Annotated in this window: 53 protein-coding genes and 1 pseudogene (1 of these 54 running past the window's edge); 27 read left to right on the plus strand and 27 right to left on the minus strand. The window is 40.9% G+C overall.

The window, feature by feature from the left end:
• Positions 1 to 156: pseudogene (locus V7K79_RS21010) on the plus strand (photosystem II q(b) protein); the annotation flags it as partial.
• A 244-nt stretch (positions 157 to 400) separates the two neighbouring features.
• The gene (locus V7K79_RS21015) at positions 401 to 1,027 is read left to right on the plus strand and encodes a chloramphenicol phosphotransferase CPT family protein (protein ID WP_335050042.1); all 627 of its coding nucleotides are present in this window, start codon (positions 401 to 403) and stop codon (positions 1,025 to 1,027) included.
• 108 nt (positions 1,028 to 1,135) lie between these two features.
• Here V7K79_RS21015 and V7K79_RS21020 read toward each other — a convergent pair whose 3' ends face one another.
• The 5 genes from V7K79_RS21020 to V7K79_RS21040 all read right to left on the minus strand — a co-directional run bounded on the left by V7K79_RS21020 (position 1,136) and on the right by V7K79_RS21040 (position 5,726).
• A complete protein-coding gene (locus tag V7K79_RS21020; protein WP_335050044.1) occupies positions 1,136 to 2,632 on the minus strand; it encodes a family 10 glycosylhydrolase in 1,497 nt (498 codons plus the stop codon).
• Between the two features lie 536 nt (positions 2,633 to 3,168).
• A complete protein-coding gene (gene psb27, locus V7K79_RS21025; RefSeq protein ID WP_335050425.1) occupies positions 3,169 to 3,573 on the minus strand; it encodes a photosystem II protein Psb27 in 405 nt (134 codons plus the stop codon).
• A 282-nt stretch (positions 3,574 to 3,855) separates the two neighbouring features.
• A complete protein-coding gene (locus V7K79_RS21030; RefSeq protein WP_335050046.1) occupies positions 3,856 to 4,536 on the minus strand; it encodes a phosphatase PAP2 family protein in 681 nt (226 codons plus the stop codon).
• 154 nt (positions 4,537 to 4,690) lie between these two features.
• A complete protein-coding gene (locus V7K79_RS21035; RefSeq protein WP_335050048.1) occupies positions 4,691 to 5,434 on the minus strand; it encodes a COG4705 family protein in 744 nt (247 codons plus the stop codon).
• Positions 5,435 to 5,519: 85 nt separating this feature from the next.
• Positions 5,520 to 5,726, minus strand: a complete 207-nt coding sequence (locus tag V7K79_RS21040) for a hypothetical protein (protein WP_335050050.1) — start codon at positions 5,724 to 5,726, stop codon at positions 5,520 to 5,522.
• A 296-nt stretch (positions 5,727 to 6,022) separates the two neighbouring features.
• On the opposite strand from V7K79_RS21040, the gene V7K79_RS21045 reads away from it, so the two are divergent.
• Complete coding sequence (locus tag V7K79_RS21045; RefSeq protein WP_335050052.1) at positions 6,023 to 6,508, plus strand: PepSY domain-containing protein; 486 nt, start codon at positions 6,023 to 6,025, stop codon at positions 6,506 to 6,508.
• 23 nt (positions 6,509 to 6,531) lie between these two features.
• On the opposite strand, the gene V7K79_RS21050 is transcribed toward V7K79_RS21045, so the two are convergent.
• The 4 genes from V7K79_RS21050 to V7K79_RS21065 form a co-directional block, all read right to left on the minus strand.
• Positions 6,532 to 7,764: a sensor histidine kinase gene (locus V7K79_RS21050; RefSeq protein ID WP_335050054.1), complete on the minus strand. Its 1,233-nt coding sequence runs from the start codon at positions 7,762 to 7,764 to the stop codon at positions 6,532 to 6,534.
• Positions 7,765 to 7,835: 71 nt separating this feature from the next.
• The gene (locus V7K79_RS21055) at positions 7,836 to 8,510 is read right to left on the minus strand and encodes a response regulator transcription factor (RefSeq protein WP_335050056.1); all 675 of its coding nucleotides are present in this window, start codon (positions 8,508 to 8,510) and stop codon (positions 7,836 to 7,838) included.
• A gap of 495 nt (positions 8,511 to 9,005) precedes the next feature.
• Entirely contained in the window at positions 9,006 to 10,148 is a 1,143-nt protein-coding gene (cofH, locus tag V7K79_RS21060) for a 7,8-didemethyl-8-hydroxy-5-deazariboflavin synthase subunit CofH (RefSeq protein ID WP_335050058.1), read from the minus strand.
• 273 nt (positions 10,149 to 10,421) lie between these two features.
• Positions 10,422 to 10,559, minus strand: coding sequence for a hypothetical protein (locus V7K79_RS21065; RefSeq protein ID WP_335050060.1), 138 nt, complete (start codon positions 10,557 to 10,559; stop codon positions 10,422 to 10,424).
• A 555-nt stretch (positions 10,560 to 11,114) separates the two neighbouring features.
• Here V7K79_RS21065 and V7K79_RS21070 point away from each other — a divergent pair.
• The 8 genes from V7K79_RS21070 (at position 11,115) to V7K79_RS21105 (ending at position 17,904) form a co-directional block, all read left to right on the plus strand.
• Positions 11,115 to 11,306 (plus strand): CbtB-domain containing protein, encoded by a 192-nt coding sequence (locus tag V7K79_RS21070; RefSeq protein WP_335050061.1) that lies wholly within the window; start codon positions 11,115 to 11,117, stop codon positions 11,304 to 11,306.
• Positions 11,307 to 11,343: 37 nt separating this feature from the next.
• Positions 11,344 to 12,561: a hypothetical protein gene (locus V7K79_RS21075; protein WP_335050063.1), complete on the plus strand. Its 1,218-nt coding sequence runs from the start codon at positions 11,344 to 11,346 to the stop codon at positions 12,559 to 12,561.
• A 155-nt stretch (positions 12,562 to 12,716) separates the two neighbouring features.
• Positions 12,717 to 13,115 (plus strand): DUF1636 domain-containing protein, encoded by a 399-nt coding sequence (locus V7K79_RS21080; protein ID WP_335050065.1) that lies wholly within the window; start codon positions 12,717 to 12,719, stop codon positions 13,113 to 13,115.
• A 248-nt stretch (positions 13,116 to 13,363) separates the two neighbouring features.
• Entirely contained in the window at positions 13,364 to 14,386 is a 1,023-nt protein-coding gene (locus V7K79_RS21085; protein ID WP_335050067.1) for a multicopper oxidase domain-containing protein, read from the plus strand.
• Between the two features lie 198 nt (positions 14,387 to 14,584).
• Positions 14,585 to 15,622, plus strand: coding sequence for a helix-hairpin-helix domain-containing protein (locus V7K79_RS21090; RefSeq protein ID WP_335050069.1), 1,038 nt, complete (start codon positions 14,585 to 14,587; stop codon positions 15,620 to 15,622).
• Positions 15,623 to 15,753: 131 nt separating this feature from the next.
• Positions 15,754 to 16,188, plus strand: a complete 435-nt coding sequence (locus tag V7K79_RS21095) for a ferritin-like domain-containing protein (protein WP_335050071.1) — start codon at positions 15,754 to 15,756, stop codon at positions 16,186 to 16,188.
• Positions 16,189 to 16,272: 84 nt separating this feature from the next.
• A complete protein-coding gene (locus V7K79_RS21100) occupies positions 16,273 to 17,220 on the plus strand; it encodes an FTR1 family iron permease (protein WP_335050073.1) in 948 nt (315 codons plus the stop codon).
• Positions 17,221 to 17,466: 246 nt separating this feature from the next.
• Positions 17,467 to 17,904 carry a hypothetical protein gene (locus V7K79_RS21105; protein WP_335050075.1) on the plus strand — a complete coding sequence of 146 codons (438 nt, stop codon included), beginning with the start codon at positions 17,467 to 17,469 and terminating at the stop codon, positions 17,902 to 17,904.
• 61 nt (positions 17,905 to 17,965) lie between these two features.
• Here the strand turns inward: V7K79_RS21105 and V7K79_RS21110 are convergent, their stop codons facing one another.
• Positions 17,966 to 18,898 carry an ABC transporter substrate-binding protein gene (locus tag V7K79_RS21110; protein WP_335050427.1) on the minus strand — a complete coding sequence of 311 codons (933 nt, stop codon included), beginning with the start codon at positions 18,896 to 18,898 and terminating at the stop codon, positions 17,966 to 17,968.
• Positions 18,899 to 19,026: 128 nt separating this feature from the next.
• On the minus strand, positions 19,027 to 21,966 hold the full coding sequence (gene polA / locus V7K79_RS21115) for a DNA polymerase I (RefSeq protein WP_335050077.1): 2,940 nt from the start codon (positions 21,964 to 21,966) through the stop codon (positions 19,027 to 19,029).
• Between the two features lie 204 nt (positions 21,967 to 22,170).
• Here polA and V7K79_RS21120 point away from each other — a divergent pair, with 204 nt between their 5' ends.
• Positions 22,171 to 23,022: a Cof-type HAD-IIB family hydrolase gene (locus V7K79_RS21120; protein WP_335050079.1), complete on the plus strand. Its 852-nt coding sequence runs from the start codon at positions 22,171 to 22,173 to the stop codon at positions 23,020 to 23,022.
• 179 nt (positions 23,023 to 23,201) lie between these two features.
• Here the strand turns inward: V7K79_RS21120 and V7K79_RS21125 are convergent, their stop codons facing one another.
• Positions 23,202 to 23,921 carry a DALR anticodon-binding domain-containing protein gene (locus tag V7K79_RS21125; RefSeq protein ID WP_335050081.1) on the minus strand — a complete coding sequence of 240 codons (720 nt, stop codon included), beginning with the start codon at positions 23,919 to 23,921 and terminating at the stop codon, positions 23,202 to 23,204.
• A gap of 526 nt (positions 23,922 to 24,447) precedes the next feature.
• Here V7K79_RS21125 and V7K79_RS21130 point away from each other — a divergent pair.
• Positions 24,448 to 25,167, plus strand: coding sequence for a Crp/Fnr family transcriptional regulator (locus V7K79_RS21130; RefSeq protein ID WP_012412419.1), 720 nt, complete (start codon positions 24,448 to 24,450; stop codon positions 25,165 to 25,167).
• A gap of 54 nt (positions 25,168 to 25,221) precedes the next feature.
• On the opposite strand, the gene V7K79_RS21135 is transcribed toward V7K79_RS21130, so the two are convergent.
• The 4 genes from V7K79_RS21135 to V7K79_RS21150 form a co-directional block, all read right to left on the minus strand.
• Positions 25,222 to 26,268 carry a PstS family phosphate ABC transporter substrate-binding protein gene (locus V7K79_RS21135; protein ID WP_335050083.1) on the minus strand — a complete coding sequence of 349 codons (1,047 nt, stop codon included), beginning with the start codon at positions 26,266 to 26,268 and terminating at the stop codon, positions 25,222 to 25,224.
• Between the two features lie 284 nt (positions 26,269 to 26,552).
• Positions 26,553 to 27,968: an ABC transporter substrate-binding protein gene (locus V7K79_RS21140; RefSeq protein WP_335050085.1), complete on the minus strand. Its 1,416-nt coding sequence runs from the start codon at positions 27,966 to 27,968 to the stop codon at positions 26,553 to 26,555.
• Positions 27,969 to 28,269: 301 nt separating this feature from the next.
• Positions 28,270 to 29,673, minus strand: a complete 1,404-nt coding sequence (locus V7K79_RS21145) for a serine/threonine-protein kinase (protein WP_335050429.1) — start codon at positions 29,671 to 29,673, stop codon at positions 28,270 to 28,272.
• Between the two features lie 305 nt (positions 29,674 to 29,978).
• Positions 29,979 to 30,992 (minus strand): LysR family transcriptional regulator, encoded by a 1,014-nt coding sequence (locus V7K79_RS21150; protein ID WP_104906921.1) that lies wholly within the window; start codon positions 30,990 to 30,992, stop codon positions 29,979 to 29,981.
• Positions 30,993 to 31,205: 213 nt separating this feature from the next.
• Between V7K79_RS21150 and V7K79_RS21155 the strand changes: the two genes are divergently transcribed.
• From V7K79_RS21155 to V7K79_RS21165, 3 genes are all read left to right on the plus strand, one after another.
• Positions 31,206 to 31,922 (plus strand): NnrU family protein, encoded by a 717-nt coding sequence (locus V7K79_RS21155; RefSeq protein ID WP_335050087.1) that lies wholly within the window; start codon positions 31,206 to 31,208, stop codon positions 31,920 to 31,922.
• 580 nt (positions 31,923 to 32,502) lie between these two features.
• Complete coding sequence (locus tag V7K79_RS21160) at positions 32,503 to 32,889, plus strand: thioredoxin family protein (protein WP_322732019.1); 387 nt, start codon at positions 32,503 to 32,505, stop codon at positions 32,887 to 32,889.
• Between the two features lie 186 nt (positions 32,890 to 33,075).
• Positions 33,076 to 35,178 carry an NAD(P)H-quinone oxidoreductase subunit 5 gene (locus tag V7K79_RS21165; protein WP_335050090.1) on the plus strand — a complete coding sequence of 701 codons (2,103 nt, stop codon included), beginning with the start codon at positions 33,076 to 33,078 and terminating at the stop codon, positions 35,176 to 35,178.
• A gap of 205 nt (positions 35,179 to 35,383) precedes the next feature.
• Here the strand turns inward: V7K79_RS21165 and V7K79_RS21170 are convergent, their stop codons facing one another.
• The 8 genes from V7K79_RS21170 to V7K79_RS21205 all read right to left on the minus strand — a co-directional run bounded on the left by V7K79_RS21170 (position 35,384) and on the right by V7K79_RS21205 (position 40,920).
• Positions 35,384 to 35,587, minus strand: a complete 204-nt coding sequence (locus V7K79_RS21170) for a hypothetical protein (protein WP_335050092.1) — start codon at positions 35,585 to 35,587, stop codon at positions 35,384 to 35,386.
• Positions 35,588 to 35,731: 144 nt separating this feature from the next.
• Positions 35,732 to 36,121 carry a hypothetical protein gene (locus tag V7K79_RS21175; protein WP_335050094.1) on the minus strand — a complete coding sequence of 130 codons (390 nt, stop codon included), beginning with the start codon at positions 36,119 to 36,121 and terminating at the stop codon, positions 35,732 to 35,734.
• 81 nt (positions 36,122 to 36,202) lie between these two features.
• A complete protein-coding gene (locus tag V7K79_RS21180) occupies positions 36,203 to 36,688 on the minus strand; it encodes a helix-turn-helix domain-containing protein (protein WP_335050096.1) in 486 nt (161 codons plus the stop codon).
• Positions 36,685 to 37,383, minus strand: coding sequence for a restriction endonuclease subunit S (locus V7K79_RS21185; protein WP_335050098.1), 699 nt, complete (start codon positions 37,381 to 37,383; stop codon positions 36,685 to 36,687). Before V7K79_RS21185 ends, V7K79_RS21180 begins: the two co-directional genes overlap by 4 nt.
• Positions 37,384 to 37,392: 9 nt before the next feature.
• Positions 37,393 to 38,199 carry a hypothetical protein gene (locus V7K79_RS21190; RefSeq protein WP_335050100.1) on the minus strand — a complete coding sequence of 269 codons (807 nt, stop codon included), beginning with the start codon at positions 38,197 to 38,199 and terminating at the stop codon, positions 37,393 to 37,395.
• Between the two features lie 2 nt (positions 38,200 to 38,201).
• Positions 38,202 to 40,250, minus strand: a complete 2,049-nt coding sequence (locus V7K79_RS21195; RefSeq protein WP_335050102.1) for a restriction endonuclease subunit M — start codon at positions 40,248 to 40,250, stop codon at positions 38,202 to 38,204.
• A gap of 264 nt (positions 40,251 to 40,514) precedes the next feature.
• Positions 40,515 to 40,658, minus strand: a complete 144-nt coding sequence (locus V7K79_RS21200; protein ID WP_335050104.1) for a hypothetical protein — start codon at positions 40,656 to 40,658, stop codon at positions 40,515 to 40,517.
• A gap of 64 nt (positions 40,659 to 40,722) precedes the next feature.
• Positions 40,723 to 40,920, minus strand: coding sequence for a hypothetical protein (locus V7K79_RS21205; RefSeq protein ID WP_335050106.1), 198 nt, complete (start codon positions 40,918 to 40,920; stop codon positions 40,723 to 40,725).
• A gap of 363 nt (positions 40,921 to 41,283) precedes the next feature.
• On the opposite strand from V7K79_RS21205, the gene V7K79_RS21210 reads away from it, so the two are divergent.
• Entirely contained in the window at positions 41,284 to 42,861 is a 1,578-nt protein-coding gene (locus tag V7K79_RS21210; protein WP_335050108.1) for an NAD(P)H-quinone oxidoreductase subunit 4, read from the plus strand.
• A 334-nt stretch (positions 42,862 to 43,195) separates the two neighbouring features.
• Here the strand turns inward: V7K79_RS21210 and V7K79_RS21215 are convergent, their stop codons facing one another.
• Both V7K79_RS21215 and V7K79_RS21220 read right to left on the minus strand, forming a co-directional pair.
• Positions 43,196 to 44,014: an alpha/beta fold hydrolase gene (locus V7K79_RS21215; protein WP_335050109.1), complete on the minus strand. Its 819-nt coding sequence runs from the start codon at positions 44,012 to 44,014 to the stop codon at positions 43,196 to 43,198.
• A gap of 150 nt (positions 44,015 to 44,164) precedes the next feature.
• Entirely contained in the window at positions 44,165 to 44,890 is a 726-nt protein-coding gene (locus tag V7K79_RS21220; RefSeq protein ID WP_335050111.1) for a lysophospholipid acyltransferase family protein, read from the minus strand.
• Positions 44,891 to 45,268: 378 nt separating this feature from the next.
• On the opposite strand from V7K79_RS21220, the gene metG reads away from it, so the two are divergent.
• The 5 genes from metG (at position 45,269) to menH (ending at position 50,407) form a co-directional block, all read left to right on the plus strand.
• Entirely contained in the window at positions 45,269 to 46,873 is a 1,605-nt protein-coding gene (metG, locus tag V7K79_RS21225) for a methionine--tRNA ligase (RefSeq protein ID WP_335050113.1), read from the plus strand.
• 167 nt (positions 46,874 to 47,040) lie between these two features.
• On the plus strand, positions 47,041 to 47,670 hold the full coding sequence (locus V7K79_RS21230; RefSeq protein ID WP_094348455.1) for a LabA-like NYN domain-containing protein: 630 nt from the start codon (positions 47,041 to 47,043) through the stop codon (positions 47,668 to 47,670).
• Complete coding sequence (lptC, locus tag V7K79_RS21235) at positions 47,670 to 48,872, plus strand: LPS export ABC transporter periplasmic protein LptC (RefSeq protein WP_335050115.1); 1,203 nt, start codon at positions 47,670 to 47,672, stop codon at positions 48,870 to 48,872. Before V7K79_RS21230 ends, lptC begins: the two co-directional genes overlap by 1 nt.
• Positions 48,873 to 48,964: 92 nt before the next feature.
• Positions 48,965 to 49,366 carry a metal-sensitive transcriptional regulator gene (locus tag V7K79_RS21240; RefSeq protein ID WP_335050117.1) on the plus strand — a complete coding sequence of 134 codons (402 nt, stop codon included), beginning with the start codon at positions 48,965 to 48,967 and terminating at the stop codon, positions 49,364 to 49,366.
• 222 nt (positions 49,367 to 49,588) lie between these two features.
• Positions 49,589 to 50,407: a 2-succinyl-6-hydroxy-2,4-cyclohexadiene-1-carboxylate synthase gene (gene menH / locus V7K79_RS21245; RefSeq protein ID WP_335050119.1), complete on the plus strand. Its 819-nt coding sequence runs from the start codon at positions 49,589 to 49,591 to the stop codon at positions 50,405 to 50,407.
• Positions 50,408 to 50,424: 17 nt separating this feature from the next.
• Here menH and V7K79_RS21250 read toward each other — a convergent pair whose 3' ends face one another.
• Complete coding sequence (locus V7K79_RS21250) at positions 50,425 to 51,072, minus strand: glycoside hydrolase family 24 protein (protein WP_335050121.1); 648 nt, start codon at positions 51,070 to 51,072, stop codon at positions 50,425 to 50,427.
• Positions 51,073 to 51,985: 913 nt separating this feature from the next.
• Here V7K79_RS21250 and hpsJ-B point away from each other — a divergent pair.
• The 5 genes from hpsJ-B to ftsY all read left to right on the plus strand — a co-directional run.
• The gene (gene hpsJ-B / locus V7K79_RS21255; RefSeq protein WP_335050123.1) at positions 51,986 to 52,828 is read left to right on the plus strand and encodes a hormogonium polysaccharide biosynthesis protein HpsJ; all 843 of its coding nucleotides are present in this window, start codon (positions 51,986 to 51,988) and stop codon (positions 52,826 to 52,828) included.
• Positions 52,829 to 52,954: 126 nt separating this feature from the next.
• Entirely contained in the window at positions 52,955 to 53,863 is a 909-nt protein-coding gene (locus V7K79_RS21260; protein ID WP_335050125.1) for a glycosyltransferase family 2 protein, read from the plus strand.
• A gap of 660 nt (positions 53,864 to 54,523) precedes the next feature.
• Complete coding sequence (locus V7K79_RS21265) at positions 54,524 to 55,285, plus strand: DUF502 domain-containing protein (protein ID WP_335050127.1); 762 nt, start codon at positions 54,524 to 54,526, stop codon at positions 55,283 to 55,285.
• Between the two features lie 199 nt (positions 55,286 to 55,484).
• Complete coding sequence (gene nusB, locus V7K79_RS21270) at positions 55,485 to 56,126, plus strand: transcription antitermination factor NusB (RefSeq protein ID WP_335050129.1); 642 nt, start codon at positions 55,485 to 55,487, stop codon at positions 56,124 to 56,126.
• A 254-nt stretch (positions 56,127 to 56,380) separates the two neighbouring features.
• Positions 56,381 to 57,671, plus strand: the 5' portion of a protein-coding gene (gene ftsY, locus V7K79_RS21275) for a signal recognition particle-docking protein FtsY (protein ID WP_335050131.1). 374 nt of this gene lie beyond the right edge of the window; the window shows 1,291 of its 1,665 coding nt (coding positions 1-1,291); its start codon is at positions 56,381 to 56,383; its stop codon lies off the right edge, out of view.

Here is a 57,671-nt window from a genome sequence, read left to right on the forward strand (position 1 = left end):
GAAGGTCGCGTCATCAGCACTTGGGCAGACGTAATCAACCGCGCTAACCTGGGTATGGAAGTAATGCACGAGCGTAACGCTCACAACTTCCCTCTGGATTTGGCTGCTGGCGATCTTGCTCCTGTAGCTCTAAGTGCTCCTGCTATCAACGGTTAATTCTGAAGATTAACTAAATAAGAAAGCGCCCTCCGTTAACGGAGGGCGCTTTTTGTTTAAATGGGTAGAATTCGCTATCCTATTGTTAAAACGCATATTTCCACGTTCACCTAAATCAGCGCAAAAATCTGCTTTATTTCTCATTTTTTACATTTTTTGCAATTGGTTCTTCTCAATTCAGCTTCTCTGAGTGATTTTGTGCTTCTTAGTCTAAAGTACAGATATAAGGATGCGAGGAGGAATCATGGTGCAGATACAAAAGCTAGGACAGATTATCATCCTGAATGGTGTTCCGCGATCGGGGAAGTCGAGCATTGTTGCAGTGATTCAGGAGACATTTGATGGTCTGTGGATGAATTTGGGTGTCGATAGGTTTATGCAAATGACTCCCGCACGACACCTGCCTGGGATTGGTCTGCGACCGGGGGGAGAACGCCAGGACATCGAACCCTTTGTTCCCATTTTGTACAGCGCCATGTATGAGTCTATCGCTGCCCATAGCCGCTTGGGTCTTAATGTCGTGGTTGATGTCGGACACCATGACGCTTACGCAATAGAGCGAGGCATTATAGTTGATAGTGCCCGACGTTTGAAAGGATTGCCAGTTTTGTTCGTAGGCGTTCACTGCCCCATTGAGATCGTTATGGAACGGCGACAAAATACGGGGTGGAATATAGGAAGTACAGCCGACTCTCCAATCCCACATCCGGTTCAGTTATGGCAACGTGAAGTCCACATTCCTGGCATCTATGACCTTGAAGTGGATACCTCGTTGTTAAGCCCAGGTGCGTGTGCGGAGGTGATACGCCAGCGCCTCGCAGATAGTCCAGTCCCGTCGGCATTCCAACGACTCGCTACACAATATATTTAAGCTGTAGTTATGACTGCGATCGCTATATTTGGTATGAATTTGTAAAGTGTGTGATTCTATTAAGTTGAAAGGGAAATTCAATCCCTTTTCACTAATTCTGTAAGAAGTCTACTTAACTCGACAGAATTTGCGATCGCTATCACTCTGAGGATATTGCCAAGAATAGGCAAAGTGGCTAACTCCCTTCAGTTGAGGGGCAAATTGTCGAAGTGCCTGCATTTGCACTTCCAAGGATGGACGATTACTGACAGATTTTCCCCACTGACCAGCTAAAGCCGGGATTATACGCGTACCCGGTTTTGCCATACTCAAAACCCGTTGCACTTGCGACACGATACAACTAACATTACCGCAATTCCCATAAGCCATAGGATGCCACTCTAATGTACTGGGAAACCGATCCCAAGGTTGCAAACGGGAATCATACCCTTGTCCGACAGTTTGGTTGCCATTAGGAAAAAACACGACTCCCGTAGAAATACCTTGCTGCTTTGCCGGGTAACTAGCAATAGTGACGAAATCTATAATTCCTTGCATGGCGTGGGCAACGGCAAGCTGCCACAACTCCCATTGTAAAACTGGTTGTCTATCGGTTGCAGATAGGATTGACTTTTGCGCTAGTGGGATGCGTCCTTGCCAGAGGGGTTCCCCTTCTTGGGGATAAAGTTTATCAACTTCCGCTACATCTCCGACGCTGACGAATCCCCGACTCAAAAAGCGGCGAATTAACTCCAGCCCTTTATAATTCTGTGCCCGTTTAAATAAAGCTTCTTGGGTTGCGGGAGTAAATAGCCATAAATCTGAAACTTTGGTAGCGATAGAATCACTTCCTGCTTGCCGAGGATAACGCACGTAATCCAATAGCAAGCCATCTGGGCGACGGCGCAAAACTTGTTGTACTAATTGGTAATAATCGCGTTTTGCTTGCAGGTTGTAGGGATCGATAAATAGTTGAGAGCCATTATCTACCACATATAGGCTGGTTTGACCTTTGCCATTACGAGCGATCGCACTTTCTCTATCTGGGCGCTGGGCGTAAGTATAGCCGAAATTTGTGGTAAACATCCAGGCATAGACTTTCAAACCACGTTGCCGACCTTTTTTAATTGCCATAGCGAGTATATCGGTATTTTCTGCCCCTGGAGTGCGAATTACAGCAGGCCAAACCGTCGGGTTAGCTTTTGCTGGTAAAAGTACCTGCCCATCGTAAAATACTTCTATATAAACTTGGTTATAGCCATGATTAACAATTCGATCCATAATCTGATCGATTATTCCTGGCTGAATGTCGCAAGGATACAAGCGTAACCAAATGGCTTGGGTTTGCGGCCAAGTCCGAGAGCGACATTCCTTTAATTTCTGTGCTTGTTCTTGTATTATGCTTTGGTAGCGCGTTTGAGCATCTTGTTTGCCTTTGAGGGCTGACAAACGCAAGTTTTCTTTTTGTTGCGCCGCAGCTGATGGTAACTGACAATACTCAGTTACTTGCGCCCTTGCTGGTTCGCTTCCCAAATTTGGGAGCAACAAACTACTAGTAAAAACAACAGCGCATAAGCGCCGCCAAAATAATATTGATCTTGCAACGTTCAAGGGACAGTTAGACATACCTACCAGTAGATGAACAAATTCAAAATTCAAAAAAGTTTCAGACAGGAATTTAAACTCCGACTGTAACTTGCTTACCACAGGGTAACTGAGCAAAGGCGAAGTGGCTCTAACTCTAAGCTACGTGTTGACGTTCGGTCTTAAAGCTTTTAATTTGCGATAATCATCTATCCCAACTCAAATAATTGTGGGCAGCGTGTATCAAATTATATAGTCAAATACCAAGGGTTTTAAAACCTATTTTTTCAAGAATCTCAAAAATCTATTTCTGTTGCCGTATTCTTTTATAGCGGTTTCCAGTGCATGAAGTAGATATCAAAACTTCACCCGCATTGTTAAGGCATCGGCTCACATTGTTAATATATCAGCTTGGATTGTTAATGCAATTTTCAAGTAGATGAGCTACAAAATGCAGAACTTAGGCATCATACATAAAAAGTTTCTACTTCCTGCCTCCTGCCTTGACAAACAAAATAGCCAGGAGTCAAAACTTGTGACACCTGACTATTGATGATGGAGTAAGCAATAGTTAATAGCTAACCGCCACGTTTCAACGCCGTCTCTACCTGCTGCAACTCTTTCTCTAGACGATTTTTGAGTTTTTCAGGTACGGGACGATTTGGATAAGAGCTGTAGTGTCCAGCTAGGGAATTGAGGGCTGTTCGTATGGTTGTAAACGAGCCAAGACCAGAAACAGAGTTAACTCGCTGGTAACGAGCCGAAAAGTCATTAATTTTTTGACGCGCTTGTGCTTGAATTGCTGCTTTGTCTGGTGAATCTTGTGAAAGATCCAGAGCTTGTCTCATAATATTGACCACAGCTAAGGTGTCTTGACGATAATCCCCAGTCAAACTATCTGGACTGCCAGAACAACCCATTAAGCCGATAGCTACAACTAAAACCAGCGCAAGCAAACGCGACCAATAGCGCTTCATATGCATTAAGTAAAAGAATACTAAATCAACGTCCATCCTATCTTGGATTGGTAACTTGGGGATCAATTGAATAAGGAGTGGGAAGTGGGGAGTAAGGAGAGACGTGATTAACCACGTCTGTACTAGGGAGTTAGCAGTGCTGTTTCACTTCTTCAAAAGCAGTCATCTACAAGCCTCTTGGGCAAAAATCAGGTGATTAAAAAATCTGATTGGACAATTATCGCCGCTATATTTTCTTTGCGAAGTTATGGAATTAGAGGTTGATGGGATTTAATCAACTAATTTTCCCTACCTCAATTTTTGCAATTTCAGCATCGTAATACATATCATCAGCCACAAAAAACCGACTCCATAACCTGCAATTATGTCTGTGGGCCAATGAACTCCTAAATATAAGCGGCTGATACCAATAGCAGCAATTAAAATAACCGTCCAACTATAAATAACTTTGGAGAAAGTAGGATAGTGAATTGCTAATTCGTAAGCAATAAAACCATAAAGTACCATAGAACCTAGCGCATGACCGCTAGGAAAACTAAAAGATTTTTCAGAAATCAAGCGATGCCATAATTCCGGGCGAGGTTTAGAAAAAAACAACTTTAGCCCTGTATTTAAAATTAACCCTCCTAAGCAAGCAAATACAAAAGCTTTCGCTTCTTCTTGATAACGTCGCCACCAAAGTAACAAGATACTAATGCCTGCAACTACAACCACTGTACTAGGATTACCAAGATTTGTAATAAACACCATTAAATTATCTAAATTTGGATTGGCAAACTGATGTAGCCATAATAGAAAAGTAGTATCAAATTTAAAAGCATCTCGCTCCAAAACCTCTTCAGCCAGTTGGGCTAAAACAAAAATTACTAGTAGACAACTAGCAAGTCCAACAAGACCAATTGTTGCAATTAAGGAAGCTAAATGAGGATGTATATGATGCAACCAGAAATTAGAAATTTGTCGGAGCATACTTTAATGTCATTCGTCGTTATAAGGCGTAACCACGATTAGTCTTTTCTGCTTTAGAGCGGTGAATAGGATATAGAATTTGAGTATCGATACAAGAACCATAGATGAACCGATAGTACCAAAATAGAGGGCATCTTTATTTGCTAAAATGCAATCACTCAAATGGGTGACGCACTTTTTTCTCCTTTTGCACGGAAAAGAATAGGACAACTGCCAGTAGGATAAAGGCGATCGCTGAAGCATAGCCTCTTGGCAGTGAGAGACCGCCATCTTTGACTGGTTTGGTAAGAAAATCTCCGAAGGTGGCTCCGAAGGGTCGTGTGAAGATGAACGCGAGCCAGAATAGGAGAATATCGCTCAACTTTGTTACGTAGTGAAGGGTGATGACAACACCAATAACGCTGGCCGTCATTAATGCGCCCTGGATATAGCTCAATCCCAAGTTGCTTGTCAGAAAGTCACCAAAGGCCGTTCCCAAACTGTTGGAGAACACGACAGCCAGCCAATAGGTGGTCTCTGCATCTTTCCTCATGATCGGATAAACGCTCAGATCCCGATCCCGGTAGTACCAGATGGCAAGAACGCTCAATAGACTGGCTACCAGGATAAGCGATCCCACTGCGTAGCCCAGCCCAAGAGATCGATCCATCAGGTCTGAAACTTCGGTTCCAGCTGTGGTTGTTGCGATGATGGCCAACCAATAAAGGACTGGACGATAGCTGTCGGATTGAATTTGAAAAAATAGTAAAATAGTTAGAATAGCGAACGTTACAGCAAAAGCTACGTAATACCCCAGCTCAAGAGACATTGAGATGTAGTCACCTGCCGTCTCGCCAAGGGTTGTGGCAATGATCTTCATGATCCAGAAGAAAATTGTGACTTTTGCAACTTTGTTCATTTATTTTTCACAATAAAAAATAGTAAGTCAGCGATCGCTAATCAGTCTTGTCGGTCAATCTAGCAGTAGAGCTAATCTCTTCTGCTTAAGACTTAAGTAAATAACCAGGCTTCCGATTATAGAAAGAAAAAGTGTACTGGTTTCTACAGTACCAAAACATAATGTAGGATATAACGCCTAAACCAAGATTCAGGGTTACTGACAGAAAATCTATTGCGGTTTCACCTACTGTGGTTGCTAAAATCTTAGTAATCCAGAAGTAGATTGTAATCTCTGCAACCCTGTTTAACATCTTCTTCTTAATTTTTACGTATAAGTGAGATTACATCACATCTTAAAGTTAGCTTTATTGCCATAAATTACTGAGTGATTGTACTTTACACAGCAAAAGTCAAGAAATAGTCAAGATTTAATTGAAAGCGGAATTTTATCTGAATATAAGTATTAAAAATAGCCGAAATGTCTAGTTAAAAATTAATTTCACTATTTGATATTAAATTTAATGAGTTCAAACCAATATTGACTATTTCTGGACTTTTATTATTTATTGTAAAAAGACAAACCCAGACTTAAAGTAATTTCACAAGTATGAAAACTTCAACAAAAATGATTTTGGTAACAGCTTTTATTAGTACTTTGGGACTTGCTGGATTGTCTAGAGTTGTGTCTGCAAAACAACCACAATCTTTCGTAGCAATTGCGCGTCAGCGTCATAGCGCTACTCAAGTTGCTGAAGCCAGTGATGGTGACGGTGAAAGCAACGACGATGCACAAGAAGCGGCAAAACTGCAACCGCTAGCTAAAATTACAGCACAACAAGCACAGCAAGCAGTTGAAGCATCAGTGGGAGGTAAGGCAAAAAGTGTCAAACTCAAAAATGAAGATGGCAACTTAGTTTATGCTGTAAAAATTGGTCAACAAGATGTTAAGGTCGATGCTGGTAATGGCAAAGTTCTCTACGCTGAAAATGCCAATCAACAAAATGAGAAGAATGAAGCCACTCGTCCTAAGAGTAGTATTCAAGTTAAAGAAAGTGGTGATGGCGATCGCGAAACCAATAATGATAACAAGTAGCTAGGGAATTTAAAATCAAATTGTCAAGAAGTTGGTAAACGCACAGTAAAACAACTACCAACTCCTAATTGACTCGTAAGACTAATTAATCCACCGTGATTTCGGGCGATCGCTTGAGCGATCGCCAGTCCTAAACCAGAACCACCAGACCAATAAGAACGAGATTGATCTGTTCGCCAAAAACGCTCAAAAACCTTGTCCATATACTCTGGTGCAATTCCCATACCTGTATCTTGCACGTTGATATAAAGCTGGAAACCAACACGACTGATTTTAATTTCTACTACGCCTCCTGATGGTGTATAGTAGATTGCGTTTTCAATTAAGTTGGTAAACAGTCGCGTTAATTGAACTGAATCACCTATTAGCTGAAAATTAGCAATTAATTGAAATTTCAAGTTAACTTTTTTTGCTTCAGCTTGAGGTTTATACAGTTGTATTATATTCTCTAATATTGATGTTAAATTGAGAGTATCCCTATTTTGATTGGAAACTTTATCAGTGCGTGCTAACATCAGTAAGTCTTCTGTAAGGCGAGTCATCTGATTAGTAGCATTGGCGATCGCCTGAAACTTTTCTGCATCTTTTGGGCCTATTTCTTCTGGATATTCTAACGGTAACTCAGCATTAATTTTGATAGCCATTAACGGGCTGCGTAGTTCGTGGGAAGCATCAGCAGTAAACTGTTTAAGTCTTGCAAAACTCTCCTCAATAGGTTGCATTGCTTGACGAGTTAGTAAAATTCCGCCAATACTACTCAGAACTAAAGTTATAATAATCCCACCACTTAATCCCAAGTCTAGTTTTTGGAGGGTTTCATCAAATTCTTCTAAAGATTGACTTACCCTTACATACCCAACTAGCTGATCTTTATCGTTAGCAATGATTGGTACAGTTACTGCTTGGATAGGAATTTTACCAGCCTGAACTTGTACAATTTTGTTTGGTAAAAAAGGTAAAGTTAAAACAGTTTTTCCTTGTTGGGTAATCAAATTTCCTTGAGTATCAAACCACTGTAAAGCTTGATGATAAGCAATTAAGTCTTGTGGACGAAAGTCACTTTCAAACGTTAGGCGGCCTTTTTCAAATTCTACATTTGCAGCTGCACCTTTCCCTATAGCTAAGAGTTTATCTGTGATTTGTTCAGTTAAGCTGCGAGTGAAAGCAAATCGGACTGCGATCGCAAATATTCCTAGCAGTGATGCGAACACAAATAAATAAGATAACAATAAACGATATCTAATTTTTTTAAACATATTATTTATTGTTGTGAATTTTTAATTGTTTTTTGAAAAAATGAATAATATTATATTTTTTTGAAGTTACTTTACTTATGTCCTAGACGATAACCAATGCCATAAATATTTTCAATTAAGTTTTCTGAACTTCCAGATGCTCTCAGTTTATTCCGTAGATTTGTAATATGAGTTTTAATACTTCCTTCTCCCGAAGATTTATCAAAATCCCACAGTTTGTCAAGAATTGACGAACGAGTGATAACTTGATTTGGGTTTATCAAAAAATATTCCAAAATCATATATTCTTTAGGAGTTAATGATATGATATTTCCTATATAAGTAACCTGTTGAGTTGCTGGGTCTAGTTGTAAATCACCGTGGATTAAAATTTGGGGGCGAATCTCTGGAGTTCTTCGAGCTAAAGCCCTAATACGTGCTGCTAACTCTTTTAATTCAAATGGCTTAACCAAGTAATCATCAGCACCAGCATCGAGTCCTATAATTTTGTCACCTGTTGTATCTCGTGCCGTCAGCATTAAAATTAGAACATTAGATGAAGTAGCGCGTAAACGCTGACATAGAGTAATTCCATCTAATTGAGGAAGCATTAAATCTAATAAAATTAGCTCATATAATGCTGATTGTGACCATTCCCAAGCTGCCAAACCATCATTTGTTATATCGACAATATGGTGTTGTCGTCTTAAAAATTCAGCTAATGGTTTGGCAATGCGATCGTCATCTTCAACTATCAAAATTTTCATAATGCTCCACCTCTAAATTATTAGGGCTTGCTAACACTGAGCAAGGATTACCTTACCTACAAAGTTAATCTTAATTTTTTTACCATAGATTCTTAACTATCTGAATGTTAATACAATTTTTGAGGTAGCCCACAATGCCTGGTTACACACCGCATTTATTGATAAACATCCTTCCGATGACCTTGCTAATGGCCCTTCAAGCAAGGGGATTGATGACTTTTTTGCTCCAGAAATCAATACTAAAGTAGCTTTGTAAAATACAGTATTAGAGCAAAATACAAGTCTTGGCTTGTTATTTTTTATGGGCTTGATGTTACCTGTGTATGGAGACAACGCAAGCAAATCAGTTAGGCGTTGAAGATTAGCTTTTTTAAGCGAACTCGTAAAATCTGTTTTTCTCTCTGATCTCTTTGTGCCTCTGCGGTTGAAAAGCAATTTATTTAACCGCAGAGGCGCAGAGAACACAGATTAAAGAGATTGAAAAGGAATTTTTTTCTAACTTTTAATTTTCTGATAAAGAGTATCTCGTTGTTGGTAAGGTCTTCCTAAAGAAGCGATCGCAGTTTGTAAGGTTTCCACTTCCATACACGTACCGCCCAAAGCACCTGCCATTGTGGTAATATGCTCCTCCATCAAAGTGCCGCCGATATCGTTACAACCCCAAGTTAAAGCTTCTGTCGCACCTGCAAGCCCCAGTTTTACCCAACTCTGCTGATGGTTGGGAATCCAATTACCTAAGTAAATCCGCGCTACAGCCCCTAATAGCAGTGCATCACTCAAAACTGGTTGATCGCGTCCAACACGGCGACGTAAGGATTTGGGTGCTTCTTGGCCAACGAATGGTAATAAAATAAACTCTGTAATTCTTGCTGGATATCCCTGATTGATGGCGGTTTTTTGGAGCGATCGCAATTTTTCTAAATGTCCGATTTGCTGTTGGTGGGTTTCAATATGCCCAGATAACATGGTGGTAGTAGTATGCAAGCCTAATTTATGAGCGGTGCTGACAATTTCTAGCCAAGTCGCTGTGTCAATTTTCTCTGGACACAATATCCGCCTTACTCCATCGTCTAATACTTCAGCTGCTGTTCCCGGCATTGAGCCAACACCAGCATCGCGCAAAGCAGTAATTACCTCAGCATATTCCAGTCCGTCAAGTCTGGCGATAAATTGCACTTCTTGGGGAGAAAAAGCGTGTAAATGTATCTGAGGAAATTCTTGCTTGATGGTTTCTATAACTTTAAGGTAGTAGGGCAAAGATTTACCATTTATCAGTGCTTGTGGATTTAATCCCCCCTGCATACAGATTTCTGTCGCACCCCGTTGTACTGCATCTGTGGCTTTTTCCAAAATTTGCGCCGAATCTAACCAGTATGCATCGGCATCACCATCATCTCGACGGAAAGCACAAAAACTACAGTGCTGCTCACAAATATTCGTAAAGTTAATATTACGGTTAATTATGTAGGTGACAGTATCGCCTGCTTGTGTGTGGCGGAGTGTATCGGATGTAGCACGTATTGCTGCGATCGCCTCTGGCTCTGTTTGTTGTAACAATACCACTCCCTCTTCGGGGGATAAGTCGTATCCCATCAAAGCACGTTCCAGAATTGTTTCAAACGCAATTTTTGTCAGCATTACTTTCTTAATTTCTCGGTAAATTTTAATTTTATGAGCTTGGAAATAATAAAATTCTACTTAATAAATATATCAATTTCTAGAAAATACTAAGCTCGAATATAAGTTTTAACTTTAAAGCTATTGCAATCTCTTACCTTGTCCTATCACACTACCTTTTTATAGTTTATACAATCCATTAACAAAAAAATAGTGTGGTTTAACCACAACTATTTTGAGTGATTAATCTACATCTTTGTATTAACAGGAATCTTTAGTACAACTTTAAGATTACTAATTTGCCCTTGCTTGTGGTTTTCGTCGATGTTGTATTGGCAATCCAATCGCCATGCCAATACCGACAAAGGCTGTAAAGTAAAATAAACCAATCAATCGGATGTAAATTGGTGGTGCGATCGCTTTTATTTGCAACGCTACATCTGCGATCGCTTATTCTATGACGGTATCTTTCACCTGTAGTAATAATTGCAACTTTCTACAATCGTAAAATTATGAGACAAAGTACTTATTTTTGACCTTGCATAACTAATTTCAATAGACCAAAAAGTTCTGCGATAACTTTGTGATGGATAGCCACAGACACAATTATTGTACAAAAACCATATTATAAGATACATTTTTGATAAATTTGTTGAGAAATTTAAGATAAGTAAAACTAATAAATTAACCAAAAAGTAAGGGTAGCTCTCGTACCATCTGTAAGTTAGGAAGCAGCACGAATAGTCACACTTAGGACATAAGATTGCAATGCCTCTGTCATTTAGATAGGTTTTACTAAACCTTACGTCGGTGTTAATATAGGTAATCTTCATGAATGAAAAAGAAATAGCTGGCTAAGTATACTAGTACAGCTTATACAGAGTCTTATTCATCTGTTTTCAGTGATTTATTGTTCACTGCTAACTGTAGAAGTCAAAATGCCTACCGAATCAATCATTAAATATCGTTTTATCTACGAGGTACAAAATGACAGTTCAATCTTCTAGTTCGGTTCAGCAAAAAGTCAGCCGTCAAGTACTATCAGTACCTGTACAATCAGCGCTCTATGTTGCACTGTGTTCTTTGACTTTATGGACAATTTATTTCAGTACATACCCTGCTATTCATGACACAACTCATACTCTGCGTCACCACACACTGATGGTAAGTTGCCATTAGTTGATTGAGTCAATGATTAGCAGGAGTTCACAAATAAATGGCTTTATTTAAGTGGTCTAAGCTGATCGGTGTAATTTGCACGCTCGGAATTGTTCTGTATGCTTTGATCGGACTTGCACAATCCCCTCAACCATCGGTGCGGCTAACAACCAATCCACCGATTAATCAGGTTCAACCCCTTGAGGCTGAAGCCACTACAGTGTTAGGTTCGGGGCACTACAATTCGCCAGTGCAGCTGATGCTGCAAGCTGTGGATGCTCAAGGGCAATCTTTAAAGGATGCCAAAATCCGTTTGCAATTGTTCACCCGTCCTAAAAACCCCTGGTTCACAACAGATTTTCCGATCGTTGAAGGGACAAAGTTGCTGGATATTGAGGGCAATGCACCAACAGGTCAGTTGCAGGTTCAACAAACCCTGCCGATCCGGGGAACGTATCAACTCCAGGTAGCAGTTACTCCACTTGTTGCCAATGCGTTTCAGCCGATTCAGCAAACGCTGACACTGACGCTACCGGAAAATTCCTTAAAGTTCCGCTACTTTGGCATCCTGGTTGTGATTTTGCTAGCAGTTGGGCTAATAGGAGGTTGGGTGATTGGAGGTAGACAACCAATTCAACCAGGAGAAATTGCCCCGCAACAGGTGCGATTGTTGTTGAGTGGATTGATTGTGGTAGCGATCGCTGCACTCCTCTGGGTCAATATCAGTGCTGAATTTGCCGAATCACACCATACGATGTCAATGCCTGGTATGGGAGAAGAAGTTCCGCGCTCTAGTAAGCCCGCTAAATTACAGTCTCAAGGACTTAATATGCAACTATCGGGTGACGAAGGTGCAACGGTGGGTCAACCTGCCAAATTGCAAGTCAGCGTCAGCGATGCCAAAACTAGCCAACCCGTCACAGATGTCGTGTTGAAGGTAACAACCACCCAACTAGAAAATAATTGGGTGGCGTTTGCTTATGAGGGTACTCCAGACAGCAACGGGAAATTAACGTGGGAGCAAGAGTTCTTTGATGGCGCCCCCCATAGCATTGTTGTAGAGGTTGCGCCGCAAGCAAATGCAACCCGGCAATTTCAGCCATTCCAAGTTGCAGAGAATATTCCCGTCGAAGGTGTTGCTCCGCCGATGTCTGTGCGGTTGATTTCGCTGACTTACTTCACTGGAATTGTGGTAATTGGTTTGCTGCTGGGACTGTGGTTGCGACATCGGCAGACTCCGCGTACCGGGTTGACTTTGAATCGTAGTGTTTCGTAAGTCAGCGTCAAAAAGTTGTAAATACATTTGCCCTTAGTTTGTTCGCCCAATGACCAAACAGGCTGATTGCCTAAAATCCATGTCGGATACTATCGAGTATTCGACATGGATTTTTATAAACACAGGATCAAAAATTGAACGGAAGCAATTTATCTATGAATCATCAACACGTTATATTCGTCTGCACGAATTGTGAAAGTAGCGATCGCCCAAAACAGCATACTGCTAAAAGCGGTGGCGAACAGCTGCTAAAGGAATTACAAAGCCAATATCATGATTGGATGTTGCAAGACGAGTTTTCAATTCAACCTGTTAAATGTATGGGTGTTTGCGATCGCCCTTGTGCAATTGCTTTCGTCTGTTCTGACAAGCATACCTACTTATTCGGCGATCTGCCTGTTGACACTGAATGTGTAGAAAAAACAGCAGCAGCCGTACTTGACTGTGCTAGTCAGTATCATGCCAAGCCTGATGGTATGCTTTCATACGCCAAGCGCCCAGAACTGCTCAGAGCCGGAGCGATCGCCCGGATTCCACCTCTGCCCCCGTGTTAATAGACATTTTCCTAAGTTCCTTAAATACTTATGTCAGTACTTGTTGCTTTGATTACTATTTAGAAAAATATCAGAAGTTAAATTCTTTGGAGTTGGATTTAAATAAAGCACTTCAAAACCGATTGTCAGATGGCATCAGACAAAGACAACACAAAATTGTTATAGACTATAATTACTAATTCATCTAAAATATTAAGAGTAATTGCAAAATATTAGCAATTATTTAGCGCTAACCGTAACCAAATATCATGCCCAACAACTTCGCTCTAGGTGACGGAAAACCTTGGAGCCGCCGTCAATTATTGAAGCTAGGACTAGCAGGTGCTGGCGTGACTGGTGCAGCTGGACTTTGGCAGATGCTAAATCTACAAAGTCAGTCAATCGTCAAAGTGCCACCACTCAATATGGAAGCACCAGACGATGCTACTAACCCGATGAAGATGTTAAGGGATTTTGATTATGGGACGGTGAAGCAAGAAAATGGGCGGACGATCCGAGAATTTCAGTTAACTGCGGGTACTTCCATAATCAATATCAATAGTGCTGTCTCTTACAACATCTGGGATTTAAATGGTCGCATACCAGGGCCAACGCTACGGGCAAAACAGGGCGATCGCATCCGGGTACTATTTCTTAACAAGGCGGGACATTCTCACTCTTTGCATTTTCATGGCGTTCATCCGGCAGAAATGGATGGTGTTCGCCCAGTCAGGAATGGTAGTGCCACAATTTACGAATTTGATGCTGAACCTTATGGCGTTCACTTATACCACTGCCATATTGAACCAGTTACGCGTCACATTGCCAAGGGACTATATGGGATGTTCATCATCGATCCACCTACGCCCCGTCCTCCGGCTGATGAGATGGTGCTAGTGATGGGTGGATATGATGTGAATGATGATAGCCATAACGATTATTACGCCTTCAACGGTTCGCCCCACTATTACATGGATCATCCGATTCCAATTTACAAAGATCAGTTGATTCGGCTATATATTCTCAACATCATTGAATACGATCCGGCAGTAACGTTTCATCTCCATGCCAACTTTTTTGATGTCTATCGCTATGGCATGAGTATGAAGAAGAGCGAGAAAACAGATGTGATTACGATGGGTATCGCAGAAAGGCACATTTTAGAATTTGCTTTTCATTATCCAGGTAAGTATATGTTCCATCCGCATCAGGATGCGATCGCAGAAAACGGTTGCATGGGTCAATTTGAAGTACTTGCCCAGAGCAATCAAAAGACTGTTAACAATTCATAACAAAATAAATAGTAATTTCTATTCAGTCTAAGTACAAAGTACTTAATTGGTAATTAATAAAATTTTAAATCAAATAGTTGATAAAAAATATCATTATATGCGAAAGTAAAATATATGACAGTTTGTCAAACAAACTATCTTTGAGTAATAGTTTGAAGCATTTGAACCAATACCTTTTAAATTGTGCGAGGAACAGAAATGAAAAAATTTCGCTATATCTGTTTAACAGTGGCAGCTGCGGCAATAGTTACCTTAAGTTCCTGTAGCAGTACACCAACCGCAGAAAATCCCTCAGCACCAGTTACTAGCCCTCAAGCTACAGAGGCAGTAAGTGAAAACAGTCATAGTGGTCACGGTGACAAAGAAAAAATTAATATCAACACTGCGATATTATCAGAATTGGATAAATTTGAAGCCAAACTAGGGGTTCCGGCATTATCCAACAAAATTCAGGCAGGTCGTCCCTACGGTAGTCCACAAGATTTAGTTACTAAAAAAGTAATTACTCAAGAACAGTTCGACCAAATTAAAGACCAGGTTGGTGTTCAAGAAGTGGTACTCACAGGTGAGGCAAAAGATGTTGACTATATGTCTAAATTAGGCTTAATGAAAGGGCATCTTTTGGTAGCACAAGAATTGCTGGATCAAAATCAGCCTAAACAAGCAGAACCTCATATTGGACATCCAGTTGAGGAAATTTACGTTGATGTAGAAGATCAATTGAATGAACGAAAAGTCAAAGAATTTAAGACAACTTTAGTAAGTTTGCAAGATTTAGTGAAATCTAGTCCGAAGAATAGCAAAGTTAAAACTAATTTTACTTCTTCAATGCAAGCGGTTGATGGAGCGATCGCAGCTTTGCCAGCAGATCAACGCTCAAAACCAGGATTTGTGCTACAGGTAATAAACGAACTACTAGATTCAGCTAACTCCGAATATGGCGCGGCGATCGCAAATGGAAAAGTAACCGCGCCAATTGAGTATCAAGACTCCCGTGGTTTTGTCTTTTACGCCAATGATTTATACAAAGGAATTTCTAGTCAAGTAGCTCAAACAGATGCCGAAGCACACAAAGCGATCGACACTAGTTTTGCCGAACTAATAAAAGTTTGGCCCGCCGCCATCCCACCAGCACAAGCAGTCAAAACACCGAATGATGTTACCAAGCTAGTGAAAACCATTGAGGAAAACTCTCAAAAAGTGGTTGACAAATCTAATACCCAAGCACTGCGATAACACTTTAATTTAATGGGAAGTATAGGTTAAGGAGTTTAAAATGAGGAAATCATTAGAAGTTACGAATTACGAATTACGAACTTCTAACTCCTAACTAATTACACCCCATTCGTTACTTGAACTAACAACTGATGCAAGAACTTGACCACAAAAAGACTATTGACCTGCTGAACGCCATCATGGAATTTGAACTAGCAGGGGTAGTGCGCTACACACATTATTCTTTGATGGTAACTGGGCCTAACCGTATTCCAATTGTGGCTTTTTTCAAAGCACAGGCAAGTGAATCTTTACTTCATGCCGAACAAGTGGGAGAAATTCTCACCGGTTTAGATGGGCATCCCTCCCTGAAAATCGCCCCAATGGAAGAAACCTACCAGCATAAAGTCAAGGATATCTTGGCAGAAAGCTTATCCCATGAAAAAAAAGCATTGGATCTGTATAAAGATTTGCTTGAAACTGTCACCAATGCCAGCATTTACCTGGAAGAATTCGCTCGCGGTATGATTGGCCAAGAAGAGATGCATAATCTCGAATTGAAAAAGATGCTACGCGATTTTGGTTAATAGTCATTAGTCATTAGTCATTAGTCAAAAACAAATTCAAAGGACAACTGACTAATGACAAAAGACAAAAACAAAGGATAAAAGATGGATTTTAGTACTGCTCTACCTACTTTTGTAATAACACTCCGAGAAGGAGTAGAAGCTGCCCTTGTTGTTGGCATTGTGCTAGCTTTGCTCAAAAAAGCTAAACAATCCCGGCTCAATTCATGGGTATATGCTGGTGTCGGCGTTGGCATTGTCGTTAGTGCCTTAATCGGTGTGTTATTCAGTTGGATAATTCAAGTACTGGGAGCGCTTAATCCTCAATACACCTCCGTAGTTGAGCCAGGGCTAGAAGGTGTGTTTAGTGTGTTAGCGATCGCAATGCTCAGTTGGATGCTAATCTGGATGACTAAACAAGCCAGATTCATGAAAGCTACAGTTGAGGGAGCAGTAACAGAAGCGCTGATACAAAACTCAAATGCTGGCTGGGGTGTTTTTACTTTAATTTTAATTGCCGTTGTCCGCGAAGGCTTTGAAACTGTTCTCTTCGTTGCAGCTAATTTTCAACAGGGATTAATGCCAGCATTGGGAGCTGTTGCTGGTTTGATAGGGGCATCTGCTGTTGGAGTGCTGCTATTTAAATGGGGTGTCAAAATTAACATCCGCCAGTTTTTCCAGGTAATGGGCGTTTTATTAGTGTTGATTGTCGCTGGGTTGGTAGTTTCAGCCTTAAAACATTTTGACGATGCTGTAGCTAACCTTGCCCTTAGCAGTCGTGCTACAGAAAGCCTTTGTTTTTATTACGAACGTTTTACTAAAGTCCACTCCTGTATTTTGGGGCCAATAGTTTCCAATACTTCCACAATCTTGCCTGACGAACAGTTTCCTGGGATTATCCTCAAATCTTTATTTGGTTACAGAGACAATCTCTATCTTGTGCAAGCAGTGGGATATGTGACGTTTTTACTCACCATTGGAGGACTGTATTTCCGCAGCCTTGGAGGTGCTGCTCCTGAAGGTAGAAAGAATACCTCCTTTGCTCAAAAATAAATTAATTCTGCAAAAGATTAAAAGCACAGTCAGTTACCTCGTTTGCAGTCTCCCTTATTCCCAGTCTATGACTGGGAATTGTCTTTGCGATCGCTTACTATCTAGGTTGTAGGACTGCGGATTGCTTATAGTCTAAACTTGGGCTATGCTGATGTCGAGTAGAAATAGCTACCTTATGTTAAAGCCACAGTTGATATTTTTGCCATTGGAATTGAATACAAATGTTTTCAAGTAATCAAAAAGGCAATGAGCAAAATTTTTATATTAAATTCCTTACTGTTACTTTCTCAAATACCCAATCCAGAAGCAAAGTTTTTAGATTTAAAAAATAAACTAGAAAAGAAAGGGTTTCAGGTAATCATTGCACTACCACCAAAGCGAGGAGCTTATGGGTTACTAAGAGAAGCTGACAAAAAAATCTGGATTAATCCCGTAGTGTTTGAGTTACATATTGGGACTCAAACACTAATCCATGAAACTGTTCATGCAGCACAGGTATGTGCCGGAAAAGGAAAAATAAAAACTTTAGGTTTAAATATTCAACCAAGTAATTATGCTCGACCATTTTTTATGCACTATACTGATGTCAAACGACAAGATTTGGAAAAAGAAGCCTATGCAGTACAAACTCAACCTAATAGTTTTGAATTAGCCGTATCTCTTCTTCAACAACACTGTAAATAGTTAGTTTTTTAGATGGGATTGAGCCACCATTATTTAACTGCGACGTTCTCCCATTACTCAGCTAACTCTGTGGTGCAAACAACGCTTGCTTAAGCTGCTGACAAGCCTTTTCAATTGCATCTATACTACCTGGATTTATCAGACCAAAATAATCAAACACATAGACTCGGTTATTTTTAGTTGCTTGCAGTTGTTGCCAAAAAGTTTCCTTTTTCAATGAATCTAAAAGTGCCGCTTCCGAATTTCCTTGTGGAGGATTAACTAAAATTATTACCTCTGGATTGGCTTCTAAAACTTTCTCAGCCGAAAGCGTCACATAGCCAGCAATTGGGCTTTTTCCTTGTAAATCTGCTGCGATATTTTTCGCCTGGAATTTCGCCAGCAAATCTCCTGCCCAACTATTTTTATTCGGTGCTAAAATTGGTTGACGACTAACCAGCGCTAAAGTAGACGGACTCTGAGTTGGCTTATCTGGCAAGAAAGTTTTATAACGATTTAACAAAAGCTGAGGATCGGCATTAATTGACTGAGCCAGTGTCTTTGTAAGTTCTTCTAGAGATTCCCAGCTATTCACTTTAGTAAGCAAAGTCGAAATTCCTAGCTGCTGAAGTTTTTGAATTGGAATGTTAGAAAAACCTTCAGCACCAATAACTAAATCTGGTTTGAGTGCTACCACTTTTTCTAAATTTGGCGGATTTTGACCTTCGCTAACGCGGGGAATATCTTTGAATCTGGAGTCATTCTTAAATAATCTACTACCAGTAATTCCAACAATTTTTGTTTGATCGAGTTGAGAGATAATATCAGCCGATAGAGAAGAAAGAGCAACGACTCTTTTTGCCGATCCTTTTGGTAATTGCTGAGAGTTCGTGTTAGTCGCCTCAGTGGTATTTTCCACTTTTGTTTGTAGTTGCTGAGTGTTGGCGGTGGTGCAAGCAACTAAAACTATACTCAACAAAATTGCTAAAGCAGATAAAAGCCAACGACGATGCATATTAAAATTCATTATAGTAAGTAAAAATGGTAAAATATTAGTATTTATAATTGTAATTACTAATGATACTATCGGTTTAATTACGAATTACGAATTAATAATCTAATTGTTCCAATACCCAGTTAAACTTATTTGGTCTGCATCCAATTTTCACCAACACGCGCCTCTACTAATAAAGGCACACTCAATTGTACTGCATTTTCCATCACCGACTTAATTTGCAGTTGTAATTCTTCCCACTCATCAGGGGGAATTTCAAACACTAATTCATCGTGAACTTGCAACAATAAACGCGCCTGATAATTATTCAAAATTTCATGCAATCTTACCATTGCAATTTTGATAATATCAGCATTGGAACCTTGAATTGGTGCATTAGCCGCAGAGCGTAATAAACCTGCATCCAAAGCACCCAAATTCTTCAATTTACTCAGTTCGATATCTTCTGGGTTACTGCCTTTTAATTTACGTAAACTGTTATTAGTAAAGTTAAAATAACGACGACGACCGAAAATAGTTTCTACATAACCAAGAGCGATCGCTTCTTTTTTTACTCGCTCCAAATATGCAAATACTTTCGGATATCGTTCATTAAACCGCTTAATGAACTCGTTGGCAACGGTCTTATCTATCCCAGTTGAGCGCGAAAATCTTAGAGAACCCATTCCATAAATCACACCAAAATTGATAGTTTTTGCCATCCCTCGTTCTTCTGAGGTTATATTTTCTTTTTCAAACACTAACCGCGCCGTCACAGTGTGAACATCTTCATTTTGCTGATATGCTTGCACTAATATCGGCTCTTGACTCAAATGAGCCAAAATCCGCAATTCAATTTGTGAGTAATCAGCAGCCACCATTAACCAGCCAGGTTCGGGCAAAAATGCCTTGCGAATTTGACGACTAAAAGCTGTACGAATAGGGATATTTTGCAAATTCGGATTAGAAGAAGATAACCTACCAGTTGATGTTGCTGCTTGATTAAAATCAGTATGCACTCGCTGGGTATCTGGACGCACTAATGCAGGTAATGCATCAACATAAGTAGACTTTAATTTAGATAGGGTGCGATACTCAACGATCGCTTTAACAAATCCAGTGTTATCATCTTCTTGAAGTCTTTCTAGTGTTGCTGCGTCTGTAGAGTAGCCCGTTTGAATTTTACGAGAATGTCTGGTGCTTAACCCCAATTTTTCAAATATAATTTGACTCAATTGCTTAGGAGAACCCAAGTTAAAATTTTCTCCAGCTATTTCAATTGCTTCCTCTTTTAATCTGGCTAACTCAGTTTCTAAATGCTGCGAAAGTTCTTGTAAATAAGCTGAATTAATGCGAACGCCTGTATATTCCATTTGAGCTAAAACTGCTTCTAGCGGCTGTTCAACTTCCACGAATAGCTTAGATAAAGCTGGAATTTTATCCAATTCTTCACGCAATTTCGCCACTAAACCAAAGGTAGAATAAGCATCCATACCGCAGTAATCTGCGACGGCGGGAATATCTATATCAGCGATGGTTTTGCCTTTAGGAACTAAATCTAAGTAACTTTTTGCTATCAATCCCAAATATCGCTGCGATAAATCCATCAAATTATGGCTAGAATCTGGATTTAGAATGTAACTTGCCAACATGGGATCAAACACCACTCCCGCCAAATTAATTCCTTGACATCTAAAAACTAAGCGGTCAAATTTGGCATTCTGTAAAGCTTTGGGATAATCGGTACTTTCGAGAATTGGACGTAGTGTTTCTAGCACCAAATCTTTATGCAAGTTTTCCCCAGTTTTGTGCCCGACAGGAATATAGGCTACGTCATCTAGTTTCGTTCCCCAGCAGCAACCAATTCCGACTAACTCAGCATCTCTTGGTTCTAAATCGGTGGTTTCAGTGTCCCAAGCAACGGGATTTTCTGGATTAGTGAATTTTTGTAAAATTTTCACTAACTCAGTTAATTTTGCTTCGGTGTTAATGATGCGTGGTGTAATTGGGGAAGTAGATTGTTGTGTAACTGCTGCTGTATCGCTAGCACTGAAAAACCACAAATCATTATCTTCATCAGCGCTTAACTCTAAGTTAGTATTGGGATTAATTGCGTCTATTTGGGCTTCTCGTTTTTCTTCAAGTTTGCCACCAAAACGTTGCTGGAGGTCGTTTATTTTACCTAAAAAAGACTTAAATTCTAACTTTTCTAAAATTGGTAATAAAACGCTTGTATCAAACCCTTTTAATTTGCAATCTTCTAAATCAAATTTTATAGGAACATCTAAAACTATAGTTGCCAAATAGCGAGACTTCTCGGCATCTTCTTTCCCATCTGCCAGTTTTTTCTGAGTTGCGCCTTTAATTTCATCTAACGCAGCATAAACATTCTCAAGTGAACCATAGGTATTTAGCAGTTGCACCGCCGTTTTTTCCCCAATTCCCTTGACACCAGGAATATTATCTGATTTATCACCACAAAGAGCTTTGAAATCAACAATTTGTGAAGGTAAAACGCCCATCTTCTCTTTGACTTGTTCTGCTTCAAATTCAGTGATGCTATTTGTAGAGCGCTTTAGGGCATCTGGACTAAAATTCAGAACAGTGATTTCTTTGTCAGAGTCGATCAGTTGAAATAGATCGCGATCGCCAGTCAAAATCTTCACTTTATATCCAGCAGCAGTTACTCGTTGTGCTAAGGTTCCCAAAACATCATCTGCCTCGAAACCAGGGGCAGTGAAAAAGGGTAGATTGAAGCCATTCAGTAACTCATGCAGGTTTGCTAAGTCGGGAATGAAATCTTCTGGCGTTTCCGGGCGATCGGCTTTATAAGTCTCATCAGCTTCATGGCGAAAAGTTGCCTCAGCCAAATCAAAAGCGATCGCCATTGCTTGGGGCTGTTGTGTTGCCATTACCTCCAGCAGGCACTTGACAAAACCAAAACATATACTCGTGGGAATGCCTGCTTTAGTACGCAGTCCTCCATCTCGCCCTTTGGCGAAAGCAAAGTACGAACGATAAGCCAGCGAGTGCCCATCTACGAGGATGAAGGTGGGGCGTGTTGCAGTTGCAGAAGTGATTTCAGACATAGCCCTATTTTAGCCAGAAGCTTTGTCAGATAGTTAGCAATTTCAGATACTCGTTTCGCTTGGTTTTGGTGACTAATAGCCCAGTTTTTGCATATTCTATTGATTTTGCATAGAATTTTCTAGATATGCCAATTTTTCCTACAACTCCCCACTGGTCGTTAGAGCCTGTTAACCTCGTTACTGGAACTTAAAATCTAAGAAATTATGCAGAAAGCATCTACTGACAATCAGGCTGCTGCAAAAGACATTAAACTACTAGTTTTGGATATAGATGGCACGATCGCTGGACACTCTAACACTATCAGCGAACCTGTAAAGCAAGCAATCTTTGCAGCCCAAGCACAAGGAATTCAAGTGGTGATCGCTACAGGTAGAATGTATTGTTCAGCCTTGCGCTTTCACCAAGATATAGGCTCTACCCTACCATTAATGGCGTATCAGGGAGCCTGGATTCAAGACCCAATCACCCAAAAAATTCATCGCCATTGGGTTGTTTCCAGGGAAATCGCCCACCAGCTAATCGACTATTTTGAACAGCCTGAATTGCGATCGCTTCTATCTGTTCACTTTTACATCAATGATGAGCTATACGTCCGTGAATTAACCAGAGAAACCAAAATTTATGCAGAACGTTCTGGTATTACCCCGATTCCCGTAGGTGATTTGCGTCAAACCTTAACGAATGAACCAACAAAAATTCTTGCATTGTCTGATGACATTGATGTAATAGACAAGCTATTGGGAAATTTGCGCCGCCAATACACGCCTGCTGAACTTTATCTCACAACATCTGTTGCTACATTTTTTGAAGCAACTAACGCCTCTGTAAATAAGGGAACTGCTGTACGTTACCTAGCTGAAGAATTGCTGGGATTACAATTAGCCAACGTTATGGCGATTGGCGATAACTTCAATGATGTGGAAATGCTGGAGTATGCGGGACTTAGTGTAGCTATGGGCAACGCACCAGCAGGAGTGCAAGCGATCGCTAAGTGGGTAGCTCCTAGCGTAGAGGAAGATGGGGTAGCAGTAGCAATTGAAAAGTTTTTGCTGTAGTCAGGCACTTTTTCAAACCTAACCTATATAAATCAGAAAGGACACCGACGACTGGCCGTGTTTCGTCTCGGTGCCCCTGCTGGTTCGCTCCTCACACACCTGCTAATGTATCCGAGGTGGTGCATTGAGTCAATAGCTATATAAAAAGTTTTTATTTTTGCCTAAGCGACATTAACGATTTATAACTCCAAAGGCGCAAAAACCCCCAGATTCTCCTCTAAAACAAATTTTAATACTGACTGAGTAGCCATGAGCAATCCGAGTCTGGCTTGGGTCAGTTCTGGTGACGTAATTTTTACCTCACCCCAAATCCGGCAATTAGACCAAAACTTTTCAAAAGCTTGGCTCAAATTCAGCGCTACTTTTTCCCATTTCACAGAACCGCTAACATCAGGGCACTCTATGTTGTCTACCACTTGTATTAATTCGCTAATTAGACGACGCTCATCTGGGTGATTGAGTCGTAGTGTTCCGTCGCAATTAAGCCAAGGTAGGGGGTTAGGAGAGATAATGTCCCAAAAAGCTGGACTAGTATTTGGAACTGGTTCTCTAAGTTTAATCAATCCCTCTCGATGAGCCAGAAGTACTAGCGAACAGCAGCGTGCATGAGCATATTCAATAGCAAACAATGAATTGGGCATTGGGCATGGAGCATGGGGTATTGGGCATTGGTTATTTGCCTCATCTTTCTCATCTTCTCCTGCTCCCCCTGGTTCCTGCTCTGTGCCCCCTATCTCCCCTGCTCCCTCCCAACTCCCGACTACGAGACTTTGTAGCCAAGTTGCTAAGGTTGAGTGAGTTAATTCAAAATGTATCCAACCAGGGGGAACTACTTGGATGCTAAAAATATCTTCACAAATCCTTGATAAATCAGAAGCGATCGCACTAGCAAGCTCCATCGCTTTTCGATTCTGAGATTTTGATAATCGCAGAGACACACTTGAGGTATAGAACACTCTCTTATTATCTCTACCTTTATATAGAAGAATTTTTTCGTCTTTTATGCATCCACTTTGTGCTTTATAGGTATCACTACTTATTAATTTTATCAAGCAACTATATAGTAACTGTTTAATTGACGTATATTTGCTAACTGGTAATTTATAATGCACGTAATATTATTTAAATAGTCATGTAAGATATATTTGCTACATTTTCGTCATCTATCTTGCGGTATAAATTTAATTTAGATAAAGAAAAATGAGAAGAGGATAAAATTTGATGAATAATCGATGAATAGTAAGTAACCTTTACTACCATCATTGTACAGTAGGAAGTATAACAAAAGAGTAGAGAGTAATTTGCTTTCTGTTCTTTGGATTGGCTGGCGCTGTTAGGCGTTAAGCCTGCCTCGCCAACACAAAGACACTCCTTGCACCCTTTTAATTTACGTCTTTGTTTTCAGCCGAACGTTCTTTGTTACCTATGCAATCTCCATCCTCCTTTTCTGAGGCATCACGGCCTTTTTTGACTTGGCAACGCATTCTTGACTGGGCTCAAGAACACTATCGCTGCCGTACCTTTAGCAAAGATGAGCGCATTCCAGCCCGGCCTGGATTGCTATATCTAGTGCAAAGGGGTGCAATCCGTATGGTAGGAACCGCCCAAGTTAGTGCGACTGCCAGTCAGCTAACGTCTCGACGAATCAACAGAACCCCAGAAGAAGCGTTCTTGGGTTTTGTGGGAGCGGGACAGCCATTTGAAATTGTTGCCCAATCACCATTCACACTCCAGGCTTACGCCCATGTCGATCAAACTGCGGTGCTGTGGATGTACTGGCATGATTTAGACAATTGGCCTCACTTCCGTCGCGAAGTTATGGATGCCTTTAGGTATCAGCACCAGCGTAAGCTGCTGTGGCTGAGTGCCTTGGGACAACGCCGCACAATTGACCGACTCTTAGGATTTCTCACATTGTTAATTGAGGAATATGGAGAGCCAGCAATGAGCGACACCGATCCAGATGTGATTCGCGGTTATTGTCTGCCCTTTCCCCTCACTCATGCCCAAATTGGTAGCGCGATTGGTTCGACTCGTGTCACCGTCACCCGTTTGATGGGTAAGCTGCGTCAACGTGGTTTAATCCTGACTCAAGGGGATAATCTAATATGCTTGCCAGCAGAGTCGATTAATAGAGCTGGTTAAGGTACAGTTCAGAGCGGCGATTTCCGCCACTCTGTCTGAGTATGATCGCTCTTGTCAGCGAATTTTCACAAACCCCGCTTGGGCAATCAGTTCCTGTCCCTGCTCAGTCAGTAGTAAGTTGGCGTAAGCGACACCTGCTTGCTGCTCAGTCTGACCATTCTGTTTGACCACTACAAACAGATTGCGGGTAATGGGGTATTTTCCTGATTGGAAAGCCTCAATGTTCAACTTGTTCCGTTTACCAGGACATTCAGACGGGAGGACAGAAGGTTCTTGGTATGGTGCAATGTATTGCCCTTGCGTGCGCCCCAACGGCAAGGACTTAATTGAGCATTGAGGAATCACTTCTGGGGCAGAAGCGTAGTAGATGCTACCAGGATTACCAGCCAATTTTTGTAAGGCTTGGGTGGTTGTAGAGATAAATTCTACATTGGAGCTGAAAGCTTGACCACCCAGGATGTCTTGGACAAAAAGTTCGGCAGTACCGCCATCAGTAATACGGCGAGAATAGGGCTTGATCGCAATATTGGGGCCGCCCACCTGGCTCCAATTATTAATTTTGCCCGTATAAATTGACTTTAACTGTTCTATCGTTAGTCCTGGTATATTGAGGTTGGGGTTAACTGCAACCGCTAAACCATCAATTGCCACAGGAATTTGTTTCAAACTGAACCCACGCTGTTGGGCACGGCTTAATTCTTGATCTAGAACTGGTCGGGAGGACTGGGCAAAGGCTAGTTGACCATCTATCAAGGACTGAATGCCAGTACCAGAACCAGGAGATGCATTACTGGGTTCTACATAGCGCAGCCGTAACTCTGGCCGCACGGCTTGAATTGCTGGATCAACTACTAATCGAATTGGTGCCCAAGATGTACTGCCTCCGTAATTAAATAATCCTGTAGGAACATCCTTTACTGAAGTGAAAGTATTGCCACTAGGTTGTTCCAATCCGGTTTGGGGCGTTTTGGTGCTACCAGAATTAATTGTATTTAGATTGACGCCAGACTTTCTAGTAAACCACCAAAAACCGCCAGCTATTAGCCCGGCGGTGATTAGGATGGATAATACAAGAATAGTTGTTTCATTTTTTTGGGACATAGTATAATTACCCGCGCCTCCATTCAATATAAGTGCTTGACTTGATAAGTGCTTGCTACTTGAGATTGTATTTGGAGGACGGGTGTTTTATTAAAAATGCAGATAAATCCTCACTTCTGACTACTTTAGAAACCAAGATATAATAAATTTCCCTTGGATTATTCGTCTCTTTTCTCAAGGCTTGGTGTTGGTGAGGGTAAGTTATTAATTGATACTAAGATTTTTCCCCATAAAGCTTAATTTCTCATCTTCAGGGTTTTTCCAGGTTAAGTATTGGTTAACTTTTAATTTTTTATTACTGGTTGAAGCACTGGTTCAAAGTCATAACCAGTGCGAGAACGAGAACCAGGAACAATTTTTACAAGTTGGACTGGCGCATTGCGATCGCCTGATGCTAAAAACCGAATTGTACCAGAAGCGCCAGTCGCAGAAAAGTCAGAGGACAAGAGTGCAAGTTGTACTCCATCTCGCGTGGGATTGCGTTCTAATGCCGCAATTAGAGCGACAGTGGCATCATAACTGAGGGCACTTCGCCAACTCACATCAGCGCCCCATAACTGCCGCGATTTTTGGGGAAAATCTGACTTCGGATCGCTATCAATATGCCAGGGAACTGCTAATACCATTCCCACAGCTTGTTCTCTGCCAATTTCCAAAGTTTTAGCAGTGTAAACATCATCTCCCCCCAGCAGAGTTAACCGTTTCTGGTTAATTTGAACTACTTGCAGCGCTTTATCCAAAGTTTCAGTATTAGCAGCTAACATCAACACTTCTGCACCTTGCTTTGTTGCTTGTTCTATGCTTTTAGCCGCACTAAAATCCGCCCTGGATAAGTCAAATTCGCTGGCTACCTGTCCACCCTCTAAGGAAACGGATGAGACAAACTCTGACTTTAAAGACTGGCTATAGTTACTCTGAGAATTAAAGAAAACCACTGCATTTTTTTTCTGCAAGGTTCTCACCATGTAGTTGGCTAAAGTTCTCGCAGCCATAAAATCACTAGGAACCGTGCGAAAAACATAATGGCTAAAGTTAGAAATTTTGACAGATGTACTAGTCGGAGATATAGCTACAAGTTGTCCAGAAGTATAGATAGTACCTGCGGCTAAGGTGGAATCGCTAGTATTCGGCCCAACTACACCCAATACTTCGGAATTGCTGACTAGTCCAGAAGCGATTTGCTTGGCTATTTCTGGATTGTCGTCATCGCTAGCTATTCCTACCCTCAACGGTACTCCCTTAACTCCTCCAGAGCTATTAACTTGATTTTGGGCTTGGGCTATCCCACGTAAAATTTCTAAAGAAGTATTGGGGTCAGTGCCAAATGGTACAGAAGCCACGATGGTATAGCTTTTGGAAGAACCGATGCGGGCATTGTTAAGAAAAATTAACGTTTCTGGATCGTTTCGGTTGAGTTTTAGAGCAGCTGTAAAATTGGCGATCGCTTTATCATAAGTTTTAGCAGCGATCGCCTGTATTCCTTCTTTTTTAACTGGAGAAATGTCACCGGGAGTAAAAGATTTTTCTCCAAAACTAATGCGGTCTTGTAAAGATGAATTGTTGCCTAGTTCTTGATTTGGAATGATGTTATTACCAATTTTGACTCCATTGTTACTAAACCACCAAAAACCACCGCCAACTATGCCAACTGTCAGCAGCAGAGCCAAAGCTAAAATTGTGGTTTCATTCTTTTGTGACATAAATAAATTTCAATAAAGTAAAAAGATTTATTATGAAGAATTCAGAACTTACGAGTCAGTATGAATTCTGTACAACTGGGTGGCAAATATTGGTTTAAAATCGTACTTCGTCTAGCTATACGCTTTCGCCCTTGGTAGATGAAACTATTATTAAATATACATTCCGTTTAATTGCGCCCACCGTTCCCAAAGAAACCATAGACAACCAAAGATTAAACCAATAGTGATGACAACAGCTAAAAAAAGACTAAATATTTCGTTTTTATGAAACATTTATGTAGCTATTAGCACCAGAACTTTTTTAAAGTAAGAGAGATAATAATTTATAAATAAGTCGAAATACAGCAGTTAGTGAAATAGCTACTAAGCCTGCTCCAACTGCTAAAATCACCACTAATAGAATGTCTTCACCTCCCCGTAAAAAAGGGACAAAAAAAATAATTGCAAAAGTAATTGTGGGAATAATTAATAAATCGAACTTTTCAATCCACCGCCTGGTTTGGGCAAAAATTAGTATACCTAAAATTACAGATGCAACACTGAAAGTAACTATTGGTGATTTTACTAGACTTAACAGGGCGATCGCAATCAATGCACCTTCAAATCCACTAAATGCCGCCCCACCCAATAATTCCAATGTAGAAAACGCTGGCTGAGTTGGTGTACGGCGGGGGACGACAGGCGTGGAACCTTTGGGTGATTGTGGCGGGAGGGTTGCAGAGGGCGAATTAAATTGTGTAGGGGCTTGAACTGCCTGTGAGTTAAGTGCGCGTAGAACCTCTTGGGCTGACTGGAAGCGTTGATTGGCAGCAGGTAGCAGCATCTTGTCTAAAATGTCAGCAAGGCGAGGATTGATACTTACTTGGGTTCGCCATTTCCACTGGTTATTATAGACATCAAATAGTTGAATTGCTTCCTGATTTGTTAACAAGGTAATAAGAGTTACAGCTAAAGCGTATAAATCTGTGGATGGAAATACTTGCCCTCCAGCCATCTGTTCAGGCGGTGCAAATCCCATAGAATAAATCCCTGTGGAAGAAGCCGCAGAACCCGGTGCAGCATTTGTTACTTGCTTGACTGCGCCAAAATCTAGTAAGAAAAGTTTACCATCACGACGACGCATGATGTTTGAAGGTTTGATGTCTCTGTGGATAATGCCTCTGTCATGGACAAACTCTAGTATCCTTAGAATTTCTTGTAATACCTCTAATACTTGCTGTTCAGAAAATTTGCCTTGTTGAGCTAATTCTTCTTCTAGGTTTTGCCCGTCAATGTATTCTTGCACCAAGTAAAAAAATTGGTCTTGCTCACCTGGTTGCAGGCTATTAACTATCACTGGAAAGAAGGCAAATAAGTCAGGAATTTGTTCGTGATCGTTACCAAGCTGTGCTAGAACTTCTGCTTCTCTTTCAAACATTAACTGCGCTTGTTGCAGTTGAGTTAAGGTTAAATTTCCCGATGGTTGAAACTGCTTAACCACGCATTGACGCATTCCTGGTATTCGGCGATCGCGTGCCAAAAATGCGGCTCCAAATCCGCCCCTTCCCAGCAGTTTCATTGGCACGTATCGACCATCCAGCATCAATGGCATACCACAGGTAGTGCAATATTTTTGCTGGGTCGTTTTCAGTTTCGTAACATCATCTAAATCGGCAAAATAGTTTTGTGGGCGTGGACAACGTGGACGAGTGCAGTAAACTTCCATTTTCATGATTATTCAAAATAATTCGCAATTGATAATACTCGCCTTCTCTACGAGATGCTACGCAAATAGCAAAAAGCAAGCTACGTAATTCGTAATCAGTTCCGGTTACAGAGTAATTAAATTTGTTAATGAGGAACAGGAAACTTTTTTCCTGATGTCAAACTCTTGGCTTGCCCATAACACCCTGCACGAACACAAAGAGTTAATAATTACGAATTAAGTTAGCGACAGAGGAGCGTCATTACGAATTATTTGGTCATTTACAAAAAACAAAGTCCAAATGACAAGGGACTAATAACCTGATTTTAGTCTTCGCCAGATGAAGTGGGTGTTGCTACCTCCAATGTAGTTAACACTAAACTTTTTTGCGTTAATTTTAACACATCTTGATTCCATCCTGGGTTAGCAAATTGGGGCAAAATTTCTTGACTAAAGGCTTCTGCGGCCTTGGATCTATAGCGATTGGGATTACAAATCAGCCACAGCGTCCGTTTGACGACAACGCCTTCAATAGGAGTACGGTGTAGAACGCCCATTTGTAACTCTTTAGCGATCGCACTAGTTGAAACAAAGGCAGCCCCTAAACCAGATTGCACAGCATTTTTAATTGCTTCAATGGAATTCAATTCCATTTCCACTTTAAAACGTCTGGTATCGATTTCACAGCGTGCTAGCACTTGATCAATTACTTTGCGGATAGTCGATTGAGAATCTAAAGCAATGAATTGTAATTTATATAGGTCTTCTTTCTGGATTTTTTCAAGTTTGGTAAAAGGATGAAAGACAGGTATGATCAGCGCTAGCTCGTCCTCAGCGTAAGGAATCACGTCTAAAGATTCTGACAGTTCACCAGGAATTTCACCACCGATAATCGCTAAATCGACTTGTCCATTAGCGACACTCCAAGCAGTCCGCCGGGTAGAGTGGACGTGTAATTGCACTGCCACATCTGGATATTTTTGTCGGAACATACCGATCATTCTGGGTAAAAGATAAGTGCCAGTGGTTTGAGAAGCACCGACAATTAAAGTACCACCTTGGAGATTTTGTAAATCCTCGATCGCGCGGCAAGTTTCCTGACAGAGACTGAGGATTTTTTCACCGTAGTTTAAGAGTAGATGCCCAGCTTCGGTTAATTGGGCGCGTCGTCCTCCACGATCGAATAAGGGGACATCAAGTTGCCGTTCGAGATTTTGGACTTGCAAACTGACGGCAGGCTGGGAAACGTAAAGACTATCAGCGGCACGCTTGAAGCTTCCTTCTTGGGCGATCGCTTTCAGGATACGTAACTGATCTAAAGTGAAAGGAAGGTCAGACATAAGGCTCAACCCACAAACTTTTAAAGGAGCAGATGCACGTAATAAATCCGGTTTGGCAGCAATCAGCCAGACATGATTTGTTGCATATTAAACTTGAAGGATTGACTCGAAAAAGACAGTAGCACAACATCTTGACTAAAGTCCCCTTTTGAATACTTTGTGGTATTGGTTGTACTGAATTCAGTTTTCTTTAAATTACTTCACCTGTTGTATATGCTGCTGATTTCTTGGTTGACACCCAGTCATTTTGTCATACTAGGGTTACAAATAGTTTTTGCGATCGCTCACAGTGGAGGCGCTGCTTTACGCCCTTGGGCAGAAAAATATATTGGTCCAAGGTTTTATCGCATTCTCTTTGCATTAATCAGCCTACCGTTGGCTGTGATATTAATTATTTACTTTTTTGGGCACCGCTATGATGGTTTGCAAATTTGGCAGGTACAAGGGGTGCCAGGAGTGCGAGAATTTGTTTGGCTGCTGTCAGCAATCTCGTTTTTGTTTTTATATCCTGCTACCTTCAATCTACTAGAAATTGCTGCTATTCAAAAGCCCCAAGTTCATCTTTACGAAACAGGAATTATTCGGATTACCCGTCATCCCCAGATGGTAGGACAAATAATTTGGTGTGTTGCCCATACTCTCTGGCTGGGTACTACCTTTACCCTTGTGACTTCCATTGGATTGGTGTTACATCATTTGTTTGGAGTTTGGCACGGGGATCACCGTTTGAGCGATCGTTATGGGGAAGCTTTTGAAATTGCCAAACAGCGGACTTCAATTATTCCCTGTAAAGCAATTATTGACGGGCGTCAATCTCTCAAATGGCAGGAATTTTTCAGCCCTGCTTATTTGGGAGTTGTCATTTTTATAGCTTTGCTTTGGTGGTCACACCCTCTGTTATTGGTAGCAACTAGTAATATAGGATGGTAACTTTAGACGATCCCCAGTGCCAGCAGAAAATCTGAAATAGATGGAAATTTCAGCTTATCAATTGCTCCAAATCAATGTAGGATAAATTCAAACATCTATTCAGCGGAGGGTGCGTTCAGTCAGCTTGAGATTTTATATTGGTAGTTGTTGGTCAGTTGTCTTTCCTTAAAAAAAGTGACAGATTCAGTCAAATCCTAGACAGCTAGGCAATCAGGAGTTTAACATCCAAAAAAGCCAACGCTAGTTCTAAGGTGGCTTTTCTGTCAAAGACACATTAACGCGCTCAATTTTTGCCAATAATTCTGTGTCTTGAATGCATCTATCGGCAGTTACCGACTTACCAATCCTCCACTGAAGCAGTGCTGAGTCCAGAGTCCTGAGTAAAAGCAAGCAACTTAGTATTTATTGCTTAGCAATTAGTTCTAATCCCCGTTTTACTTTAAAAAAAGAAACTTCCTCATTCAATCCGCTAACTTTAGTTATGGACTTCTACTCAGCAACCAGAACTCGGAACTCAGCACTACTCAATTCAGTACTGATAGCTAGTTTGATATAAAAACCTTATAATCCAAGAGGCGTCATGGTGTTGTCGGTTAGTGAGCGGACATTTACTCAAGAAGTTTTAGAATCTCCTATTCCTGTTTTAGTTAACTTTGAAGCACCTTGGTGTGGCTTGTGTAAAGTTATCCACCCGTTGTTGTTGCAATTTCAAGCCCAGTGTGGGGATGAAATTAAATTAGTCGGGGTTAACGCCGATCAAAATTTTAAATTGTCTACTACTTATAGGCTAAAATCACTACCTACTTTACTATTGATCGAAAATGGCACTATTCGCCATCGCTTGGAATGCTTTCGTAGCAGGGAAGATTTACGTCTAGCTTTAGAAGAGATTAAAGCCAGCTACAGCAATTACCCCAAAATCTACAAAAGTTCAAAAACAGTGGACTTAGAGTATCGATCAGCCTGATGGATATTGGGTATTGGCCAAACAGGGCATTGGACCAATGACCAATGACCAATGACCAAATCTAAAACCATGCTTAATACCCCACCCAATCAGCCTTGGGTGGGTTATTTTATCCTAAAGGGTGTGTGTCACAATTGTTAACAGTTTCGACACGCTAATCAAGAATTCTAAAAGTAGGCGTCAGTGATGGAAGTAATCTATCAGTATGCCTGGCTGATTCCGGTGTTCCCTCTTCTTGGGGCAATGCTGGTCGGTCTAGGGTTAATCTCGTTGAATCAGGTGACAAACCGCCTCCGCCAGCTTAACGCTGTGGTGATTATCTCCATGATGGGAGCAGCTATGGGGCTGTCGCTTGCCTTGCTCTGGAGTCAAATTCAAGGACACGCGACTTATATTCGCACCTTTGAGTGGGCGGCGGCAGGTAATTTTCACCTGAGCATGGGCTACACTATTGACCACCTGACAGCCCTAATGCTGGTGATTGTCACAACGGTAGCCTGCTTAGTCATGGTTTATACCGATGGATACATGGCTCACGATCCCGGTTACGTGAGGTTTTACGCCTATCTCAGTTTGTTTGGCTCTTCAATGTTAGGTCTGGTGGTCAGCCCCAACCTAGTACAGATTTATATCTTCTGGGAACTGGTCGGGATGTGTTCTTACTTGCTGGTCGGTTTTTGGTACGATCGCAAGTCAGCAGCAGATGCCGCTCAAAAAGCATTTGTTACCAACCGCGTGGGTGACTTTGGTCTATTACTCGGCATTTTGGGGCTATTCTGGGCAACAGGAAGCTTTGATTTTAATGTCATGGGCGATCGCCTCGCCCAACTTGTCGAATCAGGTTCGATCAGTAATTTTCTCGCTGTCCTATTTGCGATTTTAGTTTTCTTAGGGCCAGTGGCGAAATCAGCCCAATTCCCCCTCCATGTCTGGCTACCAGATGCGATGGAAGGCCCCACCCCGATTTCTGCCTTGATTCACGCAGCAACGATGGTGGCGGCGGGTGTTTTCCTGATTGCCCGGATGTACCCAGTATTTGAAGACGTTCCAGCCGCAATGAATGTCATTGCCTTTACTGGGGCGTTTACGGCGTTTTTGGGGGCAACCATTGCTATTACCCAAAATGACATCAAAAAGGGCTTGGCTTACTCCACCATTTCCCAACTCGGTTACATGGTGATGGCAATGGGAATAGGTTCCTACAGTGCTGGACTATTCCACCTGATGACCCATGCCTATTTCAAGGCGATGCTGTTTTTGGGTTCAGGTTCAGTTATTCACGGTATGGAAGGTGTGGTTGGACATGACCCCGCCTTAGCTCAAGATATGCGCTTGATGGGCGGATTGCGAAAGTATATGCCCGTCACAGCAACTACCTTTTTGATTGGTTGCTTGGCAATTTCTGGTATTCCGCCCTTTGCTGGCTTCTGGTCAAAAGATGAAATTTTAGGGAAGGCTTTTGAGGCTAACCCACTCCTCTGGTTCATCGGCTGGCTAACTGCCGGGATTACTGCTTTCTATATGTTTAGAATGTATTTCTCGACATTTGAAGGCAAATTCCGGGGTACTGACGAGAAAATCAAGGAAAAACTCAAGAAGGCGGCGACAATTGTTCTGGAGTTAGAGTCAGAAGAACTAGCCCCGAATTTTGGGCCTGGGGCAATGAAAAAAGGAGAATTGGCTGCCACTGAACACCATGACTCCCATGATCATGACTCCCACGGGCATCACAGCGACTCTCCTCACGAATCGCCGTGGACAATGACTCTGCCGTTAGTATTTTTGGCTGTGCCTTCGATATTCATTGGTTTGGTGGGAACTCCCTACGCCAATTATTTTGAAGAGTTTATCTTTCCTCCTAGTGAAACTCTCACCGAAGTTCTAGAAAAAGCTTCCGAGTTCAATCCGACGGAATTCTACATTATGGCAGGTGCCTCAGTGGGAATTTCCTTGGTTGCGATTACCTTAGCTTCGCTGATGTATTTGCGCCATAAGATTGACCCGGCTGCGATCGCTTCTAAAATCCAACCACTTTACGAGTTATCCCTCAACAAGTGGTACTTTGATGACATTTACCATCGGGTTTTTGTCCTCGGCTTGCGTCGCGTAGCCAGACAAGTTATGGAAGTTGACTTCCGCGTTGTCGATGGTGCTGTTAACCTCACAGGCTTTTTCACTCTTGTTAGCGGTGAAGGTCTGAAGTACTTAGAAAATGGTCGCGCTCAATTCTATGCCTTAATTGTGTTTGGGGCTGTTTTGGGCTTAGTGATTGTCTTTGGTGTTACCTGATTTGTGTAGTGTCAAATTAGAGCTGGGGCGAATATAATTCGCGGCTACACAAACTTAGTCCGCCTGCGCGGACTAAGGAAGAATTAAATTTTTGAAATCCACGGAGGTGGGTTTTACCTGTGTAGACGCGGTTTCTAACCGCCCTTTCACCCCAAGTTTTTTAGGAGCCTAATTTAGACTCCTTTTTTTTGCTGATAGTCAGCAATTAAATATTAAAGTCTTTTTTTACATCATCTGGGGGTTCAAACATAATCTCAAAACCTCCATTGGGAATAGTTCGACGCAAAAATCTTAAATGGTGGTCTGCATCTTGGCGGTTAGCAAAACGGGCGACAGTGTGAGATTGGGTAATAACTACAGTTTTTACTATCACCCAAGGATGATTTTGGACAATAACTGGTTTTATCATGGTGAATGTCTCCTTTTGTTAGGGAGCCAAGAGCCAGCAGGAAGCCTCGGAAACTTATTTGCTGGCTTTTGACAAGATTTGTAATTTTGTTGTTGGGTTGCTGTAAGTATGAGTGGGTTTTCATCGCTTCTAAACACTCTCATCTCATAGATTTTGTGGTAAAAGCTGGGTTGCATCATGGTCGTGCAGTCCTGGGACAACTAGCCATAGCCACATCCGGCACTTGAACAACCGCAGTGATAGCAGTTCTTCAGGGAATATTTGATTTCTGTGACCTTGCCAGTGTCCAAGGTGTGCAAGTTGTTGTTTGGCGCAGGTTGGGCAGAGATCGCCTGGTTTTCCTTTGTCAATGGTGTAGTTTGAGTCTTCAGGATTTAGGGGTTTGATGTCGGGAAAGCGCCCTGCTTGGGAATGGGGGCAGGGTTTACCGTCGAGTTCTGCGGGGATGATGCCAGTGCAAATTAGATTGTCGGGGTATACGTTGCCGTCAGGTGAGAGGAAGAGGGCTTTTGGTTCGATGTTTTGAATATTCATTTTACAATGTAGATTGTATATTGACAGATTAAATTTTACATTGTAAAATGTCAATAAATAAACCAAAAGTTCTTTTGACCTTTAGTCTCTCTCTATATATTTAAATCCAGCTTGATCCGCAATTAAAGTTAGGTATTTCGATGTAGCTAGGGTTGGCTCATAGGCTGCAATTTCCCATTGACTGACTGTTTGCTGATAGACACCTAGCCTTTCTGCAAACTCTGCCTGTGTTAAACCCATGTGAAGACGCAGTGCTTTGATTAATTCGCCATTCCACAGTACAGTGTCACCCTGAAGCTGAACTTGAAAGTTATTAGGAGGTTTATAAAATGTGACTTGCTGATTATCAATATCAACATTTTCAACGCGATATCCTGCTTCTATCCAGGCTAAAGCTTGTAATGCGCCTTTGCTGCGATTACTCCACCATGCGCGTTTACTTTTCCCTGAATTGGGCAAAGTATCTTTTATTAAAGTCTCGATTTCAGCAAAAGAAAGAGTTATTTCACTTTGGTTAGTGCCACGTAAAAACTCAAGGAGTGGCTGGTATTTACTGCCCTCCTTCATGTCACCTCTTCTTCTCCCAATATCATGCGCTCTACACGGGCATTTGCTTCAAAAACTAAGTTTTCAGCTTGAGTACGCAATCGTCTAGCTTCAGCATAGGCTTCCTGCATTTCGTTTGCAATTTGTTCTTGTATATGAAGCGGAGGTACTGGTATTTGCAAAGCTCCTAACTCAGCTATGTTTATGTTTGGTTGAGCAGATCGCCCTTTAGATGCAAGTATTTGGGTCTTTATTACAGATGAATTGAGAGCAACAGCCAAGTAATCTGGAGACACTTTAACTTTTAAAAGACGTAACCTGATGGAGTAGGAACCATGTACACTTCCTGCAAGATTTTCTGGGATTGCAGCTGCGTTACCAACATTAACACCACTTCGAGTAATTAGAATATCACCAGGATCTGACTTATACTTATCAATATTTGGTGTTTGATCAGAGATGTAGCACATATCTGACAGATCAATTCCATACTCACGAATATTTTGAGCGCGGATAAACAGAATACCCTCAGTTGTGTAGTCAGCAGGAATACTCGCACCATACTTAAAAAATTCTACTAAATTACTGAGGTTGTAGTAATCCCAATTTGAATCTTTAATTAATCCTAAAACTTGTTCATAACCTGGATCATAAGAAGCAAAATCCCAACGATCTCTTTGTTCAATTAGTTGAAGTTGTACTAAAGTTGAAATCATAATTTAATCCTATATTTCCCCAAACGCACGACGACACATGTGCACAATATGACTATGAATTTGCCGCAGTTCATCAAAATTACGTTGAGAAAGAAACCGATTATGTGCAATTTTGTTTCTGAGTTTCTTTAAAAATTCAAGCCTATCTAAATTACGTAATACCTTAAAATCATGTGCAAATACATCTTTCCAATTATTTTCTTCCTGTATTATTATTTTGAGTGATGAGAAATCTATATAAAATATTTCGTGATGTTTTTGGTCATCACGTCCAGTAATTTCTAAATCATTGATTTCATCGTGTCTTCTTCTAAGATATCTTTTATCTGTAAGATGCGTGTCTGCTCTATCATTCCACCAAGTATTTCCTGAAAGACAAGCTGTCCTCAGAGCTATAAGTTTTCTCAACATATTTTCTATTTCATTGAGTAAAATATATGCTTCCTGATTTCGGCGTTCACCAATGCTATCCCGCAGTAAAACTAATTCCATGAAAATAGTACCTATAGCTTGTTCCTCTAAAAGTTCTTTAGCAGTTTGTAAATCATATTCAACATCTGTAAACACTTTTAGCAATACTGACGTACTAGGATTTAAACTTGATGATACAAATTTTGCTTCAATTGTAAAGTCATTTCCTGATGCTGTGAAATAATCTGATTCAGATTCTTCTATAGACAAATAGAACTTTGTACAAAAATCTCTTAATGTATCATCAAAACTTTTATTATCCATAATAATTGCAAGATATTCAAGCGAGTATCTCGTATTATCAATATTATTAGATAAGTGTTGAGGTAGAGGAGTAAAATCCATGTTCACCACCCCAATTTTTCATTAAAATCATTTACGGCTTCTTCAATTTCTGGCGGTTTTGCAGAAACATCTTCTGATACTGTTAATCTCCCCTTGGTATCATAACCAATATCATTAATCTGAGCCATATAAACTAAATAATTTTCATCAGCTTCTATAACTTCCAGTCCAAGTTCTAATTGACCTTCTACTATCAATGGGTTCTCTCGTTTTTCAAGGAAAACCAAACTTGTTTTTACTCCAGCACCATAAGGTGCAAAGGTTGCTTGTGGAAGGCTGATTACTGCTTTTAATCTAGCCCAACGCAAAATCCAGTGTCGAACATCCTGCATTGAACTAGTTGCCAACACACCATCAGGCAAAATAATTGCTAACTTTCCATTTGGTGCTATAAATTCAAGACAACGATTAACAAAAGCAACTTCCTGCGGAATACTTTTAACAACTTTGCCATTTTTCTTTGTCACTCCATCTCGTCCAGCAAAGTCCTTCAAAATACTTTCATTTGTTAATTTAGAACCAAATGGAGGATTAGTTAAAATCATCGTAAACCCTCCCAGATAAAACCCAGGACGTTCTGGCAGTCCCTCTGTAATTCCTCCTGTAATGCTACCCAATCGCTCTAGCGAATCCATTACTTTTAAATCGGCATATTGTGCGCCATTCATTAAAGTATTAACTCGCGCTACGTGCATCACATTTCGAGAATATTCAGCACCAAATAAATGATTATCTCGAAACTTGATAAACTCTTCCGTTGGTTCTTCAGGATTAATCCCTTCAGTATTACCACTATTATTTGCTATTGCTTTTGCATACTCCTGCTTACGCACATAATCCAAAATGTGTGTTAGCATCCGCGCTGAACCGCAAGCAGGATCACCAACATAATCATTTACCGTAGGTTGCAAAATTCCCACCATTAAATTTATTACTGGTGTAGGTGTGAAATATTGCCCCAAATCATCGCGGAAAGTCTTACTCAAAAAATCTTCAAACACTCCACCTTTGACATCTGCTGAAGATTTTCGCAAACTCCAAGGCTGTAAACGCTTGACGATTTCCATTGTAGTGTGAGGCTTGAATTGCAGCACATCAGCCTCATTAAAAGCTAAACGCACACCCAAATCATCACCAAATTTTTTCGCTAGTGTTTCTCGTTCCCATTGCTTCGCTTTTTCAAAAGTGTCTCTTACTTGAACTAATAAACGTTCTGGGTCAGTTTCATTACTAACACTAAATACATAAGCCCGTGATTCTCCTGTTTGCTTTACCAAGTCAATTGTTGCCTGTTCGTCATACCACTTAGCAAACAAGAATTTAACCATTGCATCAACGGCTTCTTGTGGCTGCAAACCCTCATTATCTCTCAGAATAGAGTGACAACCAGATCGTGTGTCTCCCAAAACCTCCCGAAACTTATCACGGGTTAGGGGCGTGAGTCCTGTTTGAATCCCATCTGGTTCACTAGGATTAAGGATTACAGTATAAAAACTGTGCTGTGCGGCTTCACGGGCGCTTTCATACTTCTGTAAATCACCAATTATTTCTAACTTGCGTGGGTAGTCAAGGTCACGACGATAAATTACTGTATGTTTACCATTGGTTAAAATAGCATAACGGGCAGATGGTGAAGCACTCATGTAAGCATTAAGTCGGTTAAGATGATCAACCCAACCTTCCCCCTCAGTCCCGTCAACTTTTTTATTTGGTTCCATAGCCTCCACCATAATGAAAGCTACATCCAAATTACCTACAGAATCAGCATAACGGTCATCGTAAACTACAAGGTCTGCCCGTCCTTGATAGCGTCGTCCACCTTGATAAGTTCCCTCGGCAAAATCTGAATTTAGTTCTAGTTCCATTGCCTGTATTGGAACACCGTACTCTTCTACTAAAATCTGAAGCGCCCACATCGTCACAGGGTCTTCTGCTGGACGCACATAAGAACCATCAGCTTTAAATAACTTCTGTAGATTTATATGCTGGCGATACTTCTGTGGTATATTAGCCGGATTTTGGTAAGGATTAGTGAAATCGGAGAAAGGCATGAAGTTATTGCTATGGGAGACAGACTACACAGTAGATAAATGATATGGTATTCTAGGTGATCGCGCTTTATCTATGTATGGCTATGTCTTTTTAACTGCATCTTAAATCTCTTCTAAGCTCACATCTGCCTGATCCGATTTTGCATAAATGAGTTAGAAGTAAGACACATTCAGGTGAGACAACTTGATAAATTACCCGATATCCACCACTTTTACCCGTCGGGATATCACTGTTTTTTGCTCGAACTTTAAAAACAGTCAAGTCTATCCCAGAGATTTGATCGCCGATAAAATTTCCAGCCTGTAGCCGATCAATAATGGGTTGAAGTCAATTTTAATTTGCCGATAGCGTTTAGTCAGAGTTTTGAGACGGCGTTTGAAGGGAAGTGTAAAACGAACTTTTGCCATAAATCTAGGCTTCGATATCGTCCCAAAGTTGTGAAACTGGGAAAGTATGTCCTACTGCTGCTTGTCACACTGACTCTTGCAGATCGGCTAATATTTGTGCTTTTGGCTCTTGTTCATCAATCCAAGCTAAACCACTGACGTTATCAGAATTTCTGGAACTTATAAGCTGTTGCCAAAGTTCTATAGGGACGAGTACATCTGTTGTTTCTCCCTCTGTGTTGGTGACATAACGAATCTGGCTTTCAATTTGTGCGATTATCATTATGGTTATTTCTCCTGTCATGCTTTTTTGCACCAAATTGCTTTTTTCAACAACCACCAAACAGCATCGTGTATTTTTAGCGATGGGCTGGGCGACGCGTAGACGCGAAGCGGCTTGTCGTAGACATCGCACCACTAAACTATAATTTTAGCGGCTTTTTTAAGGCAAATTTTTGACTTAATTGGAAGTATCACAACGCACATTCCGCACCCCCAATTGTTAAAAAAGATTCTTAAGAGAAACAATGAATGATTAGCAATTTAATTAAATCAACCTAACGGGGAAGACGAAATCCTCAAAAAGCTGTTAGTTAATAACTAGTGACTTTTTGCCAAACATGATTTTGATAGCAGACGAATTGTGATGAATACAGCTAATTTTCCGTGGCTGACGACGATTATTCTGTTTCCGATAGCGGCGTCGCTACTTCTTCCCATCATCCCTGATAAAGAAGGCAAAACAGTGCGCTGGTACTCCCTGATCGTGGGGCTGATAGATTTTGCACTAATTGTTTACGCTTTTTATACTGGGTATGATTTTTCCAATCCAGATTTGCAGTTAGTGGAGAGTTACCCCTGGGTACCACAATTGGGTTTGAATTGGTCAGTAGGGGCAGATGGCTTGTCCATGCCCCTAATTATTTTGACTGGATTCATTACCACGCTGGCGATTTTAGCAGCTTGGCCTGTTACCTTCAAGCCCAAGCTATTTTACTTCTTGATTTTGGCGATGTATGGCGGTCAGATTGCCGTGTTCGCTGTCCAGGATATGCTGTTGTTTTTCCTGGTGTGGGAACTGGAACTGGTGCCAATATACTTTCTGCTGTCGATTTGGGGAGGCAAAAGGCGGCAATATGCAGCGACCAAATTTATTTTATACACCGCCGGCGGTTCGCTGTTTATTTTGCTGTCTGCCCTGACAATGGGATTTTATGGCGATACGGTGACATTCGATATGCGATCGCTCGCCTTAAAAGATTTCGCCCTGAATTTCCAACTTGCTCTTTATGCTGGCTTCCTAATTGCTTACGCCGTCAAGTTGCCGATTATTCCGTTGCACACTTGGCTACCTGATGCCCACGGTGAAGCTACAGCCCCTGTACACATGTTATTAGCAGGTATTCTCCTAAAAATGGGCGGTTACGCCTTAGTTCGGATGAATGCCCAAATGCTCCCCGATGCCCACGCTTTCTTTGCGCCAGTATTTGTAGTTTTGGGTGTAGTTAATATCATCTACGCTGCCTTGACATCCTTTGCCCAGCGTAACCTGAAGCGAAAAATTGCCTACTCCTCAATTTCTCACATGGGCTTTGTGATGATTGGTATCGCCTCCTTCACCGATTTGGGATTGAGTGGAGCAGTATTACAAATGGTTTCCCACGGGTTAATTGGGGCGAGTTTGTTCTTCCTTGTAGGGGCAACTTACGATCGCACACACACCCTGATGTTGGATGAAATGGGCGGTGTTGCTAAGAGAATGCCAAAGATTTTCGCTATGTTCACCACCTGTTCGATGGCTTCTTTGGCATTGCCAGGGATGAGCGGTTTCGTGGCAGAATTAATGGTATTTGTCGGCTTTGCTACTAGTGATGCTTATAGCTCTACCTTCAAAGTTATCGTAGTGTTTTTGATGGCAGTGGGAGTGATTTTAACTCCGATTTATCTGCTGTCGATGCTGCGAGAAATTTTCTACGGTAAAGAGAACGAGGAATTAGTTTCTCACCAAGCTTTGATAGATGCCGAACCCCGTGAAGTATTTATCATTGCCTGTTTGTTAATTCCAATTATTGGTATTGGTTTCTATCCAAAATTGCTGACTCAGATGTACGACGCTACAACTGTACAATTGACGGCAAGATTGCGAGATTCTGTACCGACATTAGCACAGCAAAAACAAGAAACACTCTCAGTTTCTTTGATTGCGCCGGAAATTGATAATTAAGTTGCGAGTTTAAATATTGATTACTTTGAGGGCGGGTTTTGTACCTGCCCTTTTTGTTACTCAGAGGTTATTTATAGCAGGAGGCAGGAGGCAGAGGGCAGTTCTTGCTGGAGGTAAAACTATTGCTAACTCTAGTATTCACCCCATCCTTATGTCCTAAAGAGTGTGACTACGGCTTTATAAGTAAATCTAAAAAAGAGCCATGAGATAAAAAGACAGCGAAGCTAATATTGTTTTAAGGTGACGATATATTAGATATCCTTTACTTTACCTTCTTACCAAAAAAGGCAAAATAAAGGTTGTAAACTCTCTGAATTTATATGTGGCGCACTTTTTACTTTTTAACTCTATCTTTATCAGCTTGACTTTCTAAAAAGTCGTTATCCTTAAGAATTTCATAGAGATTAGTATTTTGCTCTAGTAAGCAAGCGTGCCCACAATTAGGCAATACTACAATCTTGTTATTTGGTAAAATGTTGCCTATCCGGTTAACTTCATTTACAGAAGGCAAAAGGCGATCGCTAGCACCAGCAATCAACAAAACTGGTTGAGTTAAATGCCTTAACTGTTCCTCATCAATATGAAACTCTCGCAGTAAAGACAACCGCCAAAGAACGGTTTCTCCGGGAACAGAACGCATTGTTTTTAGCAAATCTTGGCGATCGCTTTGAGAAATGCGTGGCAAAGATGCTAAAAATGGCAACAAGCCTAGTGCGCCAACATCATACAATCCTGATGGCACTAAGAAAGTTAGCTGGGACGCCCAACTTAACCAAGGGCGAAGCCGAAAGGACGAAGCTGGGTTAATTAGGATAATTCGCTTAAATAAATCGGGTGCTTGGATTGCCACTTTCATTGCCAAGCAACCACCAAAGGACTCACCGCACAAGTAAACTGGTCTTTGAGAGTTTTTTTCTAATTCACCATCGATCAAGTCCAATACACTCTTAGTTAGGACATCCCAAGTGTTAAGGTCTTTCCGGGGAAGCGCCAAACAACGGACATCAAAGCCAGTTTCTAATCCAGCAGTTTGCGATCGCAATAATTGACCAGTTCCATCCATTCCTGGCAAATACACCAATAGTGGATACTCTGGCTGTACTCGTTTGGGAGTTAAAAAACAAGGGTTTAGCTCAACTTCAGTGATAGTCATTTGTCATTAGTCATTTGTCAATGGTATAAAACTTTTGGACTGCTGATTGTTGCTTTTATGAGCTTCGGTACTTTTGAGCAAAAACAAAAAAGTCTCAAAACAAGCTGCTGAAAGTTGTGCAGACAATCCAAAATTTAAAATCGAATAACTTTAATAGCAACCTTGACGCAGTAAATTACTAATTTCGCTGTGACAGTGTTCGGTCAGTTCAGCCACAACAGTTCTGGCTTGTTTGCCATGATATTTTTTATGATGTTGGGGCGAAATCCAATAAGGACGACCGATTAACACCGCAACCCGACGATAAATTACCAAAGGATGCCAACCACCTTGATTAAATAAAGGTTCTGAAGGGTCGAATACACTCAAAAGTCTTAATGGGAAGCCATTGGTGTTTACTTCTTCTAAGGAAGCGATCGCGATCGGCAAAATAGCTAAATCTTGCACATTCGCTCGTAATGCCAAATGGGCAAATCCCCTCTGAAACTCACCCACCTGGCTTGGCTGAGTAAATTTTACCATTGGTGTAGTACCTTCTGGAAATACTCCCACCATTTGCTTAGACTGCAATAACACCTGTGACTGCGAAAAAAAGCTTTGCTGGCGGTTTTGAGTTTCTTCTAAGGGAAAACACCCCAATTGATCGGTGACAATCTCCCGCATGATTGGAACTTGTCCCATATAGTGATGGCAAGCAAAGCGAATCGGATTCGATAATGCCGCCATTAAAATCAGTGCATCCATGAAGCTGCGATGATTGCTGATTACCAATACGCTGGCATCTTGGGGAATGCGGTCTTCGTAATAGCGGAACATTTGCGTTGAGAATGCCGCCACCAAAGCGCGAGAAATCTCTAGGGGGCTATTTCCACTCATACCTAATCAATATATTTTCCGGTAAATATGGCAATTCGTCTGAATTTAATTTTTACATTTCTTTACTGTTGCCATGACCGTCTTAAGATAGAAATATCTAATCTCCAAAAGTAACTAGATTTTCTGGGTTCTCAATTATGTATTTTTGAACACAAGAATATCTAATACAAACTATTCAAAAAAATTATGATTAGTTAATTTCCATTTTTTAGGTAAAAATGAGTTTAATTGATGCATATTATCAAACAATTCTTGACCTGATAAATTTGCTAGGATGAAGACGTTATTGAAAAAAATAGGAATCATATTGTATAATTTGTGGTTTTATCGCCAAAAGCTAAAATGTAAAACGTTTTAATAAGTTAATTTTTATTTTGCATGAATCTAGTGAATAAAACAGAAAATACATTTGCGCTGACTACACCTTTATATTATGTAAACGATGTCCCTCATATAGGCAGTGCTTATACGACGATCGCAGCCGATGTAGTGGCACGATTTCACAGGTTACTGGGACATCAAGTATTACTAATTACAGGTACAGATGAACATGGGCAAAAAATTCAGCGAACGGCAGAAAGTTTAGGCAAAGCCCCACAAGAATTTTGTGATGAAATTGTCCCTAGTTTCGTGAGTTTATGGCAATTATTAGACATTCAATACGATCGCTTTAGTCGGACTACTGCGCCTCGTCATCAAGCGATCGTCAAAGAATTCTTTGAGCGAGTCTGGGAATCTGGTGATATTTACCAGGGACAACAACAAGGCTGGTACTGCGTATCCTGCGAAGAATTCAAAGAAGAACGGGATCTGTTAGAAGGACACCGTTGCCCAATTCATATTAATAAAGAAGTGGAGTGGCGAGACGAACAAAACTATTTTTTCCGCTTATCCAAATATCAAAATAAGCTGACAGAATTTTATCAATCTAAACCGGATTTTATTCAACCAGAAAGTCGGCGCAACGAAGTCCTCAGCTTTGTCAATCAAGGACTGCAAGACTTTTCCATTTCACGAGTGAATTTAGATTGGGGTTTTCCTGTACCAGTCGATCCCAAGCACACCCTTTATGTCTGGTTTGATGCGCTGCTAGGCTATGTCACAGCATTATTAGAACCAGATGCAGAACCGACTTTAGCAAATGCTTTAGAAACATGGTGGCCAATCGATCTGCACTTAATTGGTAAAGATATTCTGCGCTTCCATGCAGTTTACTGGCCAGCAATGCTTTTATCAGCTGGCTTACCTTTACCAGAGAGAGTCTTTGGACATGGCTTTTTGACTAAAGATGGTCTAAAGATGGGCAAAAGTCTGGGTAACACCCTTGATCCTGTGGCATTAGTTAAGAGTTATGGTAGTGATGCCGTTCGTTATTACTTCCTTAAGGAAATCGAATTTGGCAAGGATGGAGATTTTAATGAAGTTAGGTTCATTAATTCTCTAAATGCAGATTTAGCAGATAAATTAGGCAATTTGCTCAATCGCACTTTGAGCATGGTGAAAAAATACTGTGCTGAGAATAAAGTACCATCAATCGGCAATGAAGGAATTCCTGACGAAAATCCTTTGAAAGCCACTGGTTTACATCTAGGGGAACATGTAAAACATGCATATCAGGAGCTAGCCTTCAGTCAAGCCTGCGAGGCCATCCTTTCATTGGCGCAAGCCAGTAATAAGTTTATTGATGAACAAGCTCCTTGGACATTATATAAACAGGGGCAGCAGCAGTCGGTGGAAAAAGTTCTCTACGCAGTTCTAGAATCAGTTAGACTAGCAGCTTATCTCCTATCCCCAATTATTCCGAACATCAGCAGCGATATTTATCAGCAGCTAGGCTTTGGAATAAATTTTAACGATCAAAAACAAAGTTCGGTTAATGCTCCTTTCGCCATCCATGCTAAATGGGGGCTACTATCGAGCAAACAACAGTTGGGTACACCCCAACCAATTTTTAAGCGAATAGAACCTCCGAAAAACAATTAGTCCTTATCAAACTCTGATTTTGTTCAATTTCTTATTCTCTCAAAAAAATTTATCGTGGCTCAATTTATATTAGCCCCGGAACATTATCATAAGCCACTGTGACTAGCATCTAAAAGTTGTTAATTTGTATCAAAAATAACAGGGATAAAAATTGAGGTATCACAATGATGTTGAATAATTTGGAAAACGATTCAATATTTACACCAGAACAAGTTTTGGAGAATCGGGGTAGGGTCGCCATATTTATTGATGGCTCAAATTTATTTTATGCTGCACTGCAACTAGGTATTGAAATAGATTACACGAAGTTATTATGTCGATTAACAGGAGGTTCTAGATTACTGCGTTCTTTTTTCTACACTGGTGTAGATCGGACAAACGAGAAGCAACAGGGGTTTCTGCTGTGGATGCGTCGTAATGGCTATCGAGTCATTGCTAAGGATTTAGTCCAGCTACCAGATGGCTCGAAAAAAGCTAACCTGGATGTAGAAATAGCAGTAGACATGATGGCATTAGTAGATTCTTATGATACCGCAGTTTTAGTTAGCGGTGATGGGGATTTGGCTTATGCGGTAAATTCAGTCAGCTATCGTGGCGTGCGCGTAGAAGTAGTGAGCTTGCGTTCGATGACCAGTGATAGCTTAATTAATGTAAGCGATCGCTACATTGATTTAGAAGCTATCAAAGAAGATATTCAAAAAACCCCTCGCCAAAGCTATCCATACCGACCGTTATCTGGTATCGGTTTTTTGGAAGACCCCAGAACTAGTGACGGACACCTAGAAATCCAAGAATAATGGCGCATCAATTTCATAAAAGAGGGAGATGGGGAAAGAGAAAAATTCAAAATTTCTCCTCCACTCCCTCGTTTCTTATTTTACTTTTATTAATATTTGGTTTAGTCGCCTGCGGCGGCAAATCCCCGCCAGCTTCCCAACAAAACACTGCGGATTCATCCGATCGAGATAGTAATTTGACTTTCTTTGATGTCACCCTAGAACAAGCAGATGAAGTGGGAAAACCAATTTGGAAAGTCAGGGCTAAAACCGCGAAATACACCAAAGAAAAACAAATTGGTCAGGCTGAAAACCCTTATGGTGAACTATATCAAGATGGCAAAATTGTTTACCAAATTAAGGCAGATGTAGCAGACATAGACCAAGATGGAAAGCAATTGTTTCTTAAAGGTAAAATATTTGCCACAGATCCTAAGAATGGGATTGTGTTACAAGGTAATGAATTAGAATGGCGTCCCAAAGAAGATTTGTTGATTGTTCGTAACCAGATTAACGGTACTCATAAAAACCTACAAGCAGTAGCGCAGGAAGTACGAGTTAAAACCCGCGAACAGCGGATGGAATTTTCTGGAGGAGTAGTAGCAAATTCTATCGATCCCCAGATGCAAGTGAGAACTGAACATTTAATCTGGAATATTAAAGAAGAAAAACTAATTGGCGATCGCCCTCTAGAAATTGACCGCTACAAAGATAATAAAATTAGCGATCGCGGTAAGGGAAATTCTGCCGAAGTCAACTTAAAAACAAAAATTGCCACTATCCAAAAGAATGCTCAACTAGAATTACTAGATCCACCATTGCAAATAGCTAGTAACTCTATGACCTGGAACATGAACGCAGAAACTGTCACCACAAACTCGCCGACGCGAATGTTCCAGCGTGCCGAAAACGTTATAGTGACAGCTAACCAAGGTGAAATGAAAATACCACAAAAAACCGTTTATTTAACAGGTAATGTTAACGCTGTTGGTCAGCGTCGTCAGTCTCTAAGATCCAATACGCTAACTTGGTATTTAGACAATAAGTTAGTTGAAGCTCAGGGAAATGTTGTTTATCGACAAATTGATCCACCATTAAATTTTGTGGGTGAAACAGCAGTTGGTAATCTGCAAACAGAAAATATACTTGTCAAAGGTGGCAGTTCTAGCGGTAGGGTAGTAACGGAGATTATTCCTCAAGAAAAAGCCAATCGTCAACAGTAAAGTTAGGTAAATGAGGATCACCTTCACCCATAAATTTTGGGTTGGTTGGGTACTAGACTAGGATTTTAGTAATACAAGTATTTTGATAGCCCATGAATGGATCAAACCCATTAGGTAAGGAATCCTTGCCAACATCCCAGCAAGTACAACATTCCCACCATCACGATACAGACCAACAGCATACAGATCGTACTCATGGAACTGGAGAGTCAGCTCATCCTCACGTCCATAGCGAAGAGTCTTTACGGCGAATTGTCAATCGATTATCGCGTATAGAAGGACACGTTCGAGGTATTAAGTCAATGGTGCAGCAAAGTGCGCCTTGTCCTGATGTTCTACTGCAAATTGCCGCAGTGCGAGGCGCGTTGGATCGAGTAGCGCGAATTGTTTTGGATGAACATTTAACTGAATGTATTGGTAGAGCCGCACAAGAGGGTAATATTGATATTGAAATTAAACAGTTAAAAGCTGCTTTAGATCGATTTTTACCTTAAAAATTAGAAAATAATGTAGAATCCATTTGCAAAATTGCTGATGCACTAGCAGCGATATATCAGAATTTAATAGTGCATTGTGACATTCACTCCAACAACATTATATTGCCAGCTGGTAGACAAACTATTTTTATAGACTTTCTTTTTTTCACTAAAAGGTAATGAGGTAAAAGCTTATTTTTTCAAATAATATGCTGTGCAATGATAATTTTTAGCTAGACTATGATTTTAAAAAATTATCAATTTCATTATTCTTTAACTGGCACTTTAGATAAACCACTAATTCTTTTTTTGCATGGCTTCATGGGTAACATTAATGAATTTGATGAAGCTATAAAATTACTAGTTAATGATTTTTCTTACTTGACACTTGATCTTCCAGGACACGGTAAAACTAAAGTTTTGGGTGAGGACGAGTACTATACAATGACAAACACTGCTCATGCTTTAATCAACTTACTGGATGAGTTAAAAATTGTTAAATGCTTTTTAGTTGGTTATTCAATGGGTGCAAGATTGGCTTTATACCTAACCCTACATTTTCCAGAACGTTTTCATAAAGTTGTGCTTGAGTCTGCTTCTCCAGGTTTAACAACAGTAGCAGAACAATTAGAACGGATTAAAAACGATACACAAATAGGTAGAAAATTAACAAGAATCTTGAAAAAAAGTGATTACACTAACTTTCTATCAAATTGGTATAATCAAGCGATTTTTGGTTATATAAAAAATCACCCAGAATACGATCGCATGGTAGAAGTTCGGTTGCAAAACAATCCACAGGAATTAGATAAATCTCTGCGCTTTATGGGTACTGGATGTCAACCTTCCTTATGGGAAAAGCTACAATGCAATACAATTCTCATGCTTTTACTAGTCGGTGAATACGACCAAAAATTTATATCTATTAATACAGAAATGGCTAAAATATGTGAATTTGCTCAAATAAAAATAATTAGTAATGCTGGACACAATATCCACTTTGAAAATACCTTGGCATTTGTGGAAAATATCAAATTGTTTTTGTCTACAGCAAGTTAAAAATTAGGATAATCTTACTACTTCTTTACTGCCTTGCTAGAAGGAGTTGGGGATGGTGGCAAATTCGGGAATGCTGGTTGCTTTGCTGCGCTTAATTCTTCTTGCAACATTTTTTGATAAACCTTAGGCAAAGAGTTACTAACAGAATTAGTTTCTATGCCATATCCCAGACTTGTCCAGGTGGGAGAGAGTCGCCGCAAAACATCATTTAACTTTCCTTGACGCAACAGTTGCGAAATATTAATTCCCCAAACTTTAGAATCATTTAACCAACGGTATACTACTACATCTTGATATTCTGCTTCAAAACTATAAGTAGTCCAAAACATCATCTGCATCGGCTTTGGGTGATAATGAGGAGCTAAACGATACCAAGTAATGTTAATAATTTGATATCTGCCAGCAGCAGTAGAACAATTACCTGTGTTGGGGCCTGTAAGAATTGTGACGCATATCTCAGGATGTCGGCTGAGGTCGTTGACTTGCTGTCCCCCATACAACAGCGAATAAGGACGGTTTCCACTAGCCTCACTTGCCGAGATAGTTCGCATTAAAGCGCGGATGTAGGGGTCGCCCTCTTTCATCACCAGAGGCGGCTGTTTACTTTCAAAGATGGGATCGGAAGGCGATCGCAAGTCTCCAATATACCATTGCAACAAATACACAAAGCCGAGAAGCGCGGCTATTGGGCCAATAAGTTTTTCAACACCTTTGAATTCAAAGCCTTTCAGAGTCTGACTCCTTCAAATTCACTCTCTTTGCTTTCCGTAAATCATCGACGAACTGATTTTAGTAAAGTTCACACCTGATTGTTAGTTATTATTTCCGATTTGCTCATTTTTTGAGGAATTAGCAAAAAAGAGTATAAATACAGGAGTTTGTAAGTAAAGCCGTAGTCACATAGGTTAGGACATTTTAAAAGAGTGAAAGCTAAGAATAGTAATAGTTTTACCTCCAGCATAGCTGCCTCCAGCATAGCTGCCTCCAGCATAGCTGCCTCCTGCTATAACTGAGGTACAAAATGCCGGACTCACGTATCAAATATAAAGACTATCTACCTCCTGCCTTAAAATCCGTAGCTTTGTACTTCATCCAAAAGAAAACTACTGTAAGTATAGCAAGCGAGATATTTGCAAAAATCTTGAATAAGTATAAATTAAATTGATTATAGTAGCATCTGCTCTCAGTAAGAATTGCTTCTTTGCTCAAATCGGGTGATAGGTCAATACAACCTGATTGCAAAGGTTTCGATTTAAGTTGACACCAATGCACAACTGCGATCCCCTATAAAAGGTCTGTATTACAAGCGATTGAGAACTGCGATCGGGGAGATTGGGTAATTAATTAGTCTGTTTCTCTAGCCCTGCCTCGACTTAGTATCTTAAAATACCAAGAATTTCCTGAAGACACTGTAGATAACAAATGTTACTGTGGCCTAGTTGAAAACCAAGAGGCAGATAGCCTTTAGCAATATTGAATCTGCTTTGTGTTTTTACACAATACTCATAGTCATGGGCACAATATTCAAGTAGCTTGAAATATGAAAATCACTCGTATTCACCACCAGTTTGAAAAACTATGGTTAACCGTTTTACTTCCGTGAGTACTGCTCTCACACTTAAGGTAGTTGGAATAATCTGCATTTTGTCCTTTTTCGTTGACTTTTTGATTCTGTTGTTACCCTTTCAACCCACCGATCGGGTATGGCAAATCAATTTGGGAACCGCGCTCGTCGATCGAGGAATTGTTCCTTTAGTCGGTTTGGGGCTTCTATTTGCTGCCTATTGGATTGAAAATGCCGATCCAATAAGCGATCGCCCCCAAGGTATCGATTTCAGATTTCCCGCCGCGATCATCTCCAGTATTTTAGGGTTGATGTTCTTGCTGATTTTTCCTCTGCACCTAAATAACGTCAATCAAGCCAAGACTCAAACACTCAACCGAATTACTCAAGAAGCAGATCAAGCAGAAAGTCAACTGAACACTCGGTTATCGCAATTGCAAGCACAACTGAATACCGACCAAGGAAAAGCGCAACTAGATCAGCTGCGAAACCAAACCAAAGCTCAGTTTAGTGAAATCCTCAAAGATGACCAAAAATATAAGCAAGCAATTGAAAGCCCTCAAATTCCTGCAAATATAAAAGAGTTACTGAAGAAGGCTAAAACAAATCCCCAAGTACTTGACAAAGCTATCGAACAACAAACAGATGTTCAAACGCTGCAAACTCAACAACTGAGCCAAGTTCGCCAGCGCCGAGACGACGCACTGCAACAAGCTAAAGATACTGCTTGGAAGTCTGGACTACGGATTGGTATTAGCAGTTTGCTATTGTCCATTGGTTACATTATCATCGGCTGGACAGGCTTAAAAGGTAGGGGTGCTGTACAAGGTGGTAAACCTAGAGCTGCCACACGCTAATCCACTATTGGCATGGCAGTAAGACGTATTCAAATATTATTTACGGCTAATACTGCCATGCGTCTAATAGCTAATAACAATAAAAAGACAATTATCGCTGAGTAAAATCGCTATAAAACTTGAGTAATGTTCTCAATTTACATACTGACATATAACGAAGAACTAGATATTGCTGCTTGTATCGAATCGGCGATGTTATCAGATGACATCATTGTTGTGGATTCATGCAGTAGCGATCGCACTGTGGAAATCGCCAGTCGCTATCCCATCCGTGTTGTCCAACACGCTTTTGAAAGCCACGGACGCCAACGCACCTGGATGTTAGAATCTATTCCCGCGAAGCATCAATGGGTTTACATTCTCGAAGCTGACGAACGCATGACACCAGAACTGTTTGCGGAATGCGAAAAGGCAAGTCAGAATCCAGACTACATCGGTTACTATGTGGCTGAACGCGTCATGTTCATGAATCGTTGGATTCGCTACAGCACACAGTATCCCCGTTACCAAATGCGACTCTTCCGCCACGGTAAAGTGTGGTTTACAGATTACGGTCATACTGAGCGAGAAGTTTGTGAGGGTGCAACTAGCTTTTTAAAAGAAACATACCCACACTACACTTCCAGCAAAGGTTTGAGCCGTTGGATTGACAAGCATAACCGTTATTCTACGGATGAAGCCCAAGAAACGTTGTATCAGTTAGAACAGGGAAAGGTTAACTGGCAAGATTTATTCTTTGGTAAATCAGAAGTCGAAAGACGGCGTGCCTTGAAAGATTTATCTTTGCGTTTGCCCGCTAGGCCGTTGCTACGGTTTGTATATATGTATTTTATCTTGGGCGGATGTTTAGATGGACGCGCCGGAGTTGCTTGGTGTACATTGCAGGCATTCTACGAATACCTGATTTTGCTCAAAGTCTGGGAAATGAAGTATCTACCAAAACCTAATTTAGATACAACAGCAATTTTGCTACAAGAGAGTACACAACAGGTGCAGTGCGTAGATTCTGAAACTACACAGGTTGATGCAGCGTGAGCTGGAGATTATAAAGATTTCTTGTATAGCGATCGCAAAATCATAACGTAGCACAGATGTGTTATACAGATCCCTGACTTCGTACAAGTTGTCGGGGATCTTGCTTTTCATGATTCAAGACTAGATCAAAATTCCTAACTTTCTAGTGGGTTCTATATTCAGGGCAGGATACTCACCCCACAAGATAGATAATTTATTTATTGGAAATACTTAATAAATTAATATTTTTAACAGAACATTTTCATAAAAGCTACCCCTACTTAAAAGTGAGTGACTGACCAGATAAAGTAATTTATAGCAGGAGGCAGGAGGTAAAACTATTGCTAACTCTCTTCTTTCACCCCATCCTTATGTCCTAACTTGTGTGACTACGGCTATATCAGTTTATCCTGTAATACTTTCACAATAATGAGTAGCTTTTGATTAAGCACGTAGATTAATAATACCTAAGAGCTTGCAACAATCATTTACAATTATTATAAAGAAAAGTAACATTCTCTCAGAATAGCCAGTCACCATCGGATTGGTTAATCGTCTATGTGTATGCTAATAGGAAAATAGCTGATTTCCAACAGCAGGCAACTTGCTAGCGTTGTAAACAGTTACTTGCGGTAGAATCTGCCAAAGTTAAAGCCTTCGGAATTTGACGAATCTGCTGGTATGGATACGAATAACAAAAGTTCCTCTAGCTTAAAACAGGAGAATCAAGGCTTGGTAATCGATCGTCTAAAACAGGACTTAAAAAACGACCTGATTGCTGGTTTGTTGGTAATAATTCCCCTCGCAACCACTATCTGGTTGACAATTACCATTGCTACTTGGGTAATCAACTTCCTTACCCAAATTCCTAAACAATTGAATCCCTTTGACGGGTTAAATCCAGTTTTAGTAAATATACTTAATTTAGTAGTGGGGTTAGCTGTACCACTACTAAGTATATTAATAATGGGCTTGATGGCCCGGAATATAGCTGGGCGATGGTTGTTAGATTTTGGTGAGCGATTATTACAGGCAATTCCTTTAGCCGGACAGGTATACAAAACTCTTAAACAGCTTTTAGAAACGATACTAAAAGATTCTAATGGCAAGTTTCGTCGGGTAATTTTGGTAGAGTATCCTCGCAGAGGAATTTGGGCGATCGCTTTTGTTACTGGTGCAATTAGTAGTGACATCCAAGCTCAGATGTCTCGTCCTGTGCTAAGTATTTTTATCCCCACCACCCCAAATCCGACTACCGGATGGTACGCAGTCGTTCCTGAAGACGAGGTGGTGAACCTCTCCATGTCGATTGAAGACGCCTTTAAAATAATTGTATCAGGTGGCATTGTCGCACCTAATACGCCTTTGGTTTTCTCCGAATCCACGTTGGAAGTGAAACACGACGAAATCAAGCAGCAAGTTATTCCCGTTGAAGAAAGTTAAATTGGCACCAGGAAGTGGGTACTAAGAAAGATGAGTATGTGGATTTATACCGTAGGCAAATCTTAAAAGAATTTTTTCCTTAGTACCCAGTATCTAGTATTTTCTTAGCGTAATGTTGTTTTATTATGCGAAAATTGATATTATAAGAGATTTGTCAAGTCTTATTTAATCAGTTCTCGCTTAATCACCCCTCAGTTTTATGCAACCTCGTAAACCCCAGCAAATTGCTCGTGAATTGGCGCTTTTAAGCCTTAGCCAATTGCCAGTTAACCCCAAGAAATTAGATAAATTGGAAGACGATCAACTAGTATCCAAGTTGCTATTAGGAGCAGTACGCACTCTGACATCAGAAGTACAAGACACCCTCGATAATGCCGCAGGTGAACTACAACGCAGTAACGATCGCCTTTTAAGTAGCCAAACTCGGGCCTCTGACCTCAATACTGCTAGAACCATGCTTCAAGAAGCGATCGCCTGCACCCAGACAGCAATTAATCAGTTGGGTACAGCAGTTGATTTCCCAGTATTGATTCAGTTAGCTAATCAGGACAGAGGAGTTCGGAATTACGCTAAAGAGCTTGTAATTACCGTCAACGAAAATCGACACATTATAGATGAACTAATCTCTGCTGCCTTAGTAGATTGGCAAGTAACTCGTCTAGCCCAAATTGACCGCGATATCTTGCAAATCGCTGTGGCAGAAATGAAGTTCTTAGGAGTTCCAGATAGTATCGCCATTAACGAAGCTGTGGAGCTAGCCAAACGCTACAGTGGAGACGATGGTCATCGCTTTATTAACGGTGTTCTGCGCCGAGTCACTGAGCAGAAAAAAACTGCGTAGTACCCTTGCGGAATTCATAATTTTTATACTGTCGTGGAGAAAAGTCTGTAGCCGCTTCTGCGGCTTCTTCCAAGCGGAACTTCACCTAAAAGGAGACGCTGCCTGAACGCAAGCAACCGTCTGTTCTGCCGATTCTCCTCAAACTGGCGTTCAAAGGTGAGGATAAACCGAAAGTTTTCACGCCAAGAAAAAGTGCAAAGTTAAATTAAACTCATAACTTATAACTTATAACTCATATAACTAATACTGCTGCAATGGTTTTTAATTGGTTCCGTCGTCAACATAACGATTCTTCTAAGACTCCCTCTGATCAGAAACAGGAACAAACTCCTCCTGCACAAGAACCCCAACCAGAGCCAGCCGAAACCTCAACACCAACTGCTGAAACTGCACCAGAGACAACGGCAGACTTATTGGCATTTGCGAAAGCTGCCTATAAAAATATTCAACAAAAACAGCAAGTTGAGGTAGTAGAAACCCTACCTGATTCAGCGGATACCTTAGGATCATCAATACAACCTGAAACCGCAGAAACGGTAACTGCGGAAATTGCTGAAGCAGAAGCAACTGAAGAAGCTGCTAATACAACCGTAGAAACTACACAGCCAGAAGTTGTTCAAGCTTCTAGTGAGGAAGAAATTACAGAAGATTCCTCAGTGACAGCAATTGCCGAACAGCCAGATGTCAAAAACCCAGAACTCACGGTAAGTGAAGTTGAACCAACACCCACCGAACCACTAGCTACGCCAGAAGTAACACAACCAACAGCACCATCCTTCTTAGAGCGGGCAGCGGCAGAACGGCAAGCCAAGCTAGAACAACTAATAGCCACCGCCATTGAAGTTCCAGAACCTGAGGTAGTACAGTCAGTAGCGACAACCTCAGAAACAGGAGAAGAAATTCCTGGATTGGTATTTGATGATGGGTTTGTCTGGTCAGCGAAAGTTCTCGCAGCTCAAGGTAGAAGTGCAGAAGACGTTTCTATTGAAGAAATTACCTGGCTCAAAAAGCTCCGCCAAGGATTAGACAAAACTCGCCGTAGTATTCTCAACCAACTCAAGGCGATCGTTGGTCAAGGGCCGCTTAATCAAGCTGCTGTGACGGAAATTGAAACATTGCTTTTGCAAGCTGATGTGGGTGTAGAGGCGACAGACTTTATTATTAATGCCCTACAGACAAAACTTCGAGAAGAAGTTACCGCACCTGAAGAAGCGATCGCTTTCCTGAAAAAAATCCTTCGGGATATGCTGGATGCACCGAACAAAATATCTCACAAAACTACCTTTACCCCAGAAAAAGAAACCTTGAACATTTGGTTAATTACCGGGGTAAATGGTGCCGGGAAAACCACCACTATTGGTAAGATTGCCCATCTTGGACAAAAATCTGGTTATAAATGCTTGATTGGGGCAGCAGACACCTTCCGTGCCGCCGCTGTGGAACAGGTGAAGGTTTGGGGTAGTAGAAGTGGTGTGGATGTAATTGCCAATCCGGGAAAGAATACAGATCCGGCAGCAGTTGTATTTGATGCGATCGCAGCTGCCC

The organism is Nostoc sp. (assembly GCF_036917575.1).
In the GTDB taxonomy this organism is placed as follows: domain Bacteria; phylum Cyanobacteriota; class Cyanobacteriia; order Cyanobacteriales; family Nostocaceae; genus Nostoc.

Excerpts from the sequence above, each read along its gene's own strand:
- V7K79_RS21015 (WP_335050042.1), top strand. The coding sequence starts at position 401 with ATGGTGCAGATACAAAAGCTAGGACAGATTATCATCCTGAATGGTGTT.
- V7K79_RS21020 (WP_335050044.1), bottom strand. The coding sequence starts at position 2,632 with ATGTCTAACTGTCCCTTGAACGTTGCAAGATCAATATTATTTTGGCGG.
- psb27 (WP_335050425.1), bottom strand. The coding sequence starts at position 3,573 with ATGCATATGAAGCGCTATTGGTCGCGTTTGCTTGCGCTGGTTTTAGTT.
- V7K79_RS21030 (WP_335050046.1), bottom strand. The coding sequence starts at position 4,536 with ATGCTCCGACAAATTTCTAATTTCTGGTTGCATCATATACATCCTCAT.
- V7K79_RS21035 (WP_335050048.1), bottom strand. The coding sequence starts at position 5,434 with ATGAACAAAGTTGCAAAAGTCACAATTTTCTTCTGGATCATGAAGATC.
- V7K79_RS21040 (WP_335050050.1), bottom strand. The coding sequence starts at position 5,726 with ATGTTAAACAGGGTTGCAGAGATTACAATCTACTTCTGGATTACTAAG.
- V7K79_RS21045 (WP_335050052.1), top strand. The coding sequence starts at position 6,023 with ATGAAAACTTCAACAAAAATGATTTTGGTAACAGCTTTTATTAGTACT.
- V7K79_RS21050 (WP_335050054.1), bottom strand. The coding sequence starts at position 7,764 with ATGTTTAAAAAAATTAGATATCGTTTATTGTTATCTTATTTATTTGTG.
- V7K79_RS21055 (WP_335050056.1), bottom strand. The coding sequence starts at position 8,510 with ATGAAAATTTTGATAGTTGAAGATGACGATCGCATTGCCAAACCATTA.
- cofH (WP_335050058.1), bottom strand. The coding sequence starts at position 10,148 with ATGCTGACAAAAATTGCGTTTGAAACAATTCTGGAACGTGCTTTGATG.
- V7K79_RS21070 (WP_335050061.1), top strand. The coding sequence starts at position 11,115 with ATGACAGTTCAATCTTCTAGTTCGGTTCAGCAAAAAGTCAGCCGTCAA.
- V7K79_RS21075 (WP_335050063.1), top strand. The coding sequence starts at position 11,344 with ATGGCTTTATTTAAGTGGTCTAAGCTGATCGGTGTAATTTGCACGCTC.
- V7K79_RS21080 (WP_335050065.1), top strand. The coding sequence starts at position 12,717 with ATGAATCATCAACACGTTATATTCGTCTGCACGAATTGTGAAAGTAGC.
- V7K79_RS21085 (WP_335050067.1), top strand. The coding sequence starts at position 13,364 with ATGCCCAACAACTTCGCTCTAGGTGACGGAAAACCTTGGAGCCGCCGT.
- V7K79_RS21090 (WP_335050069.1), top strand. The coding sequence starts at position 14,585 with ATGAAAAAATTTCGCTATATCTGTTTAACAGTGGCAGCTGCGGCAATA.
- V7K79_RS21095 (WP_335050071.1), top strand. The coding sequence starts at position 15,754 with ATGCAAGAACTTGACCACAAAAAGACTATTGACCTGCTGAACGCCATC.
- V7K79_RS21100 (WP_335050073.1), top strand. The coding sequence starts at position 16,273 with ATGGATTTTAGTACTGCTCTACCTACTTTTGTAATAACACTCCGAGAA.
- V7K79_RS21105 (WP_335050075.1), top strand. The coding sequence starts at position 17,467 with ATGAGCAAAATTTTTATATTAAATTCCTTACTGTTACTTTCTCAAATA.
- V7K79_RS21110 (WP_335050427.1), bottom strand. The coding sequence starts at position 18,898 with ATGCATCGTCGTTGGCTTTTATCTGCTTTAGCAATTTTGTTGAGTATA.
- polA (WP_335050077.1), bottom strand. The coding sequence starts at position 21,966 with ATGTCTGAAATCACTTCTGCAACTGCAACACGCCCCACCTTCATCCTC.
- V7K79_RS21120 (WP_335050079.1), top strand. The coding sequence starts at position 22,171 with ATGCAGAAAGCATCTACTGACAATCAGGCTGCTGCAAAAGACATTAAA.
- V7K79_RS21125 (WP_335050081.1), bottom strand. The coding sequence starts at position 23,921 with ATGGAGCTTGCTAGTGCGATCGCTTCTGATTTATCAAGGATTTGTGAA.
- V7K79_RS21130 (WP_012412419.1), top strand. The coding sequence starts at position 24,448 with ATGCAATCTCCATCCTCCTTTTCTGAGGCATCACGGCCTTTTTTGACT.
- V7K79_RS21135 (WP_335050083.1), bottom strand. The coding sequence starts at position 26,268 with ATGTCCCAAAAAAATGAAACAACTATTCTTGTATTATCCATCCTAATC.
- V7K79_RS21140 (WP_335050085.1), bottom strand. The coding sequence starts at position 27,968 with ATGTCACAAAAGAATGAAACCACAATTTTAGCTTTGGCTCTGCTGCTG.
- V7K79_RS21145 (WP_335050429.1), bottom strand. The coding sequence starts at position 29,673 with ATGGAAGTTTACTGCACTCGTCCACGTTGTCCACGCCCACAAAACTAT.
- V7K79_RS21150 (WP_104906921.1), bottom strand. The coding sequence starts at position 30,992 with ATGTCTGACCTTCCTTTCACTTTAGATCAGTTACGTATCCTGAAAGCG.
- V7K79_RS21155 (WP_335050087.1), top strand. The coding sequence starts at position 31,206 with ATGCTGCTGATTTCTTGGTTGACACCCAGTCATTTTGTCATACTAGGG.
- V7K79_RS21160 (WP_322732019.1), top strand. The coding sequence starts at position 32,503 with ATGGTGTTGTCGGTTAGTGAGCGGACATTTACTCAAGAAGTTTTAGAA.
- V7K79_RS21165 (WP_335050090.1), top strand. The coding sequence starts at position 33,076 with ATGGAAGTAATCTATCAGTATGCCTGGCTGATTCCGGTGTTCCCTCTT.
- V7K79_RS21170 (WP_335050092.1), bottom strand. The coding sequence starts at position 35,587 with ATGATAAAACCAGTTATTGTCCAAAATCATCCTTGGGTGATAGTAAAA.
- V7K79_RS21175 (WP_335050094.1), bottom strand. The coding sequence starts at position 36,121 with ATGAATATTCAAAACATCGAACCAAAAGCCCTCTTCCTCTCACCTGAC.
- V7K79_RS21180 (WP_335050096.1), bottom strand. The coding sequence starts at position 36,688 with ATGAAGGAGGGCAGTAAATACCAGCCACTCCTTGAGTTTTTACGTGGC.
- V7K79_RS21185 (WP_335050098.1), bottom strand. The coding sequence starts at position 37,383 with ATGATTTCAACTTTAGTACAACTTCAACTAATTGAACAAAGAGATCGT.
- V7K79_RS21190 (WP_335050100.1), bottom strand. The coding sequence starts at position 38,199 with ATGGATTTTACTCCTCTACCTCAACACTTATCTAATAATATTGATAAT.
- V7K79_RS21195 (WP_335050102.1), bottom strand. The coding sequence starts at position 40,250 with ATGCCTTTCTCCGATTTCACTAATCCTTACCAAAATCCGGCTAATATA.
- V7K79_RS21200 (WP_335050104.1), bottom strand. The coding sequence starts at position 40,658 with ATGGCAAAAGTTCGTTTTACACTTCCCTTCAAACGCCGTCTCAAAACT.
- V7K79_RS21205 (WP_335050106.1), bottom strand. The coding sequence starts at position 40,920 with ATGATAATCGCACAAATTGAAAGCCAGATTCGTTATGTCACCAACACA.
- V7K79_RS21210 (WP_335050108.1), top strand. The coding sequence starts at position 41,284 with ATGAATACAGCTAATTTTCCGTGGCTGACGACGATTATTCTGTTTCCG.
- V7K79_RS21215 (WP_335050109.1), bottom strand. The coding sequence starts at position 44,014 with ATGACTATCACTGAAGTTGAGCTAAACCCTTGTTTTTTAACTCCCAAA.
- V7K79_RS21220 (WP_335050111.1), bottom strand. The coding sequence starts at position 44,890 with ATGAGTGGAAATAGCCCCCTAGAGATTTCTCGCGCTTTGGTGGCGGCA.
- metG (WP_335050113.1), top strand. The coding sequence starts at position 45,269 with ATGAATCTAGTGAATAAAACAGAAAATACATTTGCGCTGACTACACCT.
- V7K79_RS21230 (WP_094348455.1), top strand. The coding sequence starts at position 47,041 with ATGTTGAATAATTTGGAAAACGATTCAATATTTACACCAGAACAAGTT.
- lptC (WP_335050115.1), top strand. The coding sequence starts at position 47,670 with ATGGCGCATCAATTTCATAAAAGAGGGAGATGGGGAAAGAGAAAAATT.
- V7K79_RS21240 (WP_335050117.1), top strand. The coding sequence starts at position 48,965 with ATGAATGGATCAAACCCATTAGGTAAGGAATCCTTGCCAACATCCCAG.
- menH (WP_335050119.1), top strand. The coding sequence starts at position 49,589 with ATGATTTTAAAAAATTATCAATTTCATTATTCTTTAACTGGCACTTTA.
- hpsJ-B (WP_335050123.1), top strand. The coding sequence starts at position 51,986 with ATGGTTAACCGTTTTACTTCCGTGAGTACTGCTCTCACACTTAAGGTA.
- V7K79_RS21260 (WP_335050125.1), top strand. The coding sequence starts at position 52,955 with ATGTTCTCAATTTACATACTGACATATAACGAAGAACTAGATATTGCT.
- V7K79_RS21265 (WP_335050127.1), top strand. The coding sequence starts at position 54,524 with ATGGATACGAATAACAAAAGTTCCTCTAGCTTAAAACAGGAGAATCAA.
- nusB (WP_335050129.1), top strand. The coding sequence starts at position 55,485 with ATGCAACCTCGTAAACCCCAGCAAATTGCTCGTGAATTGGCGCTTTTA.